This is a genomic window from Streptomyces sp. AHA2 (assembly GCF_036857595.1).
Taxonomy (GTDB): domain Bacteria; phylum Actinomycetota; class Actinomycetes; order Streptomycetales; family Streptomycetaceae; genus Streptomyces.
In genome coordinates, this window is sequence record NZ_JAUQWJ010000004.1 from 1 (window position 1) to 57,671 (window position 57,671).

The following is a 57,671-nucleotide window of genomic DNA, read 5'->3' on the forward strand; positions in this document are numbered from 1 at the left end:
GGTGTCCTCGGGATTGCCCTGCCCGGCGAAGCCGCCGTGCGCGCCGAAGGCGTCGGGGCCCTCGGGAAGGCCGTAGGAACCGGTGTCCTCGGGATTGCCCTGCCCGGCGAAGCCGCCGTGCGCGCCGAAGGCGTCGGGGCCCTCGGGAAGGCCGTAGGCACCGGTGTCCTCCGGATCGCCCTGCCCCGCGTAGCCGGACGTGGCCGGGGGCAGCAGGGGGCCGTCACCGGTGACCGGGCCGCCCGTGGGTCCGGCCGGCCCGTCGAAGCCGCCCGGCGCGACCGGACCGCCGCTGCCGTTCTCCGAGAAGTACGGCAGCTCGTCGCGGCGGGCGTCCGCGCCGCCCGGGGCGGGGCGCGAGCCGTTGCCCAGCGGGCCCGCCGCAAGTGCCTCGGTGACGTCGAAGGAGCCCGTGCCGCCGCCGTGCCCGGGGGCGACCGGACCGCCGGTCGCGCCGCCGGGAAGGCCGGAGCCGTTCGTGCCGCCGGGCCGGGAGCCGCCCGGCACGCTCATGGAGCCGACCACGCCACCGGGCCGTCCGGCACCCGGCCGGGTCCCGCCCGGCGCACCGGCACCGCCGCCCTGCGTCCCGGAGCCGGAAGCGCCCGAACCCGGGTTACCCGCGCCGGGACCGCCCGCGGCCGGTCCCGAACCGCCCTGCGCTCCGGTCCCGTTCGCCGAGCCGCCGCCCGGACCGCCCTTGCCGGAGCCGGACTTGCGCGGCGCGAACCAGTCGCTGGTCGGCTTGTCCTCGGCCGGCTGGGCGGGCTCGGCGGCGGTCGCCTCGGCCGTGCCCGCGCCCCGTGAGGCGCCTGCGCCGGGGGACTTGGGCACCTCGGCGCCCTGGTCCGTGTCGCCGGGGGTGTCCGCCTCGGTGACGGGCTTGCGCATGACCACGGGCGGAATCGGCCGCGACCCGGGGATGTTGATCCGGATCCGGGTCGTCAGCGTGGTCTCGGTCTTGCGTTCCTCCGGCCGCGTGGCCGAACGGCCCGCGTCCGTACCGTCGTCGGAGACCATCGGGGTCCCGTACGGCGGCGTACCCGACGGGTAGGCGGCTCCGCCGCGCCCGTTGGGCCCGGAGGACGAGGTGTCAGTTTCACGACTCAAGGCAGGTTCTCCCGGTTGGCTCCGCCGCCCGACACGACCTCACGCGGGCAGCTCGGCGGCGCGCACCACCATACTGGCCACTTCTCGCCCGTATCCCGGCACCGCTGGGGAAAGTCACACCGGACCCCCACGGGCACGTTCAGGCGGAGTGGTACGTCACTTGGCAAGTCGGGCGGGGTCGCCGTCCGGTTGCCGTCCGAGGGGGAGGGTGGCGCAGATCACAGCCAGCGGGGCGCCCCCGGCCAGGAAGGAAAGGGAGTGCCACCCCGCGGCGAACAGGAAGTCGCCCTCGGGACGGCTGGCGGTGAGCAGGACGACCGCGAGCATCCAGCCCGCGGCCGTCGCCACGCCCCCCGCCCGGCCCCGCAGGAGGCGCGCGGCGCCGAGCACGGCCCCGGCCACGCCGGCGAGGGCGAGCAGCAGCCCGCCCGGGAACCAGCCGGGCTGCACCAGCGCCCCGGCCACGCCGACCAGGGCGCCGAACACGAAGAGTCCCGCGTACGCGCCGACGCGTGCGGCGGAGGGCGGCCGCATCGGCTGGGCGAGCACGGAGGTCGTCCGGTCGTTCACGAGACCCCCTCGACGCCGGCGAACAGGTCCGTCTCCCGCTCACCGGGGCCCGGCCCCCGCTCTCCGCGCACCAGCTCGTAGTACTCGGTGGTGAGGATCGGCTGGGCGAGTTCGTTGGACAGCACGAAGTACGGGCCGTCCACGGTGATCTGGGTGGCGTGGGCGCGCATCGCGGCGGCCTTGGCGGCGGCGTGGGCGGTGCCGTCGATCTCGGCGGTGACGCGCTCCTCGGGCACCACGCCCGGCACGTCATCGACCTCGGCGGTCTTGCTGAAGGGGGTGCCCGGCAGGTCGTCGCGCAGCCGTGCGAAGGCGGCCTCCACGACGGGCCGGGGAACCCGGTTCCAGTAGATCTTGGGGACGGTCCAGCCCGACTCGGCGGCCAGCTCCGCGGCGCGCATGGCCACGCGGTGGGCCTGGATGTGGTCGGGGTGGCCGTAGCCGCCGTCGTCGTCGTAGGTGACCAGGACCTGGGGGCGCACCTCGTGGATGACCTCGACGAGGTGGGCGGCGGCCTCGTCGACGTCGGCCTGCCAGAAGCAGGCGGGGTCGTCGTTGTCGGGCAGGCCCATCATCCCGGAGTCGCTGTAGCGGCCGGCGCCGCCGAGCAGGCGGAAGTCCCGGACGCCGAGCGCGTGCATCGCCTCGGTGAGTTCGCGGCGCCGGTGCTGGCCGAGGGCGGCACCGCTCAGGTGCGCGAGCCCGGGCGGGATGACCTCGCCGCGCTCGCCGAGGGTGCAGGTCACCAGGGTGACGTGGGCACCCTCGGCCGCGTACCGGGCCATGGTCGCGCCGTTGTTGATCGACTCGTCGTCCGGGTGCGCGTGCACCAGCAGCAGACGACGGCCGGGCAGATCCGTCATGGGCCCAGCCTACGAGGTCGCGCGGGGCTCAGAACTTGATGCTGCCGATCATCCCCGCGATGTTGTTCGTCAGCTCGTTGATCGTGGGAGCGACGGTCGAAGAGGCCAGGTAGAAGCCGAGGAGCATGCACACGATCGCATGCCCTCCCTTCAGCCCTGACTTCTTGATCAGCAGGAAGACGATGATCGCCAGCAGCACCACCGCCGAAATCGAGAGTGCCACGGCGGCTCACCTCCAAAGATCCACGAGGGCGCGGGGGGTCGGACTGTGGGGGCAGTAAATCCGTACAGCAGCCAGCAGGTTCATACCCACTATGCGACATTGATCATAACTATCCCTCCGTGCGCATCGATCGGCGCACGGCCGCACAAGGGGGCGCATGGCCAATATGGTCAGGGCATGACGACCGAGCCTGACTCCTTTCCCCGACGGCACGCCCGTACCCAGCGCTTCACGCTCGGCGCGCCGCGTTCGTTCACCGTGGCGCCCGACGGTTCGCGTGTCGTGTTCCTGCGCTCGAGTTCCGGTGCCGACCGGGCGAACGCGCTGTGGGTCCTCGACACGGAGGCGGGCGGGGAGCGCGTCGCCGCCGACCCGCGCGCCCTGCTGGGCGGCGGCGCGGAGGACCTCTCGCCCGAGGAGCGGGCCCGGCGCGAACGCAGCCGGGAGGGCGGCGCCGGCATCGTCGCCTACGCCACCGACACGGCGGTGGAACTGGCCTCTTTCGCCTTGTCAGGGCGGCTTTTCACGGCCGAGCTGCGCGCGGGGACGGCCCGTGAACTGCCCGTGGCCGGGCCGGTGATCGACCCGCGCCCTTCACCCGACGGGCGGTTCGTCGCGTACACCGCGCGCGGTGCCCTGCGGGTGGTGGACGCGGAGGGAACGGGCGACCGGGCCCTCGCCGAACCGGAGGCGGAGAACGTCGCTTACGGGCTGGCCGAGTTCGTCGCGGCCGAGGAGATGGGGCGTTCGCGGGGCTTCTGGTGGGCCCCGGACTCGGACCGGCTGCTGGTGGCGCGCGTGGACGACACGCCGGTGCAGCGGTGGTGGATCTCCGATCCGGCGCATCCGCAGCGGGAGCCGCAGCGGGTGGCGTACCCGGCGGCGGGCACCGCGAACGCCGAGGTGCGGCTGTTCGTCGTGGGTCTGGACGGGACGCGCACCGAGGTGGTCTGGGACCGGGCACGGTATCCGTATCTGGCGCGTGTCCACTGGTCAGCGGCGGGTGCGCCGCTGCTGCTCGTACAGACGCGCGACCAGCGCGGCCAGGTGTTCCTGGCGGTGGACGCGGACACGGGCGCGACACGGATGGTGCACGCCGACGAAGATCCAACATGGCTGGAACTTTTCCCCGGTGTGCCGTGCTGGAGCCCCTCCGGGCAGCTGGTCCGCATCGCGGACGAGGGCGGCGCGCGGGTGCTGGCGGTCGGCGAACGGCCGCTCACCGGAGCGCAGTTGCACGTGCGGGCCGTGCTGGACGTCTCCGACGCGGACGTGCTGGTCTCGGCGTCGGCCGGGGAGGGCGCCGCGGAGGCGGAGACGGGCCAGGTGCACGTGTACCGGGTGAACGAACTGGGCGTGGAGCGGGTCTCGCAGGAGCCGGGTGTGCATGCGGCGGTGCGGTCCGGAGACGTGACGGTCCTGGTGTCGGCGGTGCTGGACCGGCCGGGTTCCCGGGCCCAGGTCCTGCGCGACGGAAAACCGACCACGACTGTCCGTTCATACGTGGAAGATCCCGGTTTGACCCCCCGCGTGACGCTCACCGAGGGGGGCGCACGCCGTGTCCCGTGCGCCGTGCTTATGCCTCGGGACTACGACGGTGACACCCCCCTGCCGGTGCTCATGGATCCCTACGGCGGTCCGCACGGCCAGCGGGTGACCGCCGCGCACCACGCGCACCTCACCTCGCAGTGGTTCGCGGACCAGGGCTTCGCGGTCGTGGTCGCGGACGGCCGGGGCACCCCGGGCCGCTCCCCCGCCTGGGAGAAGGCGATCCACCACGACTTCACGCTGTCGCTGGACGACCAGGTGGAGGCGCTGCACGACCTCGCCGGACGGTTCCCGCTGGACCTGTCCCGGGTCGCCATCCGGGGCTGGTCCTACGGCGGCTGGCTGGCGGGCCTGGCGGTCCTGCGCCGCCCGGACGTCTTCCACGCGGGCATCGCGGGCGCGCCGGTGACGGACTGGTCCCTCTACGACACCCACTACACCGAGCGGTACCTGGGCACCCCGGCGGACCACCCGGAGCCGTACGCCCACAGCTCCCTGGTCACCGCCGACGGTCTGTCCGCGCCGGCCGAGCCGCACCGGCCGCTGATGATCGTCCACGGCCTGGCCGACGACAACGTCGTGGTCGCCCACGCGTTGCGCCTGTCCTCGGCGCTGCTGTCGGCAGGCCGCCCGCACGAGGTCCTGCCCCTGTCGGGCGTCACGCACATGACCCCGCAGGAGCAGGTCGCCGAGAACCTGCTGCTCCTGCAGGTCGACTTCCTCAGGCGCGCCCTGGGCCTCACCGCCGGCTGACCGTACGGCGACGGGCCGGGGCGACATGGCGCGCCCCGGCCCGTCTCACGGCACCCGCACGGCCGTACGTCTCCCACCCTGACGCGTCCGTGTCTCGGAGGCGGGTCGGCCGAGTTGCCTGTGTGTTAACGCAGTTCGGGACGATCCGGGTCGGCCGCGGGCGCGGACGCGACGAGTTCCGCCTCGAAGCCGTCGGCGTCGACGAGGTAGGCCGCGTAGTGCCCGGGGCCACCGGCGTGCGGATAACGGTCGGGGAACAGGGGCGTCCAGCCGTGGTGCGGTGCCTCGGCGGCCAGCGCGTCCACGCGCGCCGCCGGACCGGCGTGGAACGCGAGGTGGTTGAGGCCCGGCCGCAGACGGTCGTGCGTGCCGGCGCTCATCGCCGGTGACTGCTCCAGCACGAGGTACGTCCCGCCCAGGCGCCAACTGCGGCCGTTCTCCCAGGACCGGTACGGGCTCCAGCCGAGCCTGCCCAGCAGCCAGCCCCAGGACCGGGTGGCACGGGGCAGGTCCGGGACCCACAGTTCGACGTGGTGCAGCACTTCTGCGATCTCCTGAAACGCCGGTTCCCGGCAGCCCCCTTCGGGGCTGCCGGGAACCGGGAGGAAGGGTTGTCAGGCCGCGTGGACGACGTCCTTCTCCTCGGCGAAGTGGCAGGCCGACTCGTGCGCCGCCGGGGTGTCCGCGCCCTCGAAGCGCGCGGGGATCGCCAGCAGGGGCACTTCCTCGGCGCACTTGTCCTGCGCCTTCCAGCACCGGGTGCGGAAGCGGCAGCCGGAGGGCGGGTTGGCCGGGGACGGCACGTCGCCGGTCAGGATGATCCGCTCGCGGCCCTCGCGGGCCTCCGGGTCCGGCACCGGGACCGCCGACAGCAGCGCCTGGGTGTAGGGGTGCGTCGGGTGGTCGTAGATCTGCTCGTCGGTGCCGATCTCGGCCATCTTGCCGAGGTACATGACCCCGACCCGGTCCGAGATGTGCCGGACGATCGACAGGTCGTGCGCGATGAAGAGGTAGGACAGGTTGAACTCGTCCTGCAGCTTCTCCATCAGGTTGACGACCTGCGCCTGGACGGACACGTCCAGCGCGGAGACCGGCTCGTCGCAGATGATGATCTCGGGGTTGAGCGCGAGGCCCCGGGCGATGCCGATGCGCTGGCGCTGACCGCCCGAGAACTGGTGCGGGTAGCGGTTGATGTACTCGGGGTTGAGGCCCACGACGTCCAGGAGTTCCTGGACCCTGCGCCGGCGGTCGCCCTTCGGCGCCACCTCGGGGTGGATCTCGAAGGTCTCGCCGATGATGTCGCCCACCGTCATACGGGGGTTGAGCGAGGTGTACGGGTCCTGGAACACCATCTGGATGTTCCGGCGGACCGCCTTCAGCGCCCGCCCGGACAGCTTGGTGATGTCCTGGCCCTTGTAGAAGATCTCACCCGCGGTGGCCTTCTCCAGCATCATCAGCAGCTTGGCGACCGTGGACTTGCCGCAGCCGGACTCGCCCACGATGCCGAGCGTCTCGCCCTGGTACAGGTCGAACGAGATGCCGTCGACCGCCTTGACCGCGCCGACCTGCTTCTTGAACAGGATGCCCTGGGTGAGCGGGAAGTGCTTCACCAGGTTGCGCACCTGCAGGATCGGCTCGCCGCGCTCCACCGGCGCCTCGATCGCGGCGACCGCCTCCGTCTCGGAGGAGGCGTCGACGACCTCGACCTCGGAGACGTTCGGCGTGGCGTCCTGCGGCCCGTCGGTCTTGCCGAGCTCAGCCATGGATCGTCTCCTTCCAGAAGTGGCACGCGCTGCCGCGGCCGACCAGCTCGCCGCCGTCCCGCTCGGTGACGGGGTACAGCGGCGGGATGTCCGTGCGGCAGATGTCCTGCGCCTTGGGGCAGCGCGGGTTGAAGGCGCAGCCGGACGGGATACGCGTCAGGTTGGGCGGCAGGCCCTTGATCGCGTACAGGTCCTGGCCCTTCTGGTCCAGGCGCGGGATCGAGTCCAGCAGACCCCTGGTGTACGGGTGCGCCGGGCGCTTGTACAGCTCGTGGACCGGGGCGCGCTCCACGATGCGGCCCGCGTACATCACGGCGATCTTGTCGGCGACGTCGGCGACCACGCCGAGGTCGTGGGTGATCAGGATCAGGCCCATGTTGTACTCGCGCTGGAGGTCCGCGAGCAGGTCCATGACCTGGGCCTGGACCGTCACGTCGAGGGCCGTGGTGGGCTCGTCGGCGATGATCAGGTCCGGCTCCAGGGCGAGCGCCATCGCGATCATGATGCGCTGGCGCATACCGCCCGAGAACTGGTGCGGGTAGTCGTTCACCCGTGCCGCGGCGGCCGGGATCTTCACCCGGTCCATCAGCTCGATCGCCTTGGCCTTGGCGTCCTTCTTGGACATGCCCTGGTGGACGCGGAACATCTCGCCCAGCTGGTAGCCGACGCTCAGCACCGGGTTCAGCGAGGACAGCGCGTCCTGGAAGATCATGGCGATGCGCTGACCGCGGATCTTGCGGCGCTCCTCGGCGGACATCTTCAGCATGTCCTGGCCGCGGAAGAGGATCTCGCCCTTGGGGATGCGGCCGGGCGGCATGTCGAGGATGCCCATGATGGCCTGGGCGGTGACGGACTTGCCGGAGCCGGACTCGCCGAGCACGGCGAGCGTCTCGCCCGCGGACACCGAGTAGTTCACGCCGTTGACGGCCTTGGCGACGCCGTCGCGGGTGTGGAACTCCACGTGCAGGTCGCGGACCTCGAGCAGCGGGCGGCCCGTGCCCTCCGGGCCGTCCGGTGCCGGACTCTCGGCCACTTCGTCGATGATGGTCACGTACGCCTCCCTCAGCGCATCTTGGGATCGAGGGCGTTGCGTACCGCATCGCCGAACATCAGGAACGACAGCACCGTAATCGACACCATCACCGACGGGATGATCAGGGTGTGCGGGGCGATACGGAGCTGCTCACGTCCTCGCGCCACGTCGCCGCCCCAGGATACGGCCGTGTCCCCGAGACCCACGCCCAGGAAGGACAGGGTGGCCTCGGCCGCGATGTAACCGCCGAGCGCGATGGTCGCGACGACGATGATGGGTGCGAGCGCGTTGGGCAGGATGTGCCGGAACAGGATCCGCGAGGTCGAGGCGCCGAGTGCCTTGGCGGCCACGACGTAGTCGGCCTGCTTGATGGTGATCACGGCACCACGGGCGACCCGGGCGATCTGGGTCCAGCCGAGGAAGGCCAGGGCCATGATGACGACCCAGACGGTGCGGTTGTCGAAGGAGTTGAGCACCACCAGGGCACCGAGCAGGAACGGGATGCCGAGGAAGATGTCGGTCACCCGCGACAGCACGGTGTCGGTCCAGCCGCCGAAGTAGCCGGCGATCATGCCGATGACCGTGCCGAGGATGGTGACGGCGACGGTGACTCCCACACCCACGGTGATCGAGGCGCGGGCACCGTAGACGACGCGGGCGTAGATCGACCGGCCCTGCACGTCGTAGCCCAGCCAGTCGGGGGCGAAGAAGTGGCCCCAGTTCGGCTTGCCGAGGTAGTGCTTGGCCAGGTCGGCGTCGCGCGGGGAGGCGCTGGTGAACAGCCCCGGCCACAGCGACATCACCAGCAGGAAGACGATCAGCGCGGCCGAGATCAGGAACAGCGGGTTGCGCCGCAGGTCGTGCCAGGCGTCGGACCACAGGCTGCGCGGCTTGTCGGGGGCCGGGCCGGCCTCCGCCACCACGACGCCCGCGGTGCTCACGGTGTCGCCGGGAAGGGCTTCGACCTTCTTTTCGACGGTCTTGTCAGGCATACCGGATCCTCGGGTCCAGGACCGCGTACAGCAGGTCGACGATCAAGCTGGCGGCGAGGTAGATGAGCACCATCAGCGAGGCGATGCCCACGACCGTGGCACCCTCCCGCCGGGTGAGCGCGTCGTAGATCTCGAGGCCGATACCCCGCACGTTGAAGATGCCCTCGGTCACGATGGCGCCGGTCATCAGGTTCCCGACCTCGATGCCGAGGAAGGTGACCACGGGGATCAGCGAGTTGCGCATCAGGTGGACGCCGATGATGCGGCGGCGCGGCAGCCCCTTGGCCACGGCGGTGCGCATGTAGTCGGAGCGCAGGTTCTCCGCGATCGACGTGCGGGTCAGCCGGGCGACGTAGGCGAGGGAGAGCGATGCCAGCACGGTGGCCGGAAGCGCGAGCTGCGCCCAGTCCGTCGAGTCGGTCACGGTGGGGGTGGTGACCGACCACTTGAACGCGAACAGGTACTGCAGCAGGAAGCCCAGCACGAAGGACGGCATCGACACGAGGACCAGCGTCAGCGTCAGCAGGCCGCGGTCGCGCAGCGTGTCGGGGCGCAGGCCGGCGACGACACCGAGGCCGATGCCCACGAGCGTGACGAAGGTGAACGCGAAGATCGTGAGCCTGATCGTCACCGGGAACGCGTCGGCGATGATGTCGGCGATGGGCCGCTGACTGGCGATCTGCGTACCGAAGTCGCCCTGGAACAGGCCGGTCATGTAGTTCACGTACTGCTGAAGGAGCGGCTGGTCGAGGCCGAGTTCCTTCTTGATGCTCGCGACCACCGTCGGGTCGTACGCCTGGTCTCCCATCATGGCCCGGACGGGGTCGCCGGGCAGGGCGTACATCATGCAGAAGATGAGCAGGGTTGACCCGATGAAGACCGGGATCATCTGGAGCAGTCGTCGTGCGACATAGCGCCCCATAGGTGCCTCCGTGAGGGGTTAACGCAGGTGCGGGGGCCGTCTCCACAGGTGGTGAGACGGCCCCCCGCACCTCCCGCCGCCACCGGGAGTGGCGGCGGGCTTACGGCCGAGTGGGAAGAGCCCTGAGGACTCCTCTTACTTGGTGGTGACGGCCCACACTTCGAGGTCACCGTGGAAGTCGACGTTGACGTTGTCGACGTTCTTACCGTGGCCGCCGTTGATGCGGTAGTACCAGAGCGGGATGGCCGGCATGTGCTCGACCAGCTTCTTCTCGACCTCCTGGAAGGCCTTCACCGACTCGTCCAGGGACTTGGCCTTGTCCGCCTTGTTCATCAGCGAGTCGATCTCCTTGTTGGAGAAGCGACCGTTGTTGGCCTCGGCGGTGGTGTGGTACAGCTCCTTCATGAAGTTGGCGTTGACCGGGTAGTCGGCGACCCAGCCACCGCGGTACATGCCCTTCACCTGGTCGTTGTCACGGGCCTCGAGGTCCGTGGCGAAGTCGGGCTTCGGGTCACCCGTGCAGTCGACACCGGTGTTCTTGCGGATGGACTCGCAGACCGCGGTCACCCACTCCTTGTGCCCACCGTCGGTGTTGTACTGGATGGTGAACTTGTTGCCCGGGACGCCGCCACCCTCCTTGATGAGCTGCTTGGCCTTCGCCGGGTTGTACGTGAACACGTCGGTGTCCAGGTTCTGGTAGCCCTTGACACCGGGCGGCGTGAAGCCCTTGGCCGGCGTGCGGGTGTTGTTCAGAACCGTCTTGGTGATCGTGTCGCGGTCGATCGCCATCGACAGACCCTGCAGGACCTTCGGGTCGATGTCCTTGAAGGTCTTGGAGTAGAACGCCGGGGTCAGCGTCTGGATGGCCGCGTACGGCTGCTCGATGGCGCCGTCGCCCAGGTCCTGCTTGTACTTCGGCAGGTCCGTCGGGCCGACCTGGCGGATCATGTCCAGGTTGCCGGAGACGACGTCCTTGTACGCGGCCTCGAGGGTCGTGTACGCCTTGAACTGGACGCCCTTGTTCTTGGCCTTGTTCGGGCCCTGGTACTCGTCCCAGGCCTTGACCTGGATGAGCTTCTTGTGGTCCCACTTCTCGAACTTGTAGGGACCGTTGCCGACCGGCTTCTGGCCGAAGGCCTTCGGGTCGTCGTAGAAGACCTTGGGCAGCGGGGCCCAGGTGGTGTAACCGAGCTTGTAGTTGAAGTACGGCATCGTGTACTTCAGCTCGATGGTGAAGGTGTGGTCGTCCACGGCCTTCAGACCGGACATGGTCTCGGACTTCGGGTCACCCTTCTCCGGGTGGACGTCGTCGTAGCCCTTGATGTCCTGGAACCAGAAGGAGTTCTGCTGGTTGTTCTTGATGTTGGCGTACCAGTTCCAAGCGTCGATGTACGACTTGGAGGTGACTTCTTCGCCGTTGTGGAACTTCCAGCCCTTCTTGAGCTTGACCGTCCACGTCTTCGAGTCGTCGGTGGTGACCGACTCGGCGTTCGTGTAGACGATGTCGCCCTTGGCGTCGAAGTCCAGCAGCTGGGTGAAGAGCGACTGGATGACGTACGAGCCGTTGCTCTCGTTCGTGTCGGCCGGGATCAGCGGCTTCTGCGGCTCGCCGACGTCGATCGACACGTAACCGGCAGGTCCGGAACCCTTGCTCTTGCTCTCACCATCACCGTCGCCGCCGCAGGCGGTGGCGGCCAGGGCGACCACTATCGCCCCCGCGACCCACTTGGCGCTCCTGGCACCGCGCATGGGTTCCTCCTAAGAAGTCATTGGTTCACCGCAAAGGGAGCACAGACGGACCACCGCCACCGCCCGTCGCCGGTGCCGGAAATCGTCAGGTGCCCCCGCGCTCGTGAGTCGGCGCCGCTGCCGGCGAGTGACCCGTTCATCCGAGCTCTACGCGCCTAACTATCTGCCAAACGCCAGGACCGAACCACACTCTCGAGGTCTCGGTTCGATCACAGCTCTCGCATACATCTTCCAAAATCCGGACAAAGGGTTTGGTGAAAGATCCCTGCGAAACGGACTTGTTACACATCTATCGGTGGCGACTGTCCGCATTCCGGACGCGAGGGAGAGAAAAACCGCTTGCGGTCGTCGCGGTCCCCGTGCAGGGTTCCAGCGGAGCCGGCCGTGCGCTCAACGAGCGTGTGCGGCACGGGGGTTGTGCGACGCCGGATACGTCAGGCGCGCCACTCCCGCAGCAGGGTAGTGGCGACGGCCCGTCCACGGCGGCCGCGGCGGGCAGATCAAGGGTTTTCCCTACCCTTTTCCTCGACGTCGCTCCCCCTTCAACAGCACAGCACCGGGTACCCCGCGACGTGCGGGGCGCCCGGTGCTGTGCGCTGCGGAAGAGGGCGTCAGCCGTGCTTGGCGCGGCTCGCGGCGCGGGCGCGCTCACGGGCGTCCAGGTTCACCTTGCGGATGCGCACGGCCTCCGGGGTGACCTCCACGCACTCGTCGTCACGGCAGAACTCCAGGGACTGCTCCAGCGACAGCTTGCGGGGCGGGACGATGGACTCCGTCACGTCGGCGGTCGAGGACCGCATGTTCGTGAGCTTCTTCTCCTTGGTGATGTTGACGTCCATGTCGTCGGCGCGCGAGTTCTCGCCGACGATCATGCCCTCGTACACCTCGGTGCCCGGCTCGACGAACAGCACGCCGCGCTCCTGCAGGTTGGTCATCGCGAACGCGGTGACCGCACCGGCGCGGTCGGCGACCAGGGAGCCGTTGTTACGGGTCTGGAGCGTGCCGAACCAGGGCTCGAAGCCCTCGTGGATGGAGTGCCCGATGCCCGTGCCGCGCGTCTGGGTCAGGAACTCGGTACGGAAGCCGATGAGACCGCGGGACGGCACCACGAACTCCATGCGGACCCAGCCCGAGCCGTGGTTGGACATGTTGTCCATGCGGCCCTTGCGGACGCCCATGAGCTGCGTGACCGCGCCCATGTGCTCCTCGGGCACGTCGATCGTCATGCGCTCGACCGGCTCGTACGTCTTGCCGTCGACCTCCTTGGTGACGACCTGCGGCTTGCCGATGGTCAGCTCGAAGCCTTCCCGGCGCATCGTCTCGACCAGGATGGCCAGCGCCAGCTCACCGCGGCCCTGCACCTCCCAGGCGTCCGGCCGCTCGGTGTCCAGCACCCGGAGGCTGACGTTACCGATCAGCTCGCGGTCGAGGCGGTCCTTGACCTGGCGGGCGGTGACCTTGCGGTCCTTGACGGCCGCCTTGTTGTCGGCGCCCTTGCCGGTGGCGCCGCGGCCGACCAGCGGGGAGGTGTTGGTGCCGATGACCATGGAGATCGCGGGCTCGTCGACCGTGATCAGCGGCAGCGCGACCGGGTTCTCCGGGTCGGCCAGGGTCTCGCCGATCATGATGTCCGGGATACCGGCGACCGCGCAGATGTCACCGGGACCGGCCACCTCCGCCGGCTTGCGGGTGAGCGCCTCGGTCATCATCAGCTCGGAGATGCGCACGTTGCTGACGGACCCGTCGCGCTTCATCCACGCGACCGTCTGGCCCTTGCGCAGCTCGCCCTGCTCGACGCGGAGCAGCGCGATACGGCCGAGGAAGTTGTCGGCGTCCAGGTTGGTGACGTGGGCCTGGAGCGGGGCGTCCTCGTCGTAGGTCGGGGCCGGGATGTGCTCCAGGATCGTGGAGAAGAACGGCTCCAGGCTGGTGGAGTCGGACGGGACCGTGCCGTTGTCCGGCTTGGTCAGCGAGGCGATGCCGTCGCGGCCACAGGCGTAGACGATCGGGAACTCGATCTGCTCCTCGTCGGCGTCCAAGTCGAGGAACAGGTCGTACGTCTCGTTGACGACCTCGTCGATCCGGGAGTCCGGGCGGTCCGTCTTGTTGATGCACAGGATGACGGGCAGGCGCTGCTGGAGCGCCTTGCGCAGGACGAAGCGGGTCTGCGGCAGCGGGCCCTCGGAGGCGTCCACGAGCAGGACGACGCCGTCGACCATCGACAGACCGCGCTCGACCTCGCCACCGAAGTCGGCGTGGCCGGGGGTGTCGATGATGTTGATGGTGATGGGCTCCCCGCCGTCCTTGGGGTGGTACTTCACCGCCGTGTTCTTGGCGAGGATCGTGATGCCCTTCTCACGCTCCAGGTCGTTCGAGTCCATCATGCGGTCGTCGACCGAGTCGAGCTGGTGGGCGGCGAAGGCACCGGCCTGCTTCAGCATGCCGTCGACGATGGTGGTCTTGCCGTGGTCGACGTGGGCGACGATGGCGACGTTGCGGATGTCGTGGCGCGTGGCCATAAAGCGGCGATCTCCCGGAGTGTGAGGAAGGGGCCGTCGCGTACGTCTGTGTTACGCGGACCCTGCCGGGCTCAACATGCCACGGCCTCACCCCATGGTACGGGTCCGGGCCCCCGGAGGTGAGCCGGGCCGTGTCGACGCAGGTCAGACCTCATCGACGGCCTCGGATCCGGTGGGGCAGAGGCGCTCGGCGGCGATCCGGCCGGCCGCTTCGTCCGCGGGCTCCGAGGAGCAGGGCAGAAAGCCCGCGCCGACCCCTTCCCAGGTCCGCACGTGTCCCCGGACGGGCTCGCGGTCCCCGCAGCTGTACGTGAAGTCCGCGTCGACCAGGTCGAGCGCGGCGTACGCGTAGTAGGCGCCCTTGCCGAGGCCCTTCTCGTACGTGAAGAAGTGGTCCCACGCCGGCCTCTCCGTCTCGGTCGGCCCCGCCAGGGGTCTCGCGGTCCTCAGGTGTCTGCCCAGGGCCCTGATCACCCCGGCCGGGTCCGCGCCCCGGGGCGTACCGGTCACCGTGGGCCGGTACGCCGTGGCGCCGACAGGTTCCAGGCGGGAGGAGTAGCTCCCGGGCACCTTCGTGAACCTGATCGGGTCGGACAGTGCGGTCAGCCGCTGCTCCCTGCGCACACCCGACCAGGTGTAGGCGCCGTCCGCGCAGGCCCCGGCCCTGCCGTCCCGGTCGTCCTCCCCGCCCGGCGTGCATCCCGCCGCCCCCGTCAGCAGTGCCCCGATGACCAGCGCCGCCGAGCAGGCGTGCCGTGTCGTGCCGTGCATGAGCCGGCTCCCGTCCCCCGTGCGCGGACGCGCCCGGCGTCCGCACCATGATCACTGCCGGTCTCATGGTGGGGACGCCGGGCGGGCGGCGGCAAGGCGTTTGAGCGTTCCCAGAGCTACGGCGCCGTCGAGCCCTTCGCCGACGCGCCCGACGCGGGCTTCGCGCCCTTCTTGAGGAAGCCCATGTCCTCGTAGACCGGCGTGCCGAAGCCGAAGGCGCCCGTGTTGACCAGGTTCTTGCGGGCCGCGACGAGCTGCGGGCGCTGGAAGAGGGGGATGGAGCCGGCCGCCGCCCAGATGCGGGAGTCGGCCTTGCGGATCAGGGAGCGCGACTCGGCCTCGTCCAGGGTGGCGGCGGCCTGGTCGAAGAGCTGGTCGACCTGGTCGGTGCCGACCCGGGTGTAGTTCTGCTCGATGTTCAGCGAGCCGTCGGCGGCCGGGACGGGCTTGGCGTAGACGGGGCGGGCGTCGGTGGCCGGGTAGGCGCTGGCGGGCCAGGACCACAGGGCGAGGTCGTACTGGCCGGAGGCGATGTGGTCCTTGAAGTAGGACTCGTCGGAGACCTTGGAGATCTCCGTGCCGATGCCGACGCGCTCCAGCATGCCGGAGATCCGCTCGGCGACCGTGCGCAGTGTCCGGGAGCCCGGCCCGGAGGGGAGCACGAAGCGCAGGGTGAGCGCCTTGCCGTTCTTCGCGAGCCGGGCGGCCTCCTGGTTGGCCGGGGCGGCGCTGCCCTTCGGGGCGTACGCGCCGGGCGCACCGCCCTGGCGGGCCTGCTGGCGGTCGGCGGGGTCGAGCCCGCGCGGGGCCTTGTCGTCCTGCCCGACGATGTAGGTGCCGTCGTCGGAGGTGTCCTTCGAGTCGGCCTTCTCGCCCTCGGCGCCGGCCGCCTTCTCCTTCTCCTTCTTCTTCTGCTCCTTGACCGGGCCGCCGCGCACCCATCCGGCGTCGGCGAGCAGGGCCTGGGCCTCCTCGGTGTCCTGTCCGCCGAGGGCGCCGCTGCCGTCGGCGTAGGCGGCCTGCCCGGACAGGGCCAGGTGGCTGCCGACCGGGACGGCGGGCAGGCCGAGCGGCTCGAGCACGGTCTCGGCGAGTTCCTCGCGGTCCAGCGCGCGGGCGACGGCCCTGCGGACGCGCTCGTCGGCGAGCGGTCCCTCGGCGCCGTTCAGGGCGAGCTGGGTGAAGGCCGGTTCCAGGGACTTGCGCACCTCGAAGCCGCCGAGGGCCCGCTGCTGCCGGGCGTACTTGGCGGCGGCCTTGCGCAGCTTCCTGCGGGCGACGGTCTCCTCGTCGGCGGCGTCCCCGTCGGAGCCGTTGGCGACGGCCCAGGACTTCAGGGCGTCCGCGGCGGACCGGTCGGCGCCCGGGCCCATCATCGGGCTGCTGGAGCTGTGCGGGCGGGCGGCGACGGTGATGCGGCGGGCCGCGGAGGAATCGATCTCGGCCAGGTCGAGGTCGCCGGCAGCCAGTTCGGTGGCCCGTTCGTCCCGCGGGACGGAGCGCAGCACGATCTTCGACAGCTTGGCGGGCTCGCCCCACCAGCGCGGGTTGCGGGTGAGGGTGATCTCGTCGTCCTCGCGATCGACCTTCTTCACCGTGAAGGCACCCGCGCCGACCTTGAGCTTCTTGCGGGCGCCGTCGTTGAAGGCGTCCGGGGTGCCCATGACGTCCTTCGGGTACAGCGGGGTGAACAGCGAGCGCCAGTCGGCGTAGGGGCGGCTGAAGGTGACCCGGACCTCCAGGGCGTTGTCGCCGCGCTCGACCTTCTGGATGCGGTCGTAGCCGGCGTTGCGGGCGGTCCAGTAGGCGGTGTCCTTGCCGGACAGGGCGCGCCACTGGGCGGCGAAGTCCGCGGCGCCGATCTCGCGGCCGTCGCTCCAGACGGCCTGCTGGTTGAGCTTGTACAGCACGACCTGCTTGGGCTCGGTGTCGACGACCTCGGCGGACTCCAGGTAGTCGGCGTTGCGCTCGGGGCGGCCGGAGGCGTTCATCCGGAACATCGAGGGCAGGACGGCCTGCGCGACGCGGGCGGTGGTGGCGTCGGCGTCGGACTGGAACGTGTTCAGGGTGTCGGGCACCGAGTCGACGGCCCAGCGCAGCGTGCCGCCGTCGGCGATCCGGTCGCGGGCGGCCGGCCGGATGTCCTGGCCCGCGAGCGGCTTGCCGGAGGGGTCGTCGGACCCGCATCCGGCGAGCGCGGGCACCGCGAGGACGCCCGCGGTCAGGAAGGCGGCCGAGCGCGCGAGGGCGCGTGGGCCGACGCCGTGCTGGGACATTCGTGCTACCTCCGGGGAGCCGCGGGCGTTACGATCACATTTGGCGGTATTTGGAGCTTGTCTGATGTATGCGGCCACTGAAGAGGAAAGGGTTCGGCAACACAGGGCGACACGGCGGTCACGGAGGGCACATCACCCGTCCGGCGCAAACCACCCGCCGACTGCACCCGCACACCCCGGCCAATCGATGCACATCCCTTCACAGCGCAAGGTGTGACGCGCAACACTCGCAGGCGCATGAACGTTGCCGCCTTGGGCCGTGAAGGGCCCGTGGAAGTGAGGGCAAGTCATGTCCGTTCACGACGAACTGACGTCAGTCCAGCGCAGTCTCGACGAACTGCTCCGCTCGCTGGGACGCCTGGAGAAGCAGGTCGGCACCGGCGGCCTGGAGATGCGCCGCGTCCGTGCCGACGCCAACCACCTGCGCGAGAGCGTCGCCCTGCTGCGTGAGGCCGCCGCCTCACCGGCCGCGCCCAAGCGCCCGGATCTGGTCACCATCTCGGACGCCCCCTACGACCCCTCCCTGTGGATCGACTCGGACGACGAGGGACTGGGCGCCCGGGACCGGCGCGCTCCCTGACCCGGAGGGCGTCGAGCGACCGGCACCTCCCCCGACACCCGACCGGAGTCGTCACGTGGCCACTGGTACGGAACCCCCCGCCACCGATCCCCGTCCGAGAAGCGGCGGCGTGCGGACGGGTGGGCGCGCCGCGATCGCCGCCCCGCACCTGCGCACCGACCGCTGGTGGCTGGCCCCGGCCGGCACGGTCGCCGGGCTGCTCGCCTTCATCGCGTACTCGACCTGGCGGGCCTTCGCCAACGCCGACTACTACGCGGCGCCCTACGTCTCGCCCTTCTACTCCCCCTGCCTGGCGGAGAACTGCGAGCCGATGAAGGGCGGCCCCAACTGGGAGGTCTTCGGCGGTTGGTGGGGGATCTCCCCCGCGATCATCATCCTGATCTTCCCGCTCGGTTTCCGGCTGACCTGCTACTACTACCGCAAGGCGTACTACCGGGGCTTCTGGGCCTCCCCGCCGGCCTGCGCGGTGGCCGAGCCGCACAAGAAGTACACCGGTGAGACCCGCTTCCCGCTGATCCTGCAGAACGTCCACCGGTACTTCTTCTACGCCGCGCTCCTGGTCGCCGGGATCCTCACCTACGACACCGTGCTCGCCTTCCGCGACGAGGACTACGCCTGGGGCCACATGGGCCTGGGCACTGTGGTGTTCCTGGTCAACATCGCGCTGATCTGGGCGTACACGATCTCCTGCCACTCCTGCCGGCACATCGTCGGCGGCAAGCTCAAGCACTTCTCCCGGCACCCCGTGCGCTACCGGATGTGGCAGTGGGCGGGCAGGCTCAACGCCCGGCACATGCAGCTCGCCTGGGCCTCGCTCGTGAGCGTGGCGCTCGCCGATCTGTACGTCTACCTGGTCGCGTCCGGCGTCTTCGACGATCCGCGCTTCTTCTAGAGGGATGGGGACCGACTGATGTCCGTGGTCGACCGGCAGGAATGGGACGTCGTCGTGGTGGGCGCGGGCGGTGCCGGCCTGCGCGCCGCGATCGAGGCCCGCGAGCGGGGCGCCCGAACGGCGGTGATCTGCAAGTCGCTGTTCGGCAAGGCGCACACGGTGATGGCCGAGGGCGGCATCGCCGCGGCGATGGGCAACGTCAACAGCGGCGACAACTGGCAGGTCCACTTCCGCGACACCATGCGCGGCGGGAAGTTCCTCAACCAGTGGCGCATGGCCGAACTGCACGCGCAGGAGGCACCGCAGCGGGTCTGGGAGCTGGAGACCTGGGGCGCGCTGTTCGACCGGACGAAGGACGGCCGCATCTCGCAGCGCAACTTCGGTGGCCACGAGTACCCGCGCCTGGCCCACGTCGGCGACCGCACGGGCCTGGAGCTGATCCGCACCCTGCAACAGAAGATCGTCGCCCTCCAGCAGGAGGACCACCGGGAGACCGGCGACTACGAGTCCCGGCTGAAGGTTTTCCAGGAGTGCACGGTCACGCGCGTGCTGAAGGAGGACGACCGGGTCTCCGGCGTGTTCGGCTACGAGCGCGAGTCGGGCCGCTTCTTCGTCCTCCAGGCGCCGGCCGTGGTGATCGCGACCGGCGGCATCGGCAAGTCCTTCAAGGTGACGTCCAACTCGTGGGAGTACACCGGCGACGGGCACGCGCTGGCGCTCCTGGCGGGCGCCCCCCTGCTGAACATGGAGTTCGTGCAGTTCCACCCGACGGGCATGGTCTGGCCGCCCTCGGTGAAGGGCATCCTCGTCACCGAGTCGGTGCGCGGCGACGGCGGTGTGCTGCGCAACTCCGACGGCAAGCGGTTCATGTTCGACTACGTCCCGGACGTCTTCAAGGACAAGTACGCCGAGACGGAGGAGGAGGCCGACCGCTGGTACGACGACCCCGACCACAACCGGCGTCCGCCGGAGCTGCTCCCGCGTGACGAGGTCGCCCGGGCGATCAACTCCGAGGTGAAGGAGGGGCGCGGCTCACCGCACGGGGGCGTGTTCCTCGACGTGTCGACCCGGATGCCCGCCGAGGTCGTCAGGCGGCGGCTGCCGTCGATGTACCACCAGTTCAAGGAACTGGCGGACGTCGACATCACCGCGGAGGCGATGGAGGTCGGCCCCACCTGCCACTACGTGATGGGCGGGATCGCGGTCGAGTCGGACACGGCCGCCGCGCGCGGGGTGCCGGGCCTGTACGCGGCCGGTGAGGTGGCGGGCGGCATGCACGGCTCCAACCGGCTCGGCGGGAACTCGCTGTCCGACCTGCTGGTGTTCGGCCGCCGGGCCGGCTGGCACGCGGCCGAGTACACGGCGGGGCTCGCGGGGGCGCGGCCGGTGGTGGACGACTCCCTGGTCGAGGCCGCCGCGGCCGAGGCCCTGCGGCCCTTCTCCGCGGAGGCGGAGACCGAGGAGCCGTCGGGCGGCCCGCCGGAGAACCCCTACACCCTGCACCAGGAACTGCAGCAGACCATGAACGACCTGGTCGGCATCATCCGCCGTGAGCCGGAGATGAAGCAGGCCCTGGAGAAACTGGCGGAGCTGCGGGTCCGGGCCCGCCGGGCCGGGGTCGAGGGGCACCGGCAGTTCAACCCGGGCTGGCACCTCGCCCTGGACCTCAGGAACATGCTGCTGGTCAGCGAGTGCGTGGCGCGGGCCGCACTGGAACGCACCGAGTCGCGCGGCGGCCACACCCGCGAGGACCACCCGGGCATGGACCGCAAGTGGCGGCGGATCAACCTGCTGTGCACGCTCACCGACCCGACGGGCGGACTGGCGGCGACGGACCCGGTCCGCGGCCAGATCACCCTCAGCCGGGAGACCACCGAACCCGTCCGTGCCGACCTGCTCGCCCTGTTCGACAAGGAGGAGCTGGTCAAGTACCTCGCCGAAGAGGAGCTGTACGAATGAGCGGCTACACGGCCCACTTCAAGGTGTGGCGCGGGGACGCGGGGGGCGGCGGCCTGGAGGACTTCGAGGTCGAGGTCAACGACGGCGAGGTGGTGCTGGACATCGTCCACCGCCTCCAGGCCACCCAGACTCCCGATCTCGCCGTGCGCTGGAACTGCAAGGCGGGCAAGTGCGGTTCGTGCTCGGCGGAGATCAACGGCCGTCCGCGCCTGCTGTGCATGACGCGCATGTCGGTGTTCGACCGGGCGGAGACGATCACGGTCACGCCCCTGCGCGCCTTCCCGGTGATCCGCGACCTGGTCACGGACGTCGGCTTCAACTACCGCAAGGCCAGACAGGTCCCGGCGTTCGTGCCGCCGGCCGGGCTCGCTCCCGGCGAGTACCGCATGATGCAGGAGGACGTGGATCGGCCGCAGGAGTTCCGCAAGTGCATCGAGTGCTTCCTGTGCCAGGACACCTGCCACGTGGTCCGGGACCACGAGGAGAACAAGCAGGTGTTCGCCGGGCCCCGCTTCCTGATGCGGGTCGCGGAGCTGGACATGCACCCGCTGGACGCGGCCGCGGAGACGGGCCTGGACCGCAAGACCACCGCCCAGGACGAACACGGCCTGGGCTACTGCAACATCACCAAGTGCTGCACGGAGGTCTGCCCGGAGGGCATCAAGATCACGGACAACGCGCTGATCCCCCTGAAGGAACGCGCGATCGACCGCAAGTACGACCCGCTGGTCTGGCTGGGCTCGAAGATCAGGCGCCGCTCCTCGGCGGGCTGAACACCCGGTGGCCGCGCTCGCCGCGGCCGGGCCACGACCCGGTCACCCGAGCCACCCCTCCTCGTAGGCACGCCAGTCCGCCCCGGTCGCGGCGAAGTCGATGTACAGGGCGACGCCGAAGCGGGCGCGGTCGGCGTCCGTGCGCGACAGGCCGAGGCGGACGCCGCGCACGGCGGCGCGGACGGTCTCGGCGTGGTTCCAGTGGCCGAAGCGGTTCTCGTGGAAGAACGGCAGGCCCATCAGCAGGTCCGTGGACGACGGCGTGACCTCCAGCGCGAGGGACGTCTGCTGGGCCACGTAGCCGCTGTAGGTGCTCTCCAGCGGCTGCATCGTGTCGTACGACATCACGGCGATCTGGTCGACGCGGCGGGCGACCTGGCCGAAGAACCGCTGCGACCACCCCTTGGGGTGGCCGGTGACACCGCCCCAGAGCGTGTGGAAGCCGGGCAGCGCGTCGATCTGGTGCGCGGCGACGGAGAGCCGGGCGTCGCGTGAACGGGTCACGCTGCGCAGGGCGTCGAGGAGGGCGAGGTAGTCGCGGTCGCCCGAGTGCAGCGGTTCGAGGTCGAGGTGGACGCCCTCGTAACCGGTGTCCAGGACCTGCCGGGCGGACGCGACCACCGCCGCCCGGGTCCCGGGCTGCTCCAGCCGCATGCCGTCCGGCCTCTCCGTCGCGAGGACGTCGCCCAGGAAGGCCTGGACCCGCACGCCGGGCAGCTCCCGGTGCACCGCGTCGATGAACCAACGTGCCTTCGGATACACCGACTTCGGCAGGGTGCCGTCGTGCTCCAGCGGCCCGGTGTGGACGTACAGGTCCCGGATGCCGGTGTCGCGGAGGCGGTCGGCCAGGGCCCGGACGTCGGCGTCCTTCTTGCGCCCGTCGACCCAGGCGTGGCCGAGCCAGAGGGCGTCGCGGTCGCGGGTGCGGGTGCCCGGTGCGAGGTCGCCGGTGTGGTTGACGTAGAGGGCCGTCTCGGCGGCGAGCACGGGGACGAGGAGGGCGAGGACGAGCGCGAGGGCGATGCGCCGCGCTCGGCGGACCAGGCGTGCGCGGCGGGAGCGCGCGGTCGCCTGCGGGCCGGGCGGCGCGTCCTGTGCGCCCCCGGGGGTGGCGCTCGCACTCCCCTCCGTCACCTCGCTGCCGGACACCGGTTCGGTACGCCCCGTCGTCTCCATCCCCATCCCACTCCCCCTCGCTGACGGGTGTTGCGTGGGAGGACGACGAAGTCCGGCGGCCCGGTCGCGGCCGACAGCGGCGCGACGCCCTCTCACCGGAGCGCTCCACCCTTGTAGGGATTCCGTAACGGGCCCTGAAACACCCTCAGTCCCGTTTGTAAGATGATCCGACTTGCCAGAGCCTGGGATGACTTGCCGAGCCGATGGTGACGGACACGGGGGTGGGGAAGCAGTGATCCAGCCGGAGAAGATCCCGCAGTTCACGGGTGATCTGGAGCAGCTGGAGTCCGACTACGCGGCCCTGAAGAAGGACGCGGGTGCTGTCCGGGGTGCCGGTGGGGACATCCACTCCCGCTTCCAGGGCTTGTCGGCGTACTACACCGCTCCCGAGGCGGAGCGGTTGTTCGCGACGACGAAGCCGGTGAAGGACCGGGCGGATGCGTTCGCCGACGACTTGGAGACGGTGTCGGGGGCGTTGTCGTCGTATGCCGCCGAGGTGCGTCCGCTGGTGGCGAAGCTGAAGCAGTTGAAGGCGGACGCGGCGGCGTTCGTGTCGTCGGTGAAGGACGACGACGAGTGGGAGTACGACGAGGACAAGGTCGGTGAGCACAACAAGCTGCGGGACGACATCACCGCGACGGTGGCGGCGTTCTGGGCGGCGGAGCGCACCTGCCACAACAAGATCACCGCGTTGTTTCCCGGCGGGGCGCAGATGGTGGCGGGGGACGGCTCGGACAAGGCCAACCAGTACGGGTTCAACGCGGAGGACCTGAAGAACGCGAAGCTTCCCTGGGGTGACCCGGTGGAGGAGAAGCACCACTGGTACGAGGTCGGCCACTGGGTGAAGTCCTTCGTGTGGGACGGGCTGATCGTGGACGGTGTGTGGGGCACGATCAAGGGCCTGGGCACGCTGGTCGGCTTCGGTGGCTGGGAGGCGATGGGCCAGGCCTGGAAGGGCCTGGCGCAGCTCGCGACGGGTCTGGCTCTGTCGGCGATCCCGGGGGTGGCGACGGCGTTCTGGACGCTGCCGGACGACAAGCTCCCCTCCTGGATCCGTGATTCGCGCACCGCGATGAAGGAGACGGGCAAGGCGCTGGTCGCCTGGGATCAGTGGGGCAAGAACCCCGCCCGTGCCGCAGGCGCGGTCACCTTCAACGTGCTGACGACGGTGTTCACGGGTGGTGCGGGGGCTGCGGCGTCGGGTGCGGGCAAGGCCGGTGCGGTGGCGAAGGCATTGTCGGTGGCGGGCAAGGCGGGCCGGGTCATCGACCCGATGACCTACATCGCCAAGGGCGCGGGCGCGGGCCTGTCGAAGATCGGCGACATCACCAAGGGCCTGCGCGGAGTGGGCGCCATCGACATCCCCGCACTGCCGGAGAACGCGCTCACCCTGCCCAAGGGTTCATCGGTGCTGCCGGACGGGACGGTGCACCTGCCGGAGGGTGCGGCGGTCCCGGCAGGGCTGCACGAGCTGCCGGGCGGCGGGTTCAAGGTGCCCGACGACGTGCCGGTGGTGCACGAGGACGCGTTGCCGGTGAAGGCCGAGGGCGGCGATCCGACCCTGTACGCCGACGGCAACGGCAACATCGTGGACGGGCAGGGCAAGGTCCTGCTGGACGTCGAGAAGCCCGGTACGCAGGACGTCGTGGACCGTCCCGCAGGCCCGGACAGCACGGGTCCGGCGGGCGCGGACGTGCCGCGGGTGGACTCCCCGGCGAAGGTCCCGGCGATGGCGGGCGCGGCCCCGCACACGGTGGACGCGGGCACCCACCTGAACCTGGGCAACAGCCTCGACAACGGCCTGGGCGACGTCGGCCGGGCCACGGACAACCCGGCCACCACCCCGGCCGTCCACGCCGGAGGCGACGTGCCGACAGTGCATGCCGGTGGTGACGTCCCGACCGCGAATGCGATGGGCGACCACCTGCCCGCCGGCCGGTCGACGGACGACGTACCGGCCGGCCATGCCGACGACCCTGGCCGCGGCCGTTCCGCAAGCCACGAACCGGGAGGCGGCCACTCCGGCGGTACGGATGGAGCCGGGAGCCACGCCACCGGAGGCCACGGTGGGGCAGCAACCGGCGGCCATGAGGGCACCCCGACGGGTAGCGGCGGTGAGTCACCGGGACAGGGCAGTACGGGCTCAGGAGGCAGCGACGGCCCGACCGGGCATGGCCCCGGCGAGCAGCCCGGCTGGGGTGGTGCGGACGACGCCCCGGGGTGGGAGAGGCCATCGGACGACTCGGGCCCACTGGATCGAGGAGGTGACGCCGAACAGCGGGTTCGCGAGCAGATACGCGGAACGAAGGTCAAGCCGGGTGACGTCGATGCCATTCTCGACACTCTGGGCAACAGCCCGGCCGGCAAGGAGATCGCCGACACGATCGCTTCCGGACGCTTTCGGGACGCACAAGGCTTCTCCGACGTGGTGTCCAACCTTTCGCGACCGAGTGAACTGCCCGGCTCCCTCGAACAGATCCGCCTGGCCAACCGGCTCCACGAGAACGGCTTGACCGACATCTCGTTCGAAGTGAAACAAGGCGGCCACGAAATCAAACCGGGTGTCTTCACGGGACCGAAGACGGATCTCGACCTCATGGCTCGAGATGCGAGCGGAAACGTCCACGGATGGCAGTTCAAGGACATGACGGGGGCGGACTCACCTGTCGAGGCGAGCAAGGTGGTGCGCAACATCTTCAAGAAGCTCGGACAGCTCACGGATTCCAGCGCCGACGTGCGGACCTTCGTGGTCGACACCAAGATTTCTGCACTCGACATGGAGACAGAAATCGGACGGCTGCAAAAGGGTTACGAGGGCAAGAACGTACAGTTCGTCATCCGGTGCCCTGACGGCATGTTCATGATTCCTCGTGGTGGTACATTCACACCGGAAGGAGCGCTGTGATCACCTCTACCCCCGTCGCCCGTTGGACCTGGGGACGTGACGATGAGTCGGCCGACGCCCTGGTCTGCTGCCTGCGGGACCTGCTTACCGCTTACCGCGTACTGGCCGATCACCGACTGGCAACGGATGCGCCCGTTGTTCATGTCTCGGTGTCTGAGGCCCGCAAGTCGAACAGTCTCCTCTTCAAGGGAGAGCTCACCACTGAGCATCATTCGCCGGGCGAGTGGGACGCCGCGCAAGCTGCCGCGCAGCTGGCTGATCGGGTAAGGGCGGGAATGCGCGCCGGTGACATCGGTTCCGTGGACGCCTTCGCCGAGTGCTCGGGCGAAATCGTGACGAGCGCCGAAGGGGAGGTGGTCCGGCAGGAGAAGCTGTTTCGGCTCGGGGCTTCTTCGTTTGCCGAGTTCGTCACTGTTGACCTGGTGACACACACCGATGCATGGCTGCCCTATGACCTCAAAGGTCGGCAGCAGTACGAGATCCACACGGCAAACGGCCCTCGCTTGTCGGCGGCACTGAGTGACCTGTCCGAGGTTCTCGCAGCAGAGACGGACCCGGACGACCCGACATACTTTTCGAAGCCCACCCAACGCGGCGCCGACAATTTCTTCGATGCCGACGGTGCTGCAGCGGACGTGTGGTCCAGTTTCGAGGTGCCGACCCGGTACGACGTCTTCACACATGCTCCCGGGTTCGGACGCATCGGTTACCGTCGGACAGCTGAGGGTGAGGTTCAGTACGTGCCGGTCCGAGGAGCGGAAGGCGAGTTGTTCGGCTACCTGTGGGCCTCTGACGCGGACAATGCCGCGAGCTTCGAGCCAGCAGACGTCGGTGACGATGCGACGTACCGTGCCGGACTGATCTGGCTCGAGCGTTTGCGGGCTGCGCACGACCGAGGAATGGCACCATCGGAGGCCCTGGCAGAGTTGTCGGCGACGCCCGACACCAGCGCAGGCCTCGTGGATCCGGCGAGCGAGCCAGGCACCGCCCTCCTCGCCCTCCTGCGCGACCGCCATGAGAACTGACGCACTCCGGCCCCGTTCGCCATGACCGGCTCCGCGCATGACACGGACAACCGCCTCCATCGGTAAGCAGTTCGGCGTGAATCTCACCCGCATTCCCCGCCATGAGTTCCGCGCGGACAACGCGGGCGAGCTCATGGCGCCCGTCATCAAGAGCACCGAGGACGTGCTCGACCACATCGAGACGTCGGAGGACGACCGGTACGACGCCCTGCAGGCCGCGCTCACCCTGGCGAAGTGGCGCTGTCTGACGGACCCGACAGCGGGTGAGTTCCCGGCCTGGGAGGCGTGGGTCACCGCCATGCAGGTCGGTTGCGGGCTTTTCGCAGCCGGCACGGCCACCGAGGGCACGGTGTCGTGCCGGGTGGGCAGCAACGGTGAGGTGAAGCAGCTGCCCGCCACCGGTCCGCAAAACTACCTGCACGCGGCCGACTGGCTGACCTCGTTCTACCTGGTGGTGATCTGCCGCGACAACGACCGGGTCAACCAGCTGGCACAGGTGCCCGTCTCCTTCCTGCGGGAGTCGGGCACGGAGTTCGACGAGTACGTCTACGCCTGGGTGGAAACCCTCCAGCACTTCTGGTTCGGCCGCCAGGAGACCTGGGACACGCTCGTCACCGCCGTCGACGGCACGAAGCCGGAGGCGGCCACGATCGCCGGCCCGGAGCTCATGCTGAAGATCCTCTACCCGCCGCTGGAACTGTTCCAGCGCTATCTGCGCCGGGAGAACGAGCAGTTCAACGCCGCACTCTTCGACGCTCCCACCTCGCACAAGGAATACAGCGGTCCTGGGTGGCCGAGTACGATACCTGACAGCGGCGGGCACCGCCCGGGACGACACGAATCACAAGGAGAATGCGCTGACTGCCAGCATATCCCGCCCCCCGTTGCCCACGGAGAACACGGAAGAGGGTCTCGCCGTCCTTCAGGAGAACGCGCAGGAACTGCTCGACGGACTGGAAGAGGATTCGACTGGTCTCGGCGATGCCCTGAGTACGACTGTCACCCTGGCCCAAGCGCACTGCCTTATGGATCCGCGGGCGGCGATCTTCCCGACGTGGGACGCCTGGGTGACCTCGATGCAGGTCGGCTCCGCCGTCTTCGCCACCGCGACGGCGACCGAAGGGAACGTGCAGTGCCGCATCGCGCACAAGGACCGCACTCTGCAGGCGACGGGCCCGCAGTGGTATGTCCACCCCGGAGCATGGCTCACGGCCTTCTACCTGGCGGTGGCGTGCCGGGAGAGGGACAGGATCACGGCGCTGTGCCGCGTACCGTTGTCCTTGTTGCGTGAGAACGGCGAACGATTCGAGGAGCATGAGTACGCCTGGATCGACACCCTCCAGACCTACTGGCTCGGAGGCCAGGACCTCGTCGCCAAGCTGGTCTCGGCCGTTGACGGCACCGACCCCGAGACCGTCTTCGACCGGGAAGCGGTGAGCAAACTCGTCTATCCGCCCATGGAGATGTTCCACCGCTTCATTCGCAAGGACCACGAGGGCTTCAATCGCGCCCTGGCTCAGGCACTCGAACTGCACAAGCAGTATTGGAGTGAGGAGGACCGTGCCGTCAGTATCGCGGGACTCGTCGCCTTGGCTCCGCTTGCCATGGTCTGCCTCGCACACGACGCGGGAATCCCGATCGAGGTCGAGTCCGAGTACCTCCCGGCCGTCCTGATCAAGCGCAACTGGTGCGGTGAGTTCCCCACGTGACGTACTCCGATCGGCGTCGTCTCGACGTGCCCGACAGGCACACGGAGGCGGCGCCGTGACCACCACCGTCGCCCGGCACTGGGAACCCAGACCGCGGTCCGCGAGCTGGGCCGAGTCTCTCGGGGAAGATGTCGCGGCAAACGCGGAGAAGGTCGAGCAGCGGCCCGGCAGGCTCGACTTCATGCTCGACACCGCCCTGCTGTACCTGCAGGCCCGGTGCACGGTGGATCCCCGCGCAGCACAGCTCGAGACGTGGGAGGCGACTGTATCCGCCCTGCAGATCGGGTCGGCACTGTTCGCCGCCACCGGGCAGGCCGACGGTGTCGTCGAGTGCCGCATCAACCACCGGGTCCGGCGGATCCCGGCCATCGGCCCCCGCTCTTACGCCGACGCCGGAAACTGGCTCACCACCTTCTGGCTGGCCGTCATCTGCCGGGACCGACAGCGCCTCACCCAGCTGTGCGAGATCCCGGTCGAGCGCCTGCGTTCACCCGAGGGGCAGTTCGACGAGTACGTCTACCACTGGGTCGCAGCGCTCCAGGCGTATTGGCTGCAGACGCCCGGCCTGGCGGACGAGCTGACGGCCGCGTTCCAGCAGTCGCATCCGGATACCGCACGGCTCGCCCCTCGCGATTTGCTGCAGAACGTCCTGTATCCGCCGATCAACCTGTTCCACCGCTTCTTGCGCAAAGACCACGACGGCTTCCACCAGGCACTTGTGGAGGCCCTCGAGCTGCACAAGGCCTACTGGACCGCCGATGAGGACCGAGCCAAGGACCCTGAGGGCCGAATCGCTGTCGGGGCGCTCGCCGTCGCCTGTCTCGCCTTCGACGGGGGGATCCCGATCCAGGTGGAGTCCGACTACCTGCCCAAGCATCTGCTCGAGCGGGGTTGGCTGGGCGAGTTCCCGACCTAGTGGCGAAAGGCGACCACTTCTCGCACGTGTCCACGGTGGTGCCTTCGCCGGTGCCGACCCAGCCGAAGGAAGCAAGTGGTAACCCGCATTCCCCGCCATGAGTTCCGCACGGACAACGCGGGCGAGCTCATGGCGCCCATTATCAAAAGCACCAAGGACGTACTCGATCACATCGAGACGTCGGAGGACGACCGGTACGACGCCCTGCAGGCCGCGCTCACCCTGGCGAAGTGGCGCTGCCTGACGGACCCGACGGCAGGTGAGTTCCCCGCCTGGGAGGCGTGGGTCACCGCCATGCAGGTCGGCTGCGGGCTCTTCGCCGCCGGCACGGCCACCGAGGGCACGGTGCCGTGCCGGGTGGGCAGCAACGGTGAGGTCAAGCAGCTGCCCGCCACCGGGCCGCAGGACTACCTGCACGCGGGCAACTGGCTGACCTCCTTCTACCTGGCGGTGGTCTGCCGCGACAACGACCGGGTCAACCAGCTGGCACAGGTGCCCGTCTCCTTCCTGCGGGAGTCGGGCGCGGAGTTCGACGAGTACGTCTACGCCTGGGTGGAAACCCTCCAGCACTTCTGGTTCGGCCGCCGGGAAACCTGGGACACGCTCGTCACCGCCGTCGACGGCACGACCCCCGAGGCGGCCACGATCGCCGGCCCGGAGCTCATGCTGAAGATCCTCTACCCGCCGCTCGAGCTGTTCCAGCGCTATCTGCGCCGGGAGAACGAGCAGTTCAACGCCGCACTCGTCGACGCCCTCACCTGGCACAAGGAATACTGGACCGCCAACGAGGCACGGTCGCTCAGCGGCGAGGGGCTGGTCGCTCTCGGCCCGCTCGCCATCGCCTGCATGGCCCACGACGCCGACATGCCCGTCGAGGTGGAGTCCGAGTACATCCCTCGGGCACTCCTGAAGCGGTCCTGGGTGGGCGAGTACGACACCTGACAGCGGCGGGCACCGCCCGCGGGCGACACGTTTCACAAGGAGAATGCGCTGACCGCCATCATTTGCCGCCCCCCGTTGCCCACGGGGAACGCGGAAGAGGGTCTCGCTGTGCTCCAGGAGAACGTGCGGCAGCTGATCGACGGGCTGGAGGAAAGCTCCACGAGGCTGGGCGACGCCCAGCGCGTGACGCTCACCCTGGCCCAGTCGCGCTGCCTGGTCGATCCCCGGGCGGCGGAGTTCCCGACGTGGGACGCCTGGGTCACGGCGATGCAGGTCGGCTCAGCCGTCTTCGCTGCGGCGACCGCGACGGACGACCAGGTGCAGTGCCGCATGGCGCACAAGGACCGCACTCTGCGGGCCACCGGTCCGCAGTGGTACACGAATCCCGGTAGTTGGCTCTCCGCCTTCTACCTGGCCGTGATCTGCCGTGAAAGGGACCGGATCACCGCTCTGTGCCAGGTCCCGTTGTCCCTTCTGCGGGAGAACGGCGGACAGTTCGAGGAGTACCACTACCTCTGGATCGACAGCCTCCAGACCTACTGGCTCGGCGGCCCGGACCTGGGCCCGAAGCTGGTCGCCGCGGTCGACGGCACCGAACCGGAAGCCGTCGCGGACCCCGAGACGGTGAGCAAGCTGCTGTGTCCGCCGATGGAGGTCTTCCACCGCTTCATCCGGAAGGACCTGGAAACCTTCAACCAGGCACTGGCCCGGGCGCTGGAACTGCACAAGCAGTACTGGAGCGAGGAGGACCGCACCTTCCAGGCCTCGGGTCTCGTCGCCCTCGCGCCACTCGCCATCGCCTGCTTCGCCCACGACGCTGGCCTGCCCGTCGAGGTCGAGTCCGAGTACCTCCCAGCCGTCCTGATCAAGCGCAACTGGTGCGGTGAGTTCCCCACGTGACGTACTGCGGAGGCCGCCTAGTGAGGGGCGGTGGTGGCTGCTTGGCTCAGGTCCATCGTCACCAGGCTTCCGGAACGGGCCACGAGCAACTCGGGGATCTCGTCCTCGTACCACCGCAGTTGCCCGATGACGCCCTCGGTCTTCGCGTGGTGCGCGAGCATCTCCGCCAGTGACATCAGGTCGGGAAGCAGTTCCGCGTGGATCTCCTGGCGAGCCGTCAGGCACCAGTGGTGCTCGCCGCGCAGGAGTTCGCCGGTGAGGAGTCCCCCGATGCGCCAAGCCGGACGGCGGCCCGCCAGCAGGGGGACGAACTCCGCCTTGTCCTCCTGGCCGGTGCCTTCACTTCCGAGGTGCAGACGCAGAAGCTCCAGTACGGTGTCGGGCACCGTGGGCGACAGATCGAGGGTCAGGTCCACGGCGTAAAGGTCACTCATCGCTCAGAACAGGCTCAGCAGCGCCTCCGCCGGGTCCGGGAGGCCCGGGCCGCCGTCAGGGAGGGGGAGTTCGAACCACACCGTCTTGCCCCGCGGGGTGCGGCGGGAGCCCCAGGCCGCGCTGAGGAGGCCGACCAACTGCAGGCCCCGGCCACCCTCGTCGGTGTCGCGGGCGCGGCGGCGGCGCGGCTGGACCAGGCCCGCGTCCCACACCTCGCAGACCAGGGTGCGGTCGAGGAGGAGACGGAGGCGGATCTCGCCCTCGCCGTACCGCAGGGCGTTCGTGACCAGTTCGCTGACGAGGAGCTCCGTGGTGTCCACGAGCGGCTCCAGGTCCCAGCTCAGCAACTGGGCGCGGGCGTACTCGCGGGCCCGGCCCACACTGCGCGGCTCGCGCGGCAGGGTCCAGTCGCCGACGGACTCGGTGGGCAGCCCCTGGACGCGTGCCATCAGCAGGGCGATGTCGTCCTCGCCGTGATGGGTGTCGAGCGTGTTGAGGACGTGGTCGGCGACGTCCTCCAGCGGTTGGGTGGGATCGGCCAGGGCGCTGACGAAGGCCTGGAGGCCCTCGTCGAGCGGATGGTCGCGGCTCTCGACCAGGCCGTCCGTGTAGAGCGCGAGCAGGGCGCCCTCGGGGAGTTCGACCTCTACCTCCTCGAAGGGCTCACCGCCGACGCCGAGCGGCATGCCCGGCGGCACGTCCAGCATCAGGGCGGGCTCGCCCGGTTCGACCAGGACGGGCGGCAGATGGCCCGCGTTGGCGAACGTGCAGCGTCGGGTGACGGAGTCGTAGACGGCGTAGACGCAGGTGGCGAGGTAGACCTCCGACAGGTCGGCCTCGCGCGGGCGGCGGGCCGCCCGGGTGGCCTGCTGGACGCCCCCGGGAGCGCCCAGGCCCCGGGCGATCTCGTCGAGTTGGGAGAGCACCTCGGCCGGTTCGAGGTCGAGCTGGGCCAGGGTCCGTACGGCGGTGCGCAGTTCGCCCATGGCCACGGCGGCGCGCAGTCCGCGGCCCATGACGTCGCCGACGACCAGCGCGGTGCGGTGCCCGGGCAGTTCGATGACGTCGAACCAGTCGCCGCCGACCTCGCTGGGCCGGCCGGTGTTGGCGTTGCCGGGCAGGTAGCGGCAGGCGATGTCCAGGCCGGAGGCCTCGGGGTCGCCGGGCGGGAGCAGGGACCGCTGCAGTATCAGGGCGCGTTCGTGCTCGCGCCGGTAGAGGCGGGCGTTGTCGATGCAGACCGCGGCGCGGGCCGCGAGTTCCACGGCGAGGTCGCGGTCCCGCTCGCCGAACGGCTCGCTGCCCTTGGTGCGGGCGAACTGGACCAGCCCGACGACCGTGTCGTGGGCGACCATCGGCACGGCCAGCGTGGACTGCACCAGGCCGCCGTCCTCACCCGCGACGGTCTGCGGGCGGGCGGTGCGCAGGGCGTCCGCGCAGGGCGAGTTGAACGGGTAGTGGTGGACGGCGCCGACCGAGACGGGTGCGCCGGTGCCGGCGAAGGGCGCGTCGGAGACGGCACTGGCGAAGGCCACACGGCGCAGCTCGCCGCTGCCGTCGGCGAGCCCGGGCGGAGTCTCGTCACCGACCAGCAGGCCCTGGTAGAGGTCGACGGTGGCCAGGTCGCAGAAGCCGGGGACGACGACGTCGAGGAGCTGGCGGGCGGTGGTCTCCAGGTCGAGGGAGTTGCCGATGCGGGCGCCGGCCTCGTTCAGCAGGGCGAGGTTGCGGCGGGCGGCGGCGGCCTCGCGGGCGGCGGCGCGGCGGGCGGTGATGTCGGTGCCGAGCCAGGCGACGCCGATGGGCCGGCCCGAACCGCTGTGCACGCGGTAGAGGTTGACCGACCAGTGGCGGCGTTCGTCGGAGTCGGGCACGAACCCCGTGACGTGCATGTCGGTGATGGAGTTGCCGGTCTCCAGGACGCGGCGCAGCGTGGCGGAGACCCGTTCGGCCTCGGCGCGCTGGAGGTAGTCGTGGACGCCCTTGCCACGGTGGTCGTCGGGCGAGCCGCCGAAGGTCGAGGCGAACCGCTGGTTGGCGCGGCGGACCCGCAGGTCCGGATCGATGAGGAGGAAGCCGAACGGCGATTGGCCGAAAATGGCCTGCGAGGCGGCGAGATCGGTCTCGATGCTGCGCAGCGTGCGCACGTCGACGACGATGCACACGGCGGCCTTCTCGCCGTCCTCGGTGCGCGTCGGCATGACGTACACCTCGGCGAGGCCCTCGTGGCCGCACTCGCCCTCGACGCCCTTGGGCAGCCGGAAGGGCACCACGCCGGTCCACTCCCGGCCGTCGAGGATCTCGGCCATCTTGCGCATGCCCCGCTCGTGGTGGCGCGGGTCGATGAACGCCTCGATGGGGTCCATGCCGACGGCGCGGTCGGCGGGGATGCCGAAGAGGTGCTCGGCGCGCAGGCTCCACTGGTCGACCAGTCCGTCGGGCCCGATGGAGAAGGACGCGACCTTGATGTAGTCGTAGATGGAGCCGGGAGGGCTGGCCTGCCAGATCGCGTCCCCCGCGCGGGCGCCGTCGGCCGCGAAGGCGCCCGCGGCCGCGGGGTCCGGGCCGCCCGCGGCCCCGGCCCTCGCGCCCTCCGACGGGTCCTCGGACTCCGTGGCCTTCGCTGGTATCTCGCTCACGCGAACCGTCCCCTCCAGCTCACCGCGCCCGGCACCGGACACCGGGGGCGGCTGCCCGCAGTATCCAGCACTACGGTGCCGCACAACACGGTGTTCACGATCACAGCACGGTCCCGATGGTTTTCGGTCCGGACCGTGACAACACTTCCAGTCTTCTAACCAGGGGACACGGCGTCGAATCACGTTCCGCGGCACCGGTCACCGGCCCGAACCGGCCGCTCTACAGCGGTGACGGGTACGTACACCGTTTTTTCACTCCGGCACCGGGAGTTCGAACCACACGGTCTTGCCGAGTGTGCCGGGCCGGGTGCCCCAGCGACGGGAGGAGGAGGCGACCAGTTGCAGTCCGCGGCCGCTCTCGTCGTCGGGGCGGGCGGCGCGTGCCCGGGGCGGATCGGGGAGCGGGTCGGAGACCTCGACCAGCAGGACGCCGCTCGGGCCCGAGGGGCGGACGAGGCGGACGCCGATGGGGCCCGTGGCGTGCCGGAGGGCGTTGGTGACCAACTCGCTGACCAGCAGCGCCGCGAGATCGGCGAGGTTGTCGAGGCCCCAGTTGCGGAGCTTGCCGCGGACGGCCTGGCGGGCGGTGCGCACGGCGCCGGGCTCGGCGGGGAAGGTCCACTCGGCGCAGTCACCCTCGGGGTTCGTCACGCCGATCACTTCCCAGACAGACGGCCTGCCCATGTCCGGTTTCATGGGGTTAATGGGCACATACCCGATATCCGGAGCGGAGTATCGCGGGAAGTGGCGCACTGTGGCACGAAAGGCGTACGGAGTGCCACTGCAGTGGTCGTGGCGTACCGTACGCCCCCCGTCCACCCTCACGCGCCGGGTGCCTCGGCGGGTGCGTCGGCGGATGCCTCGGCGCACCTCACACGCGGGCCCGTTCACACGCCGGGCGCCTGTGTCGGGCCCGGCGGGCCGAGGAGGGCGAGGGTCTGCCGTACGGCCGGGACGTCCTGGTCGAGCCAGCGCACCTCCCAGACGTCACCGGAGCCGACCCAGCGCAGCTCGTCGTGGTCCTGGAGGGGCTCGGGCGCGGCGGAGCCGGGACGCAGGCGGGCGGTGAACACCTGCAGGACGTAAGGAGGCTTCAGGGGCCACTCCCCCGGGACGCGCGCACCGGCCTCGGCGTCCACGCCGAGTTCCTCGCGCAGCTCGCGCTCGAGGGCCGCCTCGGGCGTCTCCCCCGGCTCGACCTTGCCCCCGGGCAACTCCCAGCGCCCGGCCAGTTCGACGGGCGCGCTGCGCCGGGCGGCGAGCAGCTGCCCGTCCTCGATCAGCGCGGCACCCACGACGACGATCCGCTCACTCATGCCGGGAGCCTACGGGAGGCGGTGGACGCCGGGCCCGCCTCGGGGCCGCACGCCGGAAGGGGACCGGCACCCGTCAGCCGTGTCCGCCGGCCGAGGCCGTTCACGGTGAGGCCGGCCGCGTCCCTGCCGTGCCCGTTCACGTCCGCCGGCCGTGTCCGCGGCGCACTCGTCCGCGCCCGCCTCGGCACCCGCGACGCACCCGCTCGCTGCCGTCGTCGCGCCCGTGTCGCGCCCGTCTCGCGCCCCGGCCACGACGGCCGGCCGTGTCCGTCAGCCCGGTCCGGCCGGTCCGCTCTGGCCGAGGCGTTCGACCCAGTAGAGCTGTTTGTCGGCGCGACCGTCGAGACTGTCCGCGATCTTCTGGGCCTCGGCCCGGGTCGCGTACCGGCCCACGCGGTACCGGTTGCCGTTGCCGTCCTCGCGTATCACGAGCCAGGGCAGAGCGACCGTGCTGTCGTTCATCGCGCCCCTCCTCTTCCCACTCGCGGCCTGAGCCGTGCCCCACCCGCTAAGGAAACCGCACTGCGCATATGCCCGAGCCTACGCCTTACCTTCACGCAGCGAATACGGCTTTTCACGAAGAGGTACGCAACCAGCCAGAACGCCGGGGGCGCACGCCGGTGAACGCGCCGCCCGCGCACCCCCGCGCATCGGGGCGGAGGCATACCGCCCGCACCGCCCGCGAGCTGCGATAACGGCGTGATGAGGGTCAAAGCGGACCGGTCGGGTCGGTGACGGCCGAGGTGCCGGTCGTGTGAGCGGGGCGCGCGGGAAGTGCGCCCCGGGGCGGATGTGAGCGTGCGCTACTTGACCGGAAGGTGGTAGGCGACCCGGTACCGATCGGCCGGGACGACCACGTCGGCCGTCTCGACGGGACGGCCGGAGGCGTAGAAGGTGCGCTGGATGACCAGCACCACATGGCCGGGGACACCGCCCAGCGCGAGCAGCTCCTCGGCGAGGCCGGGGCGGGCGCCGACCTCCTCGGTGACGTTGTCCACGATGACGTCGATGGCGCGCATGCGCTCGACGACCCCCATGCCGCCGACCGGTCCCTCCTCCGGCAGCATGACCGGCGTACGCCCCGTCACGGCGAGGGGTTCCCAGGAGGTGGACAGCATCATCGGCTCGCCGCCCTCCCGGTACAGGTACCGCGTGCACATCACCCGGTCGCCCGGCTCGATGTCGAGCCGTTCGGCGATCGCCACGCCGGCCTCGGTCTGCTCGCTGCTGGACTCCCAGGTGCCGCGCCCCTCGCCGTCGGCCTGCTCCTGGCGGAACGGTGTGGCACCACCGGCCGGGCGGTAGCCGGAGCGGGAGATGCGCCGGGGCACGGGGCGCTCGCGCACGTACGTCCCGGAACCGGAGCGGCCCTCGACCAGGCCCTCCGCCATCAGCACCTTGCGGGCCTCCAGCGCGACCGTGTCCGAGACGCCGTACTCCTGGCGGATCCTCGCCTGGGAGGGGAGCCGGGTGTGCGGTGGCAGCTGACCGTCGACGATCTTCTGTCGGAGATCACCCGCGACGCGCAGGTACGCCGGCTGCTCACCGAATGTCACTGGCCGCTCCCATCAGGTTGTACAGACAGCAACAGCGTGGCAACCGTACGTTGTGCGAGGCAAGCAAAGGCCAGAGAATCACTCGATGTGATGACATGCGGGGCCTGAAGCCTTTACGCAGGCACTTTCTCCCCGCTATAGGCGCCGTCACACCTGCGCAGCGGAGTCACCGCCTTCGCCCTGCCCGGGGGACGGCGGGGCGGCGGCCAGACCGAGGGCCTTGCGGGCGGTGACGGCCGCAGGTCCGTCGATGTAGGCGTACGCCTTCTCGTAGTGCGCGGAGTACGCATCCGCGTCGGCGGCGGCGCTCGCCCGGTCCCACTCCCCGCGCGCGTCCTCCAGGTCGGCGGCCAGGGCGCCGACCGGGCCGCGGGCGCCGGACGGCCAGGTGTGCCCGTGCAGGGCCTCGATCTGCTCGCCGAGCACGTCGTGGACCTGGGCGGCCCAGGCCCGGTGGGCGGCGAGGTCGTCCTCGGGGGCGGCCTCGGGTTCCTCGTACAGCACCGCGTCGACGGCGTTGGCCGTGGACAGGAAGACGACCTGGTGCGGGTCGAGCGTCGAGGGGTCGCCGCGCAGGGAGCCGGTCAGCGGGGGCCCTTGGTCGATGCGGGCGAAGACGCAGGTGATCACGCGGTCGCCGTGGCGCCAGCTCTCCGGCGAGGGCATCAGGTAGTACACGTCGACGTCGGCCGGCAGCGCCCAGGTGTCCATCGCGTACTGGTCCTGCAGGGCGTCGCACCGCTCCTCGGCGAGGTCGCCTACCTCCGCCTCCCCCGGGTAGGCGCCGCCCGGCAGCGTCACGATGCCGAAGGCCTCGCCGTCGTGCCCGCTCGCGCACGGCACCGTGTCCACGTCGTAGGTGTCGCCCTCCAGGCCGCCGGGTGCGACGAAGCACTCGCCCTCCTCCAGGGCGAGGACCTCGTTGCCCCGCGCGGCGTCCGTGAACCCCTCCCAGGCGCGCGAGGCGAGGCCGGTGGACAGCACCGCCGCCCACAGCACGGCCCCGGCGCACGACAGCACCACCCCCGTGATCGCCATACCGCGCCCGCTCTGCCCCGTCCGCTTGATCTGCCGCAGCGCGACCAGCCCCAGGACGAGCCCGGCGACAGGCAGGAAGCAGAGCAGACCGAGCACCAGGGCGGCGACGGCGAGGGCGTTGACGGACACCGGGGTGCCGTACGGACGTCCGTACGGCCCGTACGGGGGCGGCGTCTGCGGGGCCGTCGGCAGGTCGGCCGGGGGCGGCGCGAACGGGTCCCGGGGCTGCCGGTCGCCAGGGGGCGGGGGTATCGACACGGGCGGGACGCTCCTGGCTGAGGCGGCGGACGGGGCCGACGGTGGGCTGGCCGCATCGTAAGCGGGCGGGGCGACACGGCCGTCACACGGGCGGCACGAGCCACCCGGCGCCGGGCGGCCGGGGATCGGCGAGACCGGGCGGTGATCGACCACTGCGCAAGGCCCGGCGGGCACATCGAGCAGGCCCTCGGCAACGACAGCGCCGACCTCTCCCTCGTCGGGCGCGTCGGGGACGGTGAAGCCGTCCGGCAGGTCCCCGTCGGGGATCGGCGCGGATGCCGGGGTGTCCCTCGACGCGGACACGCCGGGGCGGCTGCCGGGCATCGAGGGGATCGGCGCGGAGAGCGCGCTGCCGGCGGGGCCGCTGCGGCGGGTGTGGGCGGGGCGCCGGGGGCGCCGGCGGCCCGGTGCGGGAGCGAGGTCGACCCGCCGCCCGGCGCACACCACCCGGGCCACGGCCGCCGTCGCGCGAGCACGACGGGCTCCGTCCGCCCCCGTCGCCGTCCACCCGGCCGGGTCCTGCGGCCGGCCCGCCGTGCGGCCTCCGGGGCGCCGCTGTGCGGCAAGGCCGCCGTCGCCTACGCCCGCCTCGCCTGCCAGGTGCACGAGGAGATCTTCTCCTCGGGCCGCTGGAACGGCGACCACCGGCCTGACGGCTGACGTGCCGTCACGCGAAGCCGACTGTGCGCGCAGGGCCCTTGTGCAATCCGTGGGGAGGCCTCAACCTGGCGCTGACGCACAGGAGTCGCCGCGCGCTTGACATGACCATGACCCTTTGGTCCCTCATCGGCGGCGGCCCACGGGCGTGCACCCCACCCCACAGCGCACCACCGATCGAGGAGGACCCCTCAGATGGCAGTGATGCGTACTCCCCACGGTTCCCCCCGGCACAGACTCGCCGCGCTCGGCGCGGCGGCCTGCGCGGCGCTCGTCGCGGGCCTCGTCCCCGCCCTTCCCGCCGCAGCGGCCCCGGTCGCGGCCGAAGGGCGCATCCAGTACGAGGATGCCGCGAACTCCGTTCCCGGCAGCTACATCGTCACCCTGAAGACCGAGCGCGCCGGCTCCGCCGCGGGCCGGGCGCTCGCGCACAAGTACGGCGCCGACATCGAGCGGACCTACACCAAGGCCCTGAACGGCTACGCGGTCGAGGCCTCCGAGTCCGAGGCGAAACGTCTCGCCGCCGATCCGGCCGTCGCCTCCGTGGTGCAGGACCGGACGTTCTCCATCAGCGCGACGCAGCCCAGCCCGCCCTCCTGGGGCCTGGACCGCATCGACCAGAGGAACCTGCCGCTGAACAACGCGTACACCTACCCGGACTCCGCGGGCGAGGGCGTCACGGCGTACGTCATCGACACCGGTGTCCGCATCTCGCACGCCGACTTCGGCGGCCGGGCCGCCAACGGCTACGACGCCGTCGACAACGACAACACCGCCCAGGACGGCCACGGCCACGGCACGCACGTGGCCGGCACGGTCGCCGGCAACGCCCACGGCGTCGCCAAGAAGGCCAAGGTCGTCGGGGTCCGGGTGCTGAACAACTCCGGCCAGGGCACCACCGCCCAGGTCGTCGCGGGCATCGACTGGGTGGCCCGCAACGCGGTGAAGCCGGCCGTCGCCAACATGTCCCTGGGCGGCCCCGGGGACACCGCCATCGACACGGCCGTGCGCAACGCCATCACCTCCGGCGTCACGTTCGTGGTCGCGGCCGGCAACGAGTCCACCAACGCCTCGACCCGCTCCCCCGCCCGCGTCACCGAGGCCGTGACCGTCGGCGCGACGACGTCCACCGACGCCAAGGCGAGCTACTCCAACTACGGTTCGGTCCTCGACCTGTTCGCGCCGGGCTCGTCGATCACCTCGGCCTGGAACTCGAGCGACTCGGCCACCAGCACCATCTCCGGCACCTCGATGGCGAGCCCGCACGTCGCCGGGGCCGCCGCCCTGCACCTGGCCGCCAACCCCGCGGCCACGCCCGCGCAGGTCTCCGCGGCCCTGACGTCCGCCGCCACCACCGGCGTCGTCACCAGCCCCGGCACCGGCTCGCCCAACCGGCTCCTGAACGTCGGCGGCGGTTCGACCACCCCGCCCGGGCCGCGCTTCGAGAACACCGCCGACCAGGCCATCGCCGACAACGCCACCGCCGAGTCGCCCGTGACCGTCTCCGGCGTCTCCGGCAACGCGCCCTCCGCCCTGGCGGTCGAGGTGCACATCGTCCACACCTACATCGGTGACCTCCAGGTCCAGCTGATCGCCCCGGACGGCACCGCGTACACGCTGAAGTCGTACGGCACCGGCGGCAGCGCGGACAACATCGACACCACCTACACCGTGAACGCCTCCTCGGAGGCCGCCAACGGCACGTGGAAGCTCCGGGTGAGCGACAACGCCCGGTACGACACCGGGCGGATCGACGCCTGGGCGCTGCAGTTCTGATCCACGCGCGCGTAAGGGGGCCGGGCCGGTGACGGTCCGGCCCCCGGCCGTGCCGGGGGCACCCCGGCGGGCAGGTTCCCTGGGGCCATCCGCTCCGGGTGCCGGCGGCCGTGGTGAGGGGTGCTCGTGCCGACGTCGAGGACGTGGGCGGGCCGCGGCGGTGGACGGTCGCCGGGCGGGGCCGGCCGGAGGGGAGGACTCAGTCCGGACTCCGGCGCAGCCGGGCGAGTTCGGCGTTCATCTCGGCGAGGAACCGGACGACCACCGCCAGTTCGTCGGCGCTGAACCGGTTCCGGGCCGCCTCGGTGCCGTGGGCCAGGGGCCGGAAGTAGTCCCGGGCCAGACTCCGGGCGGCGTCGGCGTAGTGCAGGTGGACCACGCGGCGGTCGCCGCCGTCCCGTACGCGCCGGACGTGCCCGGCCCGCTCCAGCCGGTCCAGGCAGGCGGTCACCGCGCCGGACGTGAGGTTGAGCTGCTTGCGCAGACGGCCGGGCGTCATGGGCTCGCCCCCCGCCTCGGGATCGGCCTCCGCGTCCAGGATCGCGATCAGCGCCTGCATGTCGGTCACGTGCAGGCCCTGCGCCTGGGCGAACTCCTGGGCGATGCGGTTGAACTCGCTGTTCATCCGGCGCAGCAGGACGGCGAAGGACTGCAACCCGATCGGGTCGTCCGCCGGAAGTGATGCCGTGGGCACGCCGGGACCGCTCATCCCTCCAGCCTAGTATCTCTCAATCATTGAGATACTTTATGAGTGAGTTACTTCGTCTACGGCTTGGGATGCGCATGACTACCGCACAGCGTTGGGCCCGACGGCTCGTACCGCTCGCTCTGCTGCTCGTCTGGCTGGGGGTGGGCGCGACGCTCGGCCCCTACGCGGGCAGACTGGGCGAGGTCGCCACCAACGACCAGGCCGCTTTCCTGCCCCGCAGCGCGGAGTCCACACAGGTGCTGGACGCCCGCGAGGCGTTCGACCAGTCCGAGACCGTGCCGGCCGTCGTGGTGTGGACGGCGGACGGGCAGCGGTTCACGCCGGGCCGGCAGGCGGAGGCCACCCGGGCCGTCGCCGCGCTCGCCGGGAATCCCGGCGTCGTCGGCCGCCCCTCCCCCGCCCTGCTCTCCGACGACCGCCGGGCGATGCAGGCCGTCGTCCAACTGGAACCCGACCTCGGCGAGGAACTGCCCACCGCCCTCGACTCGGTGCGCGCGGCGGCCGGGGACGTGCCGGGCACCCAGGCGCGCATCGCCGGGCCCGCGGCGAGCCAGGCCGACCTGTCGGACGCGTTCGCGGGCATCGACGGACTGCTGCTGGGCGTGGCCCTGGGCGCCGTGCTGCTGATCCTGCTCCTCGTCCACCGCAGCGTCCTGCTGCCGTTCCTGATCATCCTCAGCTCGGTCTTCGCCCTGGGCCTGGCCTGCGCCGTGGTCTACGCCCTGGCCGAGCGGGACGTCGTCCGGGTCGACGGGCAGGTGCAGGGCATCCTGTCGATCCTGGTGATCGGCGCGGCCACGGACTACGCGCTGCTGCTGGCCGCGCGCTTCCGCGAGGAACTGGCCGCGCGCGGGGACCGGGTCGCGGCGGCGGTGGCCGCGGTGCGCCGCTCGTCCGGCGCCATCACCGCCAGCGCCGCCACGGTGGCGCTGGGACTGCTGGCCCTGCTCGCCAGCGACCTCACCAACAACCGCGCCCTCGGCCCGGTCGGCGCCATCGGCATCGTCTGCTCCGTGCTGGCCACGCTCACCTTCCTGCCCGCCGTGCTGGCCCTGCTGGGCCGGGTCGCCTACTGGCCGTCCCGGCCGAAGCCGCCCCAGGAGGCCGCGGAGGGCAGTGGCGTGTGGCGCCGGGTCGCGGGCGTCGTGTCCGCCCGGCCGCGCCGCACCTGGGCGGTGACGGCGTTGCTGCTGGCCGTGTGCGCGGCCTTCTCGCCGTCCCTGACCGCCAGGGGCGTGCCGCTGGACGAGATCTTCGTCAACGACGCGCCCTCGGTCGCGGCGCAGCGCACGCTCGGCGAGCACTTCCCCGGCGGCTCCGGCAACCCGGCGATCGTCATCGCCGACGCCGGCCGGGCCGAGGAGGTGACGGCCGCCGCGCGCTCCACGCAGGGCGTGGCGAGCGCCGGTGCCGTCTCCGCCTCCGGGCGCCCCGGGTCCGGCGAACCGCTGGTGGCGGACGGGCGCGTGCGCATCGACGTCACGCTGGAGGCCGCGGCCGACAGCGACGCCGCCAAGGAGACCGTCGAGCGGCTGCGCGGGAAGGTGCACGCCGTGCCCGGCGCCGGCGCACTGGTCGGCGGCTACACCGCGCAGCAGTACGACACCCAGCGGACCGCTGCCCACGACCGGACGCTCATCGTCCCGATCGTCCTCGCGGTGATCCTGCTGATCCTCATGGTCCTGCTGCGCTCGCTGCTCGTGCCGGTGCTGCTGGTCGCGACCGTCGGCCTGAACTTCCTGGCCACGCTCGGCGTCTCGGCACTGGTCTTCGAGCACCTGCTCGGCTTCGGCGGCACGGACGCGTCGGTGCCCCTGTACGGCTTCGTCTTCCTGGTGGCGCTCGGCGTCGACTACAACATCTTCCTGATGTCCCGGGTGCGGGAGGAGGCTCTCGCGCACGGCAACCGCCAGGGCGTGCTGCGCGGGCTGACCACGACCGGCGGGGTGATCACCTCGGCGGGTGTGGTCCTGGCCGCGACGTTCGCCGCGCTCATGGTGATCCCGCTGGCGTTCCTGGTGCAGATCGCCTTCATCGTGGCCTTCGGCGTGCTGCTGGACACCCTCGTGGTCCGCTCGCTGCTGGTGCCCGCGCTGATGATCGACGTCGGGCCGAGGGCGTGGTGGCCGAGCGCCCTGGCCCGCGAGGTGCGGCCGGATCCGAAGGAGGGGGCCGCCGCCGCTGCTCCGTCCGGCTGAACGGGCCGCGCCACCGGCCGGGTGCATCCGCCACGGGGGCCGGGCGGGAAAAGCTGCTGTCGGGACCGGCCGTGCCGCGGCGGCGCGGCGACGGCCCGGCGAACGGAGGCGCGAGCATGACGACGGACGGGCAGCGGCCGCTGTGCCTGGTCACCGGGGCGTCCGGCTACATCGGCGGACGCCTGGTGCCCGAGCTCCTGGACGCCGGGTACCGCGTCCGGTGCCTGGCCCGCTCCCCCGGCAAGCTCCGCGACCACCCCTGGGCGGGCGACGCCGAGACCGTACGGGGGGACGTCACCGACCCGGAGTCGGTCGCCGCCGCCCTGCGCGGGGTCGACGTCGCCTACTACCTCGTGCACGCCCTCGGGTCCGGCCCGGCCTTCGAGGACACCGACCGGGAGGCCGCCCGCGTCTTCGCCGGGCAGGCGCACACCGCCGGTGTCCGGCGGATCGTCTACCTCGGCGGGCTCACCCCGCACGGCGTCCCCGAGCGCGAGCTCTCCCCGCACCTGCGCTCCCGGGCCGAGGTCGGGCGGATCTTCCTCCGGTCGCCCGTGCCGGCGGCGGTGCTGCGGGCGGCCGTGGTGATCGGCTCGGGGTCGGCGTCGTTCGAGATGCTGCGCTACCTCACCGAACGGCTGCCCGTCATGGTCACCCCCAGCTGGGTGCACACCCGCACCCAGCCCATCGCGGTGCGGGACGTGCTGCGCTACCTCGTCGGGTCGGCGTCCCTCCCCGACGACGTCGACCGGGCCTTCGACATCGGCGGCCCGGACGTGCTCACCTACCGGGAGATGATGCTGGGCTACGCGGCCGTCGCCGGGCTGCGGCGGCGGTTCATCGTGCCGGTCCCGGTCCTCACCCCGCGCCTGTCCAGCCACTGGGTCGGGCTGGTCACGCCCGTGCCCGCCTCCCTGGCCCGGCCCCTGACCGAGTCGCTGCGGCACGAGGTCGTCTGCCGGGAGCACGACATCGCCCGCCACGTGCCGGACGGCCCGGGCCGTCCGCTGCCGTTCGACGAGGCACTGTCGCTGGCGCTGCGCCGGGTGCGCGAGGCGCAGGTCGCCACGCGCTGGTCCTCGGCCTCGGTGCCCGGCGCGCCCAGCGACCCGCTGCCCACCGACCCGGACTGGGCGGGCGGCAGCCTCTACCAGGACGAGCGGGAGCGGCCCGTCGACGCCTCCCGGGAGGCGCTGTGGAAGGTCGTCGAGGGCATCGGGGGCGAGAACGGCTGGTACTCCTCCCCCCTGGCCTGGGCGGTACGGGGCTGGCTCGACCGGTTCGTCGGCGGGGTCGGACTGCGCCGGGGCCGGCGTGACACCCAGCACCTGAGGGTCGGGGACTCCCTGGACTTCTGGCGGGTCGAGGAGATCGAGCCGGGCCGGCTGCTGCGGCTGCGGGCCGAGATGCGCCTGCCCGGGCTCGCCTGGCTGGAGATGTACACCGAGACCGACGAGCAGGGCCGTACCCGCTACCGGCAGCGCGCCCTGTTCCACCCGCGCGGGCTGCTGGGCCACGCCTACTGGTGGAGTGTCGCCCCCTTCCACGCCGTGGTGTTCGGCGGCATGGCCCGCAACATCGCCCGCGCCGCGGCCGGAGAGGCGGGCGGGCGCCGCGGCGGCCGGGCCGGGCGCATCCGCCGGGACGGTGCCGCGGGAACAACCGGACGGCGGCGGACACGGCCGCACCACCGCACCAGGAGTGACACATGACCGTCGCGGTCGTCCTGTTCACCTCGGACCTGCGTCTGCACGACCATCCGCCCCTGCACGCGGCGCTGCGTGCGGCGGACGAGGTGGTGCCGCTGTTCGTGCGCGACCCCGCGGTCCACGCGGCCGGTTTCGACGTGCCGAACCGGGCCGCCTTCCTCGCCGACTGCCTGGCCGACCTGGACGCCTCCCTGCGCGAGCGCGGCGGCCGCCTGGTGGTGCGCTCGGGCCCGGTCGCCCGGGAGGTGCGCGCGGTCGCCGCCGCCTGCGGCGCCGCGGAGGTGCATCTGGCGGCCGGCGTCACCGGGTTCGCCCAGCGCCGCGAGGAGCGGCTGCGCACGCGACTCGCGGCGGACGGGGTCGCACTGCACGTGCACGACGGCGTCGTCACCGCCCTCGCCCCCGGCCGGGTCACGCCGAACGGCTCCGACCACTTCGCCGTGTTCACGGCCTACCACCGCCGCTGGTCCCGGGAGCGGCTGCGCGAGCCCCTGCCTGCGCCGGAGACGGTCCGCGTGCCCGCCGCCGCGACCGGTGAGGAGCCGCCGTCCCGCGCGCGGACGGCGGACGTGTCGCCGGGCCTCGCGACGGGCGGGGAGACGGCGGGCCGGGAGCGGTTCGCCGCCTGGGCGCGCACGGACCTCGCCCGGTACGCCGACCTGCACGACGACCCGGCCGGTGACGCCACGTCACGGCTGTCCCCCTACCTGCACTTCGGGGCGCTGTCACCGGCCGAGCTCGTCCACCGGGCCCGCGCGCGGGGCGGCATCGGGCCCGAGACGTTCGTGCGTCAGCTGTGCTGGCGCGACTTCCACCACCAGATCCTCGCGGTCCGGCCCGAGGCGTCCCGGCAGGACTACCGCAGCCGCGGCGACCAGTGGCGCGGCGAGGAGGAGGCGGCCGGGGACATCGCCGCCTGGCAGGAGGGCCGTACGGGCTACCCGCTGGTGGACGCGGGCATGCGCCAGTTGCGCCACGAGGGCTGGATGCACAACCGGGCGCGGCTGGTGACGGCGAGCTTCCTGACCAAGACGCTGTACGTCGACTGGCGCATCGGCGCCCGGCACTTCCTGCGGCACCTGGTCGACGGCGACATCGTCAACAACCAGCTGAACTGGCAGTGGGTCGCCGGCACCGGCACCGACTCGCGCCCCCACCGCGTCCTCAACCCCGTCCTGCAGGGCAGGCGTTACGACCCGGACGGGGCCTACGTACGGCGCTGGGTGCCCGAGCTGGCCGGCGTCGAGGGCGGTGCGGTGCACGAGCCCTGGAGACTCCCGGACGACCGGCGCGCCGTGCTGCGTTACCCCGAACCGGTCATCGGCCTCGCTGAGGGCCTGGCCCGCTTCCGCGAGGCGCGCGGTCGTCGATGAGGAACCGGGTACCCATGAGCGGACCGCGTGCGGACACGCGGCGACGCCGCGTCGGTGCGCATCCGGAACACCGCGCCCGGCGGAAGCACTGACGTGCGAATGACCGGATGCGAGAAGGGGTTGCGCATGCTTGGACCGCGGCCGACTGCGGCCGGACCGGGGGCACCGGACGACGCCCCGCTCACCGCCTCCGGGGCCGCCCGGGCCGTGGAGGCCGTCCTCGGGCAGGTGCTCGAGGCGCGGCTGGGCCAGGCCCGTGGGATCGACGCGGTGGCCGCCCGCGACCTGGCCGAGCGCGTCGCCGGGTTCGCCCTGCGCGGCGGCAAGCGGCTGCGTACGGCGTTCGTGTGGTGCGGCTGGCGGGCCGCGGGCGGATCGGGCGACGCCGGCCCGGTCCTGCGCACCGGGGCCGCCCTCGAACTGCTCCAGGCGTGCGCCCTCATCCACGACGACGTGATGGACGGCTCGCCGCTGCGCCGGGGAGCGCCGGCCCTGCACGTGGACTTCGCCCGCGGGCACCGGGCCGCACGGATGTCCGGCCCGGCCGAGTCGTTCGGCTGGTCGGCGGCCGTGCTGGCCGGCGACCTGGCGCTGGCCTGGGCGGACGACCTGCTGACGGAGACGGCGCTCGCCTCGCCGCACGGAGCCCGGCTGCACGGCGAATGGCGGGCCATGCGCACCGAGATGGTCGCCGGCCAGTACCGCGACCTGAAGGCCCAGGCGAGCGGCTCGTCCAGCGGCGAGGAGGCCCTGACCATCGCCGAGTTGAAGAGCGCCCTGTACACGGTCGCGCGGCCCCTGGCGCTGGGCGCCTCGCTGGCGGGGGCGGACCCGCACACCGTGGACGCGCTGCGGGCCGCCGGCCGGTGCGCGGGCCTGGCCTTCCAGCTGCGCGACGACCTCCTCGGCGCGTTCGGCGACCCGCTGCTGACCGGGAAGCCCGCCGACGACGACCTGCGTTCGCGCAAGCTCACCCACCTGCTGGCCACGGCCGTACGGCTGGCCGAGGCCACCGGTGACCGGGAGGCCGCCGCCGTGCTGGCCGCGGGCCCCGACGTGCGGCCCGGCCAGACCGTGGAGCGGATGCGGGCGGCGCTGGAGCGGACCGGGGCGCGGGCCGAGGTGGAGGCGAGGATCGCCGATCTGGCCTCCGCCGGTCTGCGGCACTTCGAGGCCACCGGTGCGGATCCGCGGGTGCGGCGGGAGTTCACCGCCCTGGTCGAGCGGGCCGCGGGCGTCGCCCCGCGCCCCGCGGAGGAGCTGGTATGAGGACCGTGCCGGGACCGACCGACCACGTCGTCGTCGTGGGCGCCGGGCTGTCCGGCCTGGCCTGCGCGCTGCACCTGCTGGGCGCGGGCCGCCGGGTCACGCTCGTCGAACGGGACCCCGGGCCCGGCGGCCGGGCCGGGCGCGTACGGCTCGGTGGCTACCAGGTGGACACCGGGCCCACCGTGCTGACCATGCCGGACCTGGCCGACGAGGCGTTCGCGGCCGTCGGGGACAGCCTGTACCGGCGCGTGGAGCTGACGCCCCTGCACCCCGCCTACCGGGCCGGTTTCGCCGACGGCAGCTCGCTGGACGTGCACACCGACGGCGAGGCCATGGAGGCGGAGGTGCGGCGCTTCGCCGGCCCCGCCGAGGCGGCGGGCTACCGCAGGCTGCGCGCGTGGCTGGAGCAGCTGTACCGGGCGCAGATGCGCCGTTTCATCGACACCAACTTCGACTCCCCCCTCCAGCTCGCGCACCCCGACCTGGCCCGCCTGGCGGCCCTGGGCGGCTTCGGCCGGCTGGACGCCCGCATCGGCCGCTTCGTGGGCGACCCGCGGCTGCGGCGGGTGTTCTCCTTCCAGGCGCTGTACGCGGGCGTCGCCCCGGCCCGGGCGCTCGCGGCCTACGCGGTGATCGCCTACATGGACACCGTGGCCGGTGTCTGGTTCCCCAAGGGGGGTGTGCACGCCCTGCCCCGCGCGATGGCCGACGCGGCGGCGGATGCCGGTGCCGAGCTGCGCTGGTCGGCGGAGGTCGATGCGCTGGAGCGGGTCTCCGGGCGGGTGCGGGCGGTCCGCCTCGCCTCGGGGGAGCGGATCCCGTGCGACGCGGTGGTGCTGACCTGCGAACTGCCCACCGCCCACCGCCTGCTGGGCCGGGCACCCCGGCGCCCGGTGCCTCTGCGGCACTCCCCCTCCGCGGTGATCCTGCACGCGGGAACCGACCGCACCTGGCCCGGACTCGCCCACCACACCCTGTCGTTCGGCGCCGCGTGGGAGCGCACCTTCGACGAACTGACCCGCACGGGCACGCTGATGAGCGACCCGTCCCTGCTGATCACCCGACCGACCGCGCACGACCCCTCCCTGGCGCCGCCGGGCCGCCACCTCCACTACGTGCTGGCGCCCTGCCCCAACACCGACGTCGGCCCCTCCGCCGCCGCCTGGCGGGACCTCGGCCCGCGCTACCGCGACAGCCTCGTGGCGGAACTGGAACGGCGGGGCCTGGAGGGATTCGCCGACAGCGTCCGGGAGGAGATGCTGGTGACGCCGCTGGACTGGGCGGCCCAGGGCCACGCCGCGGGCAGCCCCTTCTCCGTGTCCCACACCTTCGCCCAGACCGGGCCCTTCCGGCCGCGCAACCTCGTGCGCGGCGTGGCCAACGTGGTGCTCGCGGGCTGCGGCACCACCCCGGGCGTCGGCGTGCCGACCGTGCTCATCAGCGGCAAACTCGCCGCCGCCCGCGTCACCGGCGGCCCCGGCCGCCGCCCTCCGCGGCCCCGGCCCGCCGCGGCGGACCTCCCGTCCACCCCGACCGGAGCAGGAGCCCATGACCCGTCGTGAACTGGACGCCGCCGGGGTCACCGACCCCGGCCTGCGCGCCGACTACGCCCGGTGCCGGGAGCTCAACGCCCGCCACGGCCGCACCTACTTCCTGGCCACGCGCCTGCTGCCGCTGGAACGCCGCTCGGCCGTGCACGCTCTGTACGGCTTCGCCCGCTGGGCCGACGACATCGTCGACGACCTGGACCGCGGCCGCACCCCCGAGGAGCGCGACCTGTCGCTGAAGCGGCTGGAGGGCGACCTCGCGCACGCGCTGCGCACCGGCGGCGGCGACGAGCCCGTGGTGCGCGCGGTGGCCGACACCGCCGACCGGTACGGCATCGAGGTGACGCTGTTCGAGGACTTCCTGGTCTCGATGCGCTCGGACCTGACCGTCACCGACTACCCGACCTACGCCGACCTGCGGACGTACATGCACGGCTCGGCCGCGGTGATCGGCCTGCAGATGCTGCCCGTGCTCGGCACGGTCGTGCCGCGCGAGGAGGCCGCACCGCACGCGGCGGCCCTGGGCGTGGCGTTCCAGCTGACCAACTTCCTGCGGGACGTGGGCGAGGACCTGGACCGCGGCCGGGTGTACCTGCCGGGGGACCTGCTCGCCGCGCACGGCGTGGACCGGCCGCTGCTGGAGTGGAGCCGGCGCACCGGCCGCCGGGACGCCCGCATCCGGGCGGCGTTCGTGGCGGCCGAGGCGATGACCCGGGACGTGTACCGGCAGGCGGAGCCGGGCATCGCGATGCTCGACCCCCGGGTGCGGCCCTGCATCCGGGCGGCGTTCACGCTGTACGGCGGAATCCTCGACGCGATCGCCCGGCAGGGGTACACCGTGCTGCACCGCCGTGCCGTCGTCTCCCGCCCCCGGCGGGCGGCGACCGCGGCGGCCGGAGTCGTGCGCGTGGCCGCCGCGCGCCGGCGCGCCCGCTCGGCGCGCCCGGCGGCCGGGGCCGCAGTACTGGAGCGGAAGGAGCCGGGCCATGGGTGACCGGGCGGACAAGGCACGCTGGACCTCGCCGTTGCGGCGGCGCAGCGGCCCGAAGTGGGCGGAGCAGGTCCCGACCTGGCGGGCGGCGCGGCCCGGCCTGATCGCGGACGCGCTCAAGCGGGCCTCGGCGCGGCCCTCCGGCAACTGGTTCGTGGCCGGCGCCTCGCGGGACGTGCGCCCGGGGGGCGGCCCCCGCGGCCGGACGATCGGCGGGGTCGAGGTCGTGCTGTGGCGCTCGGACTCCGGTGAGCTGCGCGCGGGTCCCGGCGCCTGCCCGCACCTGGGTGCGCCGCTCAAGGACAGCCGGGTGGTGTGCGGAACGCTGGTGTGCCACTGGCACGGTCTCGCGCTGGACGGTTCGCCCACCGCGGGCTGGCAGCCGTTCCCGGTGCACGACGACGGGGTGCTGGTGTGGGTGCGGCTGGACGCGCTCGGCGGGGAGGAGCCGTCGGAGCGGCCCGTGATCCCACCGCGTCCCGAGGCGCCCGCGGTGGACTCCGTGTACACCGGGGCGGGCCGGTGCGAACCGCAGGACGTGGTGGCCAACCGGCTGGACCCGTGGCACGGCTCCTGGTTCCACCCGTACTCGTTCGTCGATCTGGAGGTCGTACGGGAGCCCGAGGGCGAGGAGGACGACGCCTTCGTCGTCGACGTGTCCTTCCGGGTGGCGGGGCGTCTGGTGGTGCCCGTGCGGGCGGAGTTCACCGCGCCGGAGCCGCGCACGGTCGTCATGCGCATCACCGACGGCGAGGGCGCCTCGTCCGTGGTGGAGACCCACGCCACGCCGCTGACCCGGCCGGGCGACGGGCGTCCGCGCACGGCCGTGGTGGAGGCGGTCGTGGCCACCTCCGAGCGGCGCGGCTTCGCCCTGGCCCGGGCCGCGGCCCCCGCCCTGCGCCCCCTGATGCGCCACACCGCGGGACGCCTGTGGCGCGACGACCTGGCCTACGCGGAGAGACGCTGGGAACTGCGCAGCACGGGCCGCTTCCCGGGTTGACGGGCCGCTTCCCGGGTGGAGCGGGCGCCGGGGAAGCCGCCCGACCGACCGGTTCGAGCGGCGCTCCGGGCCGGTGCGGCACCGCCGGATGGGCCCTGGCCGAGCGGCCAGGGCCCATCCGGCTGCCCGGGCCCGTCCGCTTGACCGGGCCCGTCCGGCGGCCTGGCCGGTCGCGCGGCCCGTTCAGGAACGCCGGCCGGCGAGGGCGCCGAGGGCGCGCAGCGCCGGGGAGCGGCCCGCGCGCGGGACCGTCCACAGGACCTGGCCGCGCACGCCCCACCGGGCGAGCAACGCGTTGGACGCCAGGAAACCGGTGGTGGCGGCGCGTTCCATCAGGGCGACGGGCAGGTCGCAGCGCAGGCCGTCACCGGCCAGTGTCAGCCACGGATGCGGGGTGGCGACCGTGGGGCGGCGGTGGTGGGTGCCGGCGGTGAACATCGGGCAGTCCGCGCGCCACTCGTGCCGGACGTCGACGACCCGCGCCCGGCCCGTCTCCGGGTACACCCGCCGCAGTTGGGCGAGCAGTTCGTCCTGCGCCTTCTCCCGGTCGGCCCCCTCGGGGACGGCGTAGGCGTGCAGTTCCACCACCGAGCCCCCGGTGCGCGCGGCCCAGCGGGCGGCCTCGCCCTCGTAGCGCTCCAGCACGCTGATGTTGTCCAGGCCCTCGTAGCCGCTGGTGCCGAGGAAGCCGGGGCGGTCGGCCCGTACCGGCCGGTCGAGCCAGAACCGGGAGACGAGGAACGGCGGGGCGGTGCGCAGTGCGTCGATGTCCGCACGCCACGGGCCGGTGCCCAGGCCGGGTGAGGCCGCGGCGGTGCGCCGCAGCCCCTCGGTGTCCAGGGCGAGCACCACGGCGTCGTGCCGGCCGGTCCCCGCCTCCGTGCGGACCTCGGCCCCGCCCTCGCCGTGGAGGGGGTCGATGCCGTGGACGGCCGTGCCGGTGCGGATGTCGGTGCCCAGGCACCGGAGGTAGTCGCCGAGCGGCTCCCACAGCGCTTGCGGGAAGGGCTCGTCGGGCACGTCGAACAGCAGCCCCTCGGAGGAGCCGAGGAAGTAGATGTGGAACATCAGCATCAGCTCGGCGGCGGACAGTTCGCGCGGGTCGGCGAAGAAGCTGCGCGAGAAGACCTCGAAGGCCAGGTGGTGCGCGGCCTCGGGGAAGCGCACGCTGCGCAGGAACCCGGTCGCGCTGACCCGGTCGAACCGCTCGTACACCTCCGGTACGCGTACGTCCAGCAGCGGCAGCGCCGCGCGGGCGTTCATGGACGTCAGGTCGCGCCAGCCGAAGGTGGGGCTGAGGGCGACGAAGCCGAGGGCGCTGAGGGGCGGGGTGCGCGGGACGCGGGCGAAGCTGTCGGTGAGCCCGCCGCTGTGCCGCAGGGGGTAGTCGGGCAGCGGGGTGAGCCGGTCGAGGCCGGGATCGGTCCGGCGCAGCAGGCCGCGCAGGTTGTAGTACTGCCGGAAGAACGCGTGGAAGCCGCGGGTCATGGTCGCCTCGGAACCGTCCGCGAGCCGGGTGCGCCGGCCGGCGAGGCGGCCGCCGAGGGACTCCTCCCGTTCGTAGAGGGTGACGCGGGCGCCGCGTTCGGCCAGTCCGGTGGCCGCGGCGAGGCCGGCGATGCCGCCGCCCACCACGGCGACGGACGGCGCGTCCCCCGGCTCGAACCGGTCCCGGCCGGGGGCGGGCATCAGCACCTCGGCCCTGCGGTCCCGGCCGCGGCGGGCGGCGGTGGGTGCGGTCCGGGTGCTCACCGGCCGGCCTCCGGGGTGGGGGCGGATGCCGCGACCGTCCCGGTGGGGGTCTGCCGGGCCGTCTCGGCGGCGGCCGGGGCGGAGCCGTTGCGGGCGACGAAGGTGTGGGTGATGCCGGTCTGCCACCCGGCCAGGGGCAGGGCGCGGGCGTCCGCGAAGCCGGCGCGGGTCAGCCGGCCGGTGAACGCGGGGGCGGTGTCGAAGTCGAGGACGCTGTGCCACAGGTGCCGGTACAGGGCCCGATCGCCCGTGAGGGTGCCCGCCGGGATGACGATCCCCTGGCAGACGGCCGTCCACAGCGCCCGCTGGGCCGGTGAGCCGCCGAGGCTGTATTCGTGCACGGCCAGCCGCCCGCCCGGCTTCAGCAGGGTCCGCACCGAGTGCAGCACGGCGTCCGGGTCGGTGACGTTGCGGAACAGGTAGGCGGCGAAGACCGCGTCGAAGGGGCCTTCGCCGGCGGCCGGCAGTTCCTCGGCGCTCAGGTACAGGAACCGCACCCGGTCGGGCCACGGTTTGGCCAGGGCCTGCCGCAGCATGCCGGCGGAGGCGTCCACGGCGGTGATCCGCGCCCGGGGCGCGGCCCGCAGCAGGGCCCGGGTGGAGGTGCCGGTGCCGCACCCGAGGTCGAGCACGTGCAGCCCGGCCCCGTCGCCGGGCAGCCGCAACCGGCGCGCCGAGCGGAGCAGGTCGGTGCGGTAACCGGGGTTGAGGGCCGTGAGCCGGTCGTAGGTGCGGGACGCGTGGTCGAAGGCGCGCGCCAGGTCGCCGTCGCGCAGCAGGGTCATCGGTGGCTCTCTCCGGTTCCTGGGAGGGGGTGGGTTCGGCGGGGCAGGAAGGGCACTTCGAGCGCGGTGCGCAGCATCGGTCCCACGGGGGTGCGCAGTCCGATGCCCCACTCCTCCCGCACCGAGGTCGCGCCGTCGAGGAAGCGCAGCAGGCGGTGCGCGGGCGTACGGCGGAACAGGTCGGTGAAGAACGCGGGGCCGTCGACGCGTCCGGTGTCCAGGGCGCGCAGCAGCACCGCGTCCATGGCCAGCGCCCGCCGGCCGTGGGGCGGGGGCACGGTGCCGCGGCCGTCGCGCAGGGCGGCGGCGACGGCCCGGCTGTGCCGCCGGACGGCGGCGAAGGTGTAGCCGGTGGCGGGCCGGGTGGCGCCGCCCGCGGTTCCGATGCGGAACACGGACCGGCCGGTGCGGCGGGGGAAGCGCCCGTCGGTCATGGGGATGACGCCCTGTTCGGCGGACTCGACCCCGAACGCGCCCAGCCGCAGCACCTCCCGGGTGTAGCGGCCGAGCGCGGCCTCGTACGCCTCGGTGGTCAGCGGGGCCCGGGAGAACTCGGTGTACTCGACGAGTGCCCGGTCCGGGGCCAGCGGGAGGACGTAGCCGAAGGCGAGCCCGTGCCGGGGCTGCGGCACCCGGAAGTCCATCAGGTCGGCCACGGCGGGGTCGAACCGTTCGCGGTCCGTACGCACGAACCAGCCGCGGAAGTGCTGCAGCAACTGCGTCCGGGCGGCGGGCAGGGCGGGCAGCGGCCGTGAGTCGAACACGTACCGGGCGCGCAGCGTGAGGACTCGGCCGTCGGGTGTCGTGCAGCGGACCTCCGCGCCCCCGGGGACGTCACGCACGGTGTCCGCCGTGGCCCGCAGCAGACGCCCGCCGGGGGCGTGCTCCAGGCGGGCGTGCACCAGCCGCTCGAACGCCGAGGAGCGCACCATGCGGTAGGTCGCGGGGGCCGGGTCGACGGTGAGGGCGGTGCCGTCGCGGCCGTGCACCCGCAGCAGCGACCAGTCGGCGGTCACCGCGGCGCCCAGCTCGTCGTCGCCCTCGTCCCAGTAGCACCAGGTCCGTTCGGCCGGGCGCGCGGGACCGTCCGGTGGCTCCACGACGGTGACGGCGGCGGCACCGGTCTCGACCAGCCGGTGAGCCAGACTCAGCCCGGCGGCCCCGCCCCCGACGACCACGATCTCCGGCACACCGGCCGCTCCGGCGGTCACCGGGCGCCGGCCGGGTGGGAGGCGCGTCGTCCGGCCGGGACGGGCGCGGCGACGGCCGGGAACGGCTGGGGCGGGCGGTGTCGAGGACGGCGAGCGCCCCGTGCGCTCCTCCCCGGATGGCCGCACGGCGAGTCCTGCCGGTGCTCCCCGGGGCGAGAGGTGGTCCCGGACGGCCCGGGGGGAGGGGTGGTCCCGGACGGCCCGGGCGCCCGCCGCCACGGCTCGCGGCCGCCGTGACCGGGCACCACCGGGCGTCCTCCCCGCCCGGGGAGGAGCCGCGCGCGACGCGGCGTGAGCCCGGCACGCGAGGGACGCGGCGGGGGGCACACGCCCCGCCCGTCGGCGTCGGCGGCCGCGGGCCGCCCCCGCGCACCGGTCATCCGCACACCCGCTCCCACCACCCGGCCGTCGCCGTCATTCGATCCTCCGTCACTTCCCTGCCGGTACCGGTCCCGGATGCAGCCGGGCCCGGTCAGCGCGACACGACCGACTCCAGGAGCGCGACGGCTTCCGCCAGCCCGGCCGGCCGCGGCAGCCCGGTCACCGCCCGGCCCGCCCAGCCCGGCCCGATCGTCAGGACGACCGGCCTGCGCCGGGCACCGCGTACCCCCCATTCCATCGCGGCAACGTGCGCGGCGAGCGGACGGCTCGCGGTGGTGCGGGACTGGGCCCACAACGCGACCGCGGCCGGGCCGGTCCTGCGTACGGCGGTGACGAGGGACTCCACGGGCAGCGCGCCGCCGAACATCCGCACGGGCAGGCCGCGTTCGGCGAGCGCGGCGGCCAGTACCTCCAGCGGCAGCGTGTGGCTCTCGCCCGGGACGCACGCCAGCACCGTGGTGGCGCCCGGGCGGTCGGCCGCGGAGGGCGGGGTGCAGCGCCGCAGCGCGCCGGAGACGTGCCAGGACAGGAAGTGCTCCACCTCGACGTACTTCTCGCCCGAGCTCTCCCACTTGCGGCCGACCGCCTGGAGGGTCGGCATGATCACCTCGGTCCACGCGGTGACCAGTCCGTGCTCGTCGATCGCCGACCCGAGCAGTTCGTCCAGTGCGGCGGCGTCCAGACGCAGGGCGGCCCGGGCGATGCCCTTGCACTCCTGACGCACGTCGCCCAGCCGCATCCCGCTCCCGGCCCGGCTCCGCCCCCGGCCGGCCCTCGGCGCAGTCGCGGTGCCCTCCCTGCCGCCGGGGGCGGCGGCCGAAGCGGTCCCGGCACCCGACGCGTCGTCGGCGGCGGCGGAGAACAGCCCGGGATCCGGTCCGTCGCCGGAACCCGCGCCGATGCCGGCCCCGCGCGGACCGGAGGGGCCTGCCGCGTCGATTCCGGCCGCGCTCGGGCCGGCGACCCGTGCTGCGTCGATTCGAGCCGCACCCCGGCCGGAACCCGTGCCCGTATCGGTGCCGCCCGGGGCGGAGCCGTGCGGGGACGCCCCCGCGGCGTCCCCTTCCCCGAAGACCCGGGCGGCTCCCCGCGGCGTCTCACGCAGTACCGTCCGTGCCGCTTCCGCGGGCGGTATCCCCGTCGCCGTCAGGGCGCACATCCGTTCCAGCCGGGCCACGTCCACGACGGTCCACCGGCGGTGCCGGCCGCCCGTGTGCGCGTCGGGCCCGAGGCCGTAGCGCCGGTCCCAGGTACGGACCGTCGTCGGGGCCACGCCCAGCCGTCTGGCCACCTCGCCGGTGGTCAGCCCGGCGCCTTCCGGCAGCCCGGCGCCTTCCGGTCGCCGGGCCGTCGCGCGGTCGTCGCCGTTCCGTTCCTGTGCACCCATGCATCGATCGTACGACGCACAAACGACGCATGTTGAGCTGCGTCGTTTGTGCACCGAACACTGGCCGGGAACGCACCGCCCGCGGCCCCCCGGCTGCGGCGGGTGCGGTCCGACAACGGCCTTCCGTCCCCGCACGGAGCCCGGCAGGAGGAACCCGGCCATGATCACCGACACACGAGTCGCCGTCCCCGTCCCGCCCGTGGAGGAGACACGCCACGAGGAGGAACTGGCCCGGGGCCTGCTGGCCGCCGACGAGGAGGCGTTCGCCGCGATCTACCGGCGCTGGTGCTCCCTCGTCCACACCATGGCCACGCGGGTGCTCGGCGACACCCACGAGGCGGAGGACGTCACCCAGCAGGTCTTCCTCGGTGCCTGGCACGGCCGCGCGGGATTCCGCCCGGAACGCGGTCCGCTCGGCGCCTGGCTGGTCGGCATCACCCGCCGCAAGATCGTGGACGCGCTGGCCGCCAGGACGAGGCGTCTGACGCTCGTCGACTCGGCCGCCCGGGACGCGGACACCCCGGCGGGCCACGGCGAGTCGGCACCGGACCACGTGCTGGACCGCGTGCTGCTCATCGACGCCCTGGGCCGGTTGCCGCGCGACCAGCGGGAGGTGCTGTGCATGGCCTTCTACGAGGACCTGACCCAGACGCAGATCGCGGAGCGCACCGGCATGCCCCTGGGCACGGTCAAGAGCCACGCCCGCCGCGGCCTGCACCGGCTGCGCCGGGCGGTCGAGCAGAGCCCCGTCCACGACACCGGCGTGTGACGCGGCCGAAGAGGGCCCGCCGCGGCGCGCATCCGGAGCGGCCCCG

Annotated in this window: 44 protein-coding genes and 3 pseudogenes; 21 read left to right on the top strand and 26 right to left on the bottom strand. The window is 72.4% G+C overall.

Going from position 1 to position 57,671, the window contains the following annotated elements; all coding sequences use genetic code 11:
- From Q5694_RS10485 to Q5694_RS10500, 4 genes and pseudogenes are all read right to left on the bottom strand, one after another.
- Window positions 1-1,110: pseudogene (locus Q5694_RS10485) on the bottom strand (hypothetical protein); the annotation flags it as partial.
- Between the two features lie 156 nt (window positions 1,111-1,266).
- On the bottom strand, window positions 1,267-1,680 hold the full coding sequence (locus Q5694_RS10490) for a DUF6113 family protein (protein ID WP_333932334.1): 414 nt from the start codon (window positions 1,678-1,680) through the stop codon (window positions 1,267-1,269).
- Window positions 1,677-2,543, bottom strand: coding sequence for an N-acetyl-1-D-myo-inositol-2-amino-2-deoxy-alpha-D-glucopyranoside deacetylase (mshB, locus tag Q5694_RS10495; protein ID WP_333932335.1), 867 nt, complete (start codon window positions 2,541-2,543; stop codon window positions 1,677-1,679). The genes Q5694_RS10490 and mshB overlap by 4 nt, the downstream gene beginning before the upstream one ends.
- A 28-nt stretch (window positions 2,544-2,571) precedes the next feature.
- Entirely contained in the window at window positions 2,572-2,766 is a 195-nt protein-coding gene (locus tag Q5694_RS10500; protein ID WP_333932336.1) for a hypothetical protein, read from the bottom strand.
- Between the two features lie 177 nt (window positions 2,767-2,943).
- Here Q5694_RS10500 and Q5694_RS10505 point away from each other — a divergent pair, with 177 nt between their 5' ends.
- A complete protein-coding gene (locus Q5694_RS10505; protein ID WP_333932337.1) occupies window positions 2,944-5,067 on the top strand; it encodes a prolyl oligopeptidase family serine peptidase in 2,124 nt (707 codons plus the stop codon).
- 125 nt (window positions 5,068-5,192) lie between these two features.
- Here the strand turns inward: Q5694_RS10505 and Q5694_RS10510 are convergent, their stop codons facing one another.
- From Q5694_RS10510 to Q5694_RS10550, 9 genes are all read right to left on the bottom strand, one after another.
- Entirely contained in the window at window positions 5,193-5,609 is a 417-nt protein-coding gene (locus Q5694_RS10510; protein ID WP_333932338.1) for a VOC family protein, read from the bottom strand.
- A gap of 72 nt (window positions 5,610-5,681) precedes the next feature.
- The gene (locus tag Q5694_RS10515) at window positions 5,682-6,830 is read right to left on the bottom strand and encodes an ABC transporter ATP-binding protein (protein WP_333932339.1); all 1,149 of its coding nucleotides are present in this window, start codon (window positions 6,828-6,830) and stop codon (window positions 5,682-5,684) included.
- Window positions 6,823-7,881, bottom strand: a complete 1,059-nt coding sequence (locus tag Q5694_RS10520; RefSeq protein ID WP_443040845.1) for an ABC transporter ATP-binding protein — start codon at window positions 7,879-7,881, stop codon at window positions 6,823-6,825. Before Q5694_RS10520 ends, Q5694_RS10515 begins: the two co-directional genes overlap by 8 nt.
- 11 nt (window positions 7,882-7,892) lie before the next feature.
- Window positions 7,893-8,855 (bottom strand): ABC transporter permease, encoded by a 963-nt coding sequence (locus tag Q5694_RS10525; protein ID WP_333932340.1) that lies wholly within the window; start codon window positions 8,853-8,855, stop codon window positions 7,893-7,895.
- Window positions 8,848-9,777 carry an ABC transporter permease gene (locus tag Q5694_RS10530; protein WP_333932341.1) on the bottom strand — a complete coding sequence of 310 codons (930 nt, stop codon included), beginning with the start codon at window positions 9,775-9,777 and terminating at the stop codon, window positions 8,848-8,850. Before Q5694_RS10530 ends, Q5694_RS10525 begins: the two co-directional genes overlap by 8 nt.
- 135 nt (window positions 9,778-9,912) lie before the next feature.
- Window positions 9,913-11,526 carry a peptide ABC transporter substrate-binding protein gene (locus tag Q5694_RS10535; protein WP_333932342.1) on the bottom strand — a complete coding sequence of 538 codons (1,614 nt, stop codon included), beginning with the start codon at window positions 11,524-11,526 and terminating at the stop codon, window positions 9,913-9,915.
- A 611-nt stretch (window positions 11,527-12,137) separates the two neighbouring features.
- Entirely contained in the window at window positions 12,138-14,045 is a 1,908-nt protein-coding gene (gene typA / locus Q5694_RS10540) for a translational GTPase TypA (RefSeq protein ID WP_333932343.1), read from the bottom strand.
- Between the two features lie 144 nt (window positions 14,046-14,189).
- Window positions 14,190-14,816: a hypothetical protein gene (locus tag Q5694_RS10545; RefSeq protein ID WP_333932344.1), complete on the bottom strand. Its 627-nt coding sequence runs from the start codon at window positions 14,814-14,816 to the stop codon at window positions 14,190-14,192.
- A gap of 116 nt (window positions 14,817-14,932) precedes the next feature.
- The gene (locus Q5694_RS10550; RefSeq protein ID WP_333932345.1) at window positions 14,933-17,092 is read right to left on the bottom strand and encodes an ABC transporter family substrate-binding protein; all 2,160 of its coding nucleotides are present in this window, start codon (window positions 17,090-17,092) and stop codon (window positions 14,933-14,935) included.
- A 289-nt stretch (window positions 17,093-17,381) separates the two neighbouring features.
- Between Q5694_RS10550 and Q5694_RS10555 the strand changes: the two genes are divergently transcribed.
- Genes Q5694_RS10555 through Q5694_RS10570 form a run of 4 tightly spaced genes read left to right on the top strand, consistent with a single transcriptional unit; the run spans window position 17,382 to window position 21,296 of the window.
- Window positions 17,382-17,672, top strand: coding sequence for a hypothetical protein (locus Q5694_RS10555; RefSeq protein WP_333932347.1), 291 nt, complete (start codon window positions 17,382-17,384; stop codon window positions 17,670-17,672).
- Window positions 17,673-17,727: 55 nt separating this feature from the next.
- The gene (locus Q5694_RS10560) at window positions 17,728-18,564 is read left to right on the top strand and encodes a hypothetical protein (protein WP_333932348.1); all 837 of its coding nucleotides are present in this window, start codon (window positions 17,728-17,730) and stop codon (window positions 18,562-18,564) included.
- 18 nt (window positions 18,565-18,582) lie between these two features.
- Window positions 18,583-20,523, top strand: coding sequence for a fumarate reductase/succinate dehydrogenase flavoprotein subunit (locus tag Q5694_RS10565; protein WP_333932350.1), 1,941 nt, complete (start codon window positions 18,583-18,585; stop codon window positions 20,521-20,523).
- Entirely contained in the window at window positions 20,520-21,296 is a 777-nt protein-coding gene (locus Q5694_RS10570) for a succinate dehydrogenase/fumarate reductase iron-sulfur subunit (protein WP_333932351.1), read from the top strand. Before Q5694_RS10565 ends, Q5694_RS10570 begins: the two co-directional genes overlap by 4 nt.
- Window positions 21,297-21,338: 42 nt before the next feature.
- Here Q5694_RS10570 and Q5694_RS10575 read toward each other — a convergent pair whose 3' ends face one another.
- Window positions 21,339-22,478 (bottom strand): hypothetical protein, encoded by a 1,140-nt coding sequence (locus Q5694_RS10575; RefSeq protein ID WP_443040846.1) that lies wholly within the window; start codon window positions 22,476-22,478, stop codon window positions 21,339-21,341.
- Between the two features lie 226 nt (window positions 22,479-22,704).
- On the opposite strand from Q5694_RS10575, the gene Q5694_RS10580 reads away from it, so the two are divergent.
- The 7 genes and pseudogenes from Q5694_RS10580 to Q5694_RS10610 all read left to right on the top strand — a co-directional run bounded on the left by Q5694_RS10580 (window position 22,705) and on the right by Q5694_RS10610 (window position 30,869).
- Complete coding sequence (locus tag Q5694_RS10580; protein ID WP_333932353.1) at window positions 22,705-25,377, top strand: hypothetical protein; 2,673 nt, start codon at window positions 22,705-22,707, stop codon at window positions 25,375-25,377.
- Complete coding sequence (locus tag Q5694_RS10585) at window positions 25,374-26,402, top strand: hypothetical protein (protein ID WP_333932354.1); 1,029 nt, start codon at window positions 25,374-25,376, stop codon at window positions 26,400-26,402. The genes Q5694_RS10580 and Q5694_RS10585 overlap by 4 nt, the downstream gene beginning before the upstream one ends.
- A 133-nt stretch (window positions 26,403-26,535) precedes the next feature.
- Window positions 26,536-27,177, top strand: a pseudogene (locus Q5694_RS10590) (immunity 49 family protein); the annotation flags it as partial.
- Window positions 27,178-27,478: 301 nt separating this feature from the next.
- Window positions 27,479-28,111 carry an immunity 49 family protein gene (locus Q5694_RS10595; RefSeq protein ID WP_333932356.1) on the top strand — a complete coding sequence of 211 codons (633 nt, stop codon included), beginning with the start codon at window positions 27,479-27,481 and terminating at the stop codon, window positions 28,109-28,111.
- A gap of 55 nt (window positions 28,112-28,166) precedes the next feature.
- On the top strand, window positions 28,167-29,027 hold the full coding sequence (locus Q5694_RS10600) for an immunity 49 family protein (RefSeq protein ID WP_333932357.1): 861 nt from the start codon (window positions 28,167-28,169) through the stop codon (window positions 29,025-29,027).
- 75 nt (window positions 29,028-29,102) lie between these two features.
- A complete protein-coding gene (locus tag Q5694_RS10605; RefSeq protein ID WP_333932358.1) occupies window positions 29,103-29,969 on the top strand; it encodes an immunity 49 family protein in 867 nt (288 codons plus the stop codon).
- A 108-nt stretch (window positions 29,970-30,077) separates the two neighbouring features.
- Window positions 30,078-30,869 carry an immunity 49 family protein gene (locus Q5694_RS10610; protein ID WP_333932359.1) on the top strand — a complete coding sequence of 264 codons (792 nt, stop codon included), beginning with the start codon at window positions 30,078-30,080 and terminating at the stop codon, window positions 30,867-30,869.
- A 17-nt stretch (window positions 30,870-30,886) separates the two neighbouring features.
- Here Q5694_RS10610 and Q5694_RS10615 read toward each other — a convergent pair whose 3' ends face one another.
- The 7 genes and pseudogenes from Q5694_RS10615 to Q5694_RS10645 form a co-directional block, all read right to left on the bottom strand.
- Window positions 30,887-31,303 carry a hypothetical protein gene (locus Q5694_RS10615; protein WP_333932360.1) on the bottom strand — a complete coding sequence of 139 codons (417 nt, stop codon included), beginning with the start codon at window positions 31,301-31,303 and terminating at the stop codon, window positions 30,887-30,889.
- Between the two features lie 3 nt (window positions 31,304-31,306).
- Window positions 31,307-33,943, bottom strand: coding sequence for a SpoIIE family protein phosphatase (locus Q5694_RS10620; protein ID WP_333932361.1), 2,637 nt, complete (start codon window positions 33,941-33,943; stop codon window positions 31,307-31,309).
- A gap of 252 nt (window positions 33,944-34,195) precedes the next feature.
- A complete protein-coding gene (locus tag Q5694_RS10625) occupies window positions 34,196-34,627 on the bottom strand; it encodes an ATP-binding protein (protein WP_333932363.1) in 432 nt (143 codons plus the stop codon).
- Window positions 34,628-34,830: 203 nt separating this feature from the next.
- Window positions 34,831-35,259 carry a (deoxy)nucleoside triphosphate pyrophosphohydrolase gene (locus Q5694_RS10630; RefSeq protein ID WP_333932364.1) on the bottom strand — a complete coding sequence of 143 codons (429 nt, stop codon included), beginning with the start codon at window positions 35,257-35,259 and terminating at the stop codon, window positions 34,831-34,833.
- Between the two features lie 270 nt (window positions 35,260-35,529).
- Window positions 35,530-35,748 (bottom strand): annotated as a pseudogene (locus Q5694_RS10635) (SPOR domain-containing protein); the annotation flags it as partial.
- A gap of 314 nt (window positions 35,749-36,062) precedes the next feature.
- A complete protein-coding gene (locus Q5694_RS10640; RefSeq protein WP_333932365.1) occupies window positions 36,063-36,815 on the bottom strand; it encodes a GntR family transcriptional regulator in 753 nt (250 codons plus the stop codon).
- Window positions 36,816-36,962: 147 nt separating this feature from the next.
- Window positions 36,963-38,111, bottom strand: coding sequence for a DUF4190 domain-containing protein (locus Q5694_RS10645; protein WP_333932366.1), 1,149 nt, complete (start codon window positions 38,109-38,111; stop codon window positions 36,963-36,965).
- Between the two features lie 852 nt (window positions 38,112-38,963).
- Here Q5694_RS10645 and Q5694_RS10650 point away from each other — a divergent pair.
- Window positions 38,964-40,544: a S8 family peptidase gene (locus Q5694_RS10650; protein ID WP_333932367.1), complete on the top strand. Its 1,581-nt coding sequence runs from the start codon at window positions 38,964-38,966 to the stop codon at window positions 40,542-40,544.
- A gap of 199 nt (window positions 40,545-40,743) precedes the next feature.
- On the opposite strand, the gene Q5694_RS10655 is transcribed toward Q5694_RS10650, so the two are convergent.
- On the bottom strand, window positions 40,744-41,253 hold the full coding sequence (locus Q5694_RS10655) for a MarR family winged helix-turn-helix transcriptional regulator (protein WP_333932368.1): 510 nt from the start codon (window positions 41,251-41,253) through the stop codon (window positions 40,744-40,746).
- Window positions 41,254-41,327: 74 nt separating this feature from the next.
- Here Q5694_RS10655 and Q5694_RS10660 point away from each other — a divergent pair, with 74 nt between their 5' ends.
- From Q5694_RS10660 to Q5694_RS10690, 7 genes are all read left to right on the top strand, one after another.
- Window positions 41,328-43,451 carry an MMPL family transporter gene (locus Q5694_RS10660; RefSeq protein WP_333932370.1) on the top strand — a complete coding sequence of 708 codons (2,124 nt, stop codon included), beginning with the start codon at window positions 41,328-41,330 and terminating at the stop codon, window positions 43,449-43,451.
- Window positions 43,452-43,567: 116 nt separating this feature from the next.
- A complete protein-coding gene (locus tag Q5694_RS10665; RefSeq protein WP_333932371.1) occupies window positions 43,568-45,163 on the top strand; it encodes an SDR family oxidoreductase in 1,596 nt (531 codons plus the stop codon).
- A complete protein-coding gene (locus tag Q5694_RS10670) occupies window positions 45,160-46,533 on the top strand; it encodes a cryptochrome/photolyase family protein (RefSeq protein WP_333932372.1) in 1,374 nt (457 codons plus the stop codon). Before Q5694_RS10665 ends, Q5694_RS10670 begins: the two co-directional genes overlap by 4 nt.
- Before the next feature lie 126 nt (window positions 46,534-46,659).
- A complete protein-coding gene (locus tag Q5694_RS10675; RefSeq protein WP_333932373.1) occupies window positions 46,660-47,802 on the top strand; it encodes a polyprenyl synthetase family protein in 1,143 nt (380 codons plus the stop codon).
- Complete coding sequence (crtI, locus tag Q5694_RS10680) at window positions 47,799-49,364, top strand: phytoene desaturase family protein (protein WP_333932374.1); 1,566 nt, start codon at window positions 47,799-47,801, stop codon at window positions 49,362-49,364. The genes Q5694_RS10675 and crtI overlap by 4 nt, the downstream gene beginning before the upstream one ends.
- Window positions 49,351-50,343: a phytoene/squalene synthase family protein gene (locus tag Q5694_RS10685; RefSeq protein ID WP_333932375.1), complete on the top strand. Its 993-nt coding sequence runs from the start codon at window positions 49,351-49,353 to the stop codon at window positions 50,341-50,343. The genes crtI and Q5694_RS10685 overlap by 14 nt, the downstream gene beginning before the upstream one ends.
- A complete protein-coding gene (locus tag Q5694_RS10690; protein ID WP_333932376.1) occupies window positions 50,336-51,340 on the top strand; it encodes a DUF5914 domain-containing protein in 1,005 nt (334 codons plus the stop codon). Before Q5694_RS10685 ends, Q5694_RS10690 begins: the two co-directional genes overlap by 8 nt.
- Before the next feature lie 183 nt (window positions 51,341-51,523).
- Here the strand turns inward: Q5694_RS10690 and Q5694_RS10695 are convergent, their stop codons facing one another.
- From Q5694_RS10695 to Q5694_RS10710, 4 genes are all read right to left on the bottom strand, one after another.
- Window positions 51,524-53,029 (bottom strand): FAD-dependent oxidoreductase, encoded by a 1,506-nt coding sequence (locus tag Q5694_RS10695; protein WP_333932923.1) that lies wholly within the window; start codon window positions 53,027-53,029, stop codon window positions 51,524-51,526.
- Window positions 53,030-53,088: 59 nt separating this feature from the next.
- Window positions 53,089-53,877 carry a class I SAM-dependent methyltransferase gene (locus Q5694_RS10700; protein ID WP_333932377.1) on the bottom strand — a complete coding sequence of 263 codons (789 nt, stop codon included), beginning with the start codon at window positions 53,875-53,877 and terminating at the stop codon, window positions 53,089-53,091.
- The gene (locus Q5694_RS10705) at window positions 53,874-55,058 is read right to left on the bottom strand and encodes a lycopene cyclase family protein (RefSeq protein WP_443040859.1); all 1,185 of its coding nucleotides are present in this window, start codon (window positions 55,056-55,058) and stop codon (window positions 53,874-53,876) included. The genes Q5694_RS10700 and Q5694_RS10705 overlap by 4 nt, the downstream gene beginning before the upstream one ends.
- A gap of 502 nt (window positions 55,059-55,560) precedes the next feature.
- Window positions 55,561-56,856, bottom strand: coding sequence for a MerR family transcriptional regulator (locus Q5694_RS10710; protein WP_333932379.1), 1,296 nt, complete (start codon window positions 56,854-56,856; stop codon window positions 55,561-55,563).
- A gap of 160 nt (window positions 56,857-57,016) precedes the next feature.
- Between Q5694_RS10710 and Q5694_RS10715 the strand changes: the two genes are divergently transcribed.
- Window positions 57,017-57,625 (top strand): RNA polymerase sigma factor, encoded by a 609-nt coding sequence (locus Q5694_RS10715; RefSeq protein WP_333932380.1) that lies wholly within the window; start codon window positions 57,017-57,019, stop codon window positions 57,623-57,625.
- The last annotated feature ends 46 nt before the right edge of the window (window positions 57,626-57,671 follow it).

Excerpts from the sequence above, each read along its gene's own strand:
- Q5694_RS10530 (WP_333932341.1), bottom strand. The coding sequence starts at position 9,777 with ATGGGGCGCTATGTCGCACGACGACTGCTCCAGATGATCCCGGTCTTC.
- Q5694_RS10665 (WP_333932371.1), top strand. The coding sequence starts at position 43,568 with ATGACGACGGACGGGCAGCGGCCGCTGTGCCTGGTCACCGGGGCGTCC.
- Q5694_RS10555 (WP_333932347.1), top strand. The coding sequence starts at position 17,382 with ATGTCCGTTCACGACGAACTGACGTCAGTCCAGCGCAGTCTCGACGAA.
- Q5694_RS10715 (WP_333932380.1), top strand. The coding sequence starts at position 57,017 with ATGATCACCGACACACGAGTCGCCGTCCCCGTCCCGCCCGTGGAGGAG.
- Q5694_RS10565 (WP_333932350.1), top strand. The coding sequence starts at position 18,583 with ATGTCCGTGGTCGACCGGCAGGAATGGGACGTCGTCGTGGTGGGCGCG.
- Q5694_RS10655 (WP_333932368.1), bottom strand. The coding sequence starts at position 41,253 with ATGAGCGGTCCCGGCGTGCCCACGGCATCACTTCCGGCGGACGACCCG.
- crtI (WP_333932374.1), top strand. The coding sequence starts at position 47,799 with ATGAGGACCGTGCCGGGACCGACCGACCACGTCGTCGTCGTGGGCGCC.
- Q5694_RS10625 (WP_333932363.1), bottom strand. The coding sequence starts at position 34,627 with ATGGGCAGGCCGTCTGTCTGGGAAGTGATCGGCGTGACGAACCCCGAG.
- Q5694_RS10550 (WP_333932345.1), bottom strand. The coding sequence starts at position 17,092 with ATGTCCCAGCACGGCGTCGGCCCACGCGCCCTCGCGCGCTCGGCCGCC.
- Q5694_RS10690 (WP_333932376.1), top strand. The coding sequence starts at position 50,336 with ATGGGTGACCGGGCGGACAAGGCACGCTGGACCTCGCCGTTGCGGCGG.
- Q5694_RS10695 (WP_333932923.1), bottom strand. The coding sequence starts at position 53,029 with ATGCCCGCCCCCGGCCGGGACCGGTTCGAGCCGGGGGACGCGCCGTCC.
- Q5694_RS10595 (WP_333932356.1), top strand. The coding sequence starts at position 27,479 with ATGCAGGTCGGCTCCGCCGTCTTCGCCACCGCGACGGCGACCGAAGGG.
- Q5694_RS10535 (WP_333932342.1), bottom strand. The coding sequence starts at position 11,526 with ATGCGCGGTGCCAGGAGCGCCAAGTGGGTCGCGGGGGCGATAGTGGTC.
- Q5694_RS10675 (WP_333932373.1), top strand. The coding sequence starts at position 46,660 with ATGCTTGGACCGCGGCCGACTGCGGCCGGACCGGGGGCACCGGACGAC.
- Q5694_RS10685 (WP_333932375.1), top strand. The coding sequence starts at position 49,351 with ATGACCCGTCGTGAACTGGACGCCGCCGGGGTCACCGACCCCGGCCTG.
- Q5694_RS10650 (WP_333932367.1), top strand. The coding sequence starts at position 38,964 with ATGGCAGTGATGCGTACTCCCCACGGTTCCCCCCGGCACAGACTCGCC.
- Q5694_RS10710 (WP_333932379.1), bottom strand. The coding sequence starts at position 56,856 with ATGGGTGCACAGGAACGGAACGGCGACGACCGCGCGACGGCCCGGCGA.
- Q5694_RS10660 (WP_333932370.1), top strand. The coding sequence starts at position 41,328 with ATGACTACCGCACAGCGTTGGGCCCGACGGCTCGTACCGCTCGCTCTG.
- Q5694_RS10515 (WP_333932339.1), bottom strand. The coding sequence starts at position 6,830 with ATGGCTGAGCTCGGCAAGACCGACGGGCCGCAGGACGCCACGCCGAAC.
- Q5694_RS10670 (WP_333932372.1), top strand. The coding sequence starts at position 45,160 with ATGACCGTCGCGGTCGTCCTGTTCACCTCGGACCTGCGTCTGCACGAC.
- Q5694_RS10505 (WP_333932337.1), top strand. The coding sequence starts at position 2,944 with ATGACGACCGAGCCTGACTCCTTTCCCCGACGGCACGCCCGTACCCAG.
- typA (WP_333932343.1), bottom strand. The coding sequence starts at position 14,045 with ATGGCCACGCGCCACGACATCCGCAACGTCGCCATCGTCGCCCACGTC.
- Q5694_RS10575 (WP_443040846.1), bottom strand. The coding sequence starts at position 22,478 with ATGGGGATGGAGACGACGGGGCGTACCGAACCGGTGTCCGGCAGCGAG.
- Q5694_RS10525 (WP_333932340.1), bottom strand. The coding sequence starts at position 8,855 with ATGCCTGACAAGACCGTCGAAAAGAAGGTCGAAGCCCTTCCCGGCGAC.
- Q5694_RS10570 (WP_333932351.1), top strand. The coding sequence starts at position 20,520 with ATGAGCGGCTACACGGCCCACTTCAAGGTGTGGCGCGGGGACGCGGGG.
- Q5694_RS10545 (WP_333932344.1), bottom strand. The coding sequence starts at position 14,816 with ATGCACGGCACGACACGGCACGCCTGCTCGGCGGCGCTGGTCATCGGG.
- Q5694_RS10615 (WP_333932360.1), bottom strand. The coding sequence starts at position 31,303 with ATGAGTGACCTTTACGCCGTGGACCTGACCCTCGATCTGTCGCCCACG.
- Q5694_RS10700 (WP_333932377.1), bottom strand. The coding sequence starts at position 53,877 with ATGACCCTGCTGCGCGACGGCGACCTGGCGCGCGCCTTCGACCACGCG.
- mshB (WP_333932335.1), bottom strand. The coding sequence starts at position 2,543 with ATGACGGATCTGCCCGGCCGTCGTCTGCTGCTGGTGCACGCGCACCCG.
- Q5694_RS10630 (WP_333932364.1), bottom strand. The coding sequence starts at position 35,259 with ATGAGTGAGCGGATCGTCGTCGTGGGTGCCGCGCTGATCGAGGACGGG.